Annotated in this window: 42 protein-coding genes and 1 pseudogene (1 of these 43 running past the window's edge); 17 read left to right on the forward strand and 26 right to left on the reverse strand. The window is 74.1% G+C overall.

The window, feature by feature from the left end:
- On the forward strand, positions 1-469 hold the 3' end of the coding sequence (locus tag ACGFZP_RS13920) for an enoyl-CoA hydratase/isomerase family protein (protein WP_392931902.1). The gene continues 614 nt to the left of window position 1, outside the view; only the last 469 of its 1,083 coding nucleotides appear in the window; its start codon lies beyond the left edge, outside the window; its stop codon occupies positions 467-469.
- Between the two features lie 224 nt (positions 470-693).
- On the forward strand, positions 694-1,473 hold the full coding sequence (locus tag ACGFZP_RS13925) for an enoyl-CoA hydratase (RefSeq protein WP_392931904.1): 780 nt from the start codon (positions 694-696) through the stop codon (positions 1,471-1,473).
- 104 nt (positions 1,474-1,577) lie between these two features.
- Here the strand turns inward: ACGFZP_RS13925 and ACGFZP_RS13930 are convergent, their stop codons facing one another.
- On the reverse strand, positions 1,578-3,392 hold the full coding sequence (locus ACGFZP_RS13930) for an NAD-binding protein (RefSeq protein WP_392931906.1): 1,815 nt from the start codon (positions 3,390-3,392) through the stop codon (positions 1,578-1,580).
- A gap of 188 nt (positions 3,393-3,580) precedes the next feature.
- On the opposite strand from ACGFZP_RS13930, the gene ACGFZP_RS13935 reads away from it, so the two are divergent.
- Positions 3,581-4,180: an HdeD family acid-resistance protein gene (locus tag ACGFZP_RS13935; RefSeq protein WP_392931907.1), complete on the forward strand. Its 600-nt coding sequence runs from the start codon at positions 3,581-3,583 to the stop codon at positions 4,178-4,180.
- Between the two features lie 67 nt (positions 4,181-4,247).
- Here ACGFZP_RS13935 and ACGFZP_RS13940 read toward each other — a convergent pair whose 3' ends face one another.
- The 3 genes from ACGFZP_RS13940 to ACGFZP_RS13950 form a co-directional block, all read right to left on the reverse strand.
- Positions 4,248-4,898, reverse strand: a complete 651-nt coding sequence (locus ACGFZP_RS13940) for a DUF6461 domain-containing protein (protein WP_392931909.1) — start codon at positions 4,896-4,898, stop codon at positions 4,248-4,250.
- 66 nt (positions 4,899-4,964) lie between these two features.
- Positions 4,965-6,425, reverse strand: coding sequence for a CoA transferase (locus tag ACGFZP_RS13945; protein ID WP_392931911.1), 1,461 nt, complete (start codon positions 6,423-6,425; stop codon positions 4,965-4,967).
- 21 nt (positions 6,426-6,446) lie between these two features.
- Positions 6,447-7,076, reverse strand: coding sequence for a LysE family translocator (locus ACGFZP_RS13950; protein WP_392931913.1), 630 nt, complete (start codon positions 7,074-7,076; stop codon positions 6,447-6,449).
- Positions 7,077-7,195: 119 nt separating this feature from the next.
- On the opposite strand from ACGFZP_RS13950, the gene ACGFZP_RS13955 reads away from it, so the two are divergent.
- Positions 7,196-7,654 (forward strand): Lrp/AsnC family transcriptional regulator, encoded by a 459-nt coding sequence (locus ACGFZP_RS13955; RefSeq protein ID WP_392931914.1) that lies wholly within the window; start codon positions 7,196-7,198, stop codon positions 7,652-7,654.
- 54 nt (positions 7,655-7,708) lie between these two features.
- Here the strand turns inward: ACGFZP_RS13955 and ACGFZP_RS13960 are convergent, their stop codons facing one another.
- Together ACGFZP_RS13960 and ACGFZP_RS13965 are read right to left on the reverse strand one after the other, a co-directional pair.
- The gene (locus ACGFZP_RS13960; RefSeq protein WP_392931916.1) at positions 7,709-8,980 is read right to left on the reverse strand and encodes a cytochrome P450; all 1,272 of its coding nucleotides are present in this window, start codon (positions 8,978-8,980) and stop codon (positions 7,709-7,711) included.
- A 196-nt stretch (positions 8,981-9,176) separates the two neighbouring features.
- Positions 9,177-10,499, reverse strand: coding sequence for an ATP-binding protein (locus ACGFZP_RS13965; protein ID WP_392931918.1), 1,323 nt, complete (start codon positions 10,497-10,499; stop codon positions 9,177-9,179).
- A 357-nt stretch (positions 10,500-10,856) separates the two neighbouring features.
- Between ACGFZP_RS13965 and ACGFZP_RS13970 the strand changes: the two genes are divergently transcribed.
- Positions 10,857-11,744: a hypothetical protein gene (locus ACGFZP_RS13970; RefSeq protein ID WP_392931919.1), complete on the forward strand. Its 888-nt coding sequence runs from the start codon at positions 10,857-10,859 to the stop codon at positions 11,742-11,744.
- A 249-nt stretch (positions 11,745-11,993) separates the two neighbouring features.
- Here the strand turns inward: ACGFZP_RS13970 and ACGFZP_RS13975 are convergent, their stop codons facing one another.
- Positions 11,994-12,323 carry a zf-HC2 domain-containing protein gene (locus ACGFZP_RS13975; RefSeq protein ID WP_392931921.1) on the reverse strand — a complete coding sequence of 110 codons (330 nt, stop codon included), beginning with the start codon at positions 12,321-12,323 and terminating at the stop codon, positions 11,994-11,996.
- A 55-nt stretch (positions 12,324-12,378) separates the two neighbouring features.
- On the opposite strand from ACGFZP_RS13975, the gene ACGFZP_RS13980 reads away from it, so the two are divergent.
- On the forward strand, positions 12,379-12,969 hold the full coding sequence (locus ACGFZP_RS13980; RefSeq protein ID WP_392931923.1) for a sigma-70 family RNA polymerase sigma factor: 591 nt from the start codon (positions 12,379-12,381) through the stop codon (positions 12,967-12,969).
- 148 nt (positions 12,970-13,117) lie between these two features.
- Here ACGFZP_RS13980 and ACGFZP_RS13985 read toward each other — a convergent pair whose 3' ends face one another.
- Positions 13,118-13,777 (reverse strand): NADPH-dependent F420 reductase, encoded by a 660-nt coding sequence (locus tag ACGFZP_RS13985; RefSeq protein WP_392931925.1) that lies wholly within the window; start codon positions 13,775-13,777, stop codon positions 13,118-13,120.
- Positions 13,778-14,072: 295 nt separating this feature from the next.
- Here ACGFZP_RS13985 and ACGFZP_RS13990 point away from each other — a divergent pair, with 295 nt between their 5' ends.
- The 3 genes from ACGFZP_RS13990 to ACGFZP_RS14000 all read left to right on the forward strand — a co-directional run bounded on the left by ACGFZP_RS13990 (position 14,073) and on the right by ACGFZP_RS14000 (position 18,012).
- Positions 14,073-15,497: an MFS transporter gene (locus ACGFZP_RS13990; protein ID WP_392931926.1), complete on the forward strand. Its 1,425-nt coding sequence runs from the start codon at positions 14,073-14,075 to the stop codon at positions 15,495-15,497.
- Between the two features lie 82 nt (positions 15,498-15,579).
- The gene (locus ACGFZP_RS13995; RefSeq protein WP_392931928.1) at positions 15,580-16,914 is read left to right on the forward strand and encodes a cytochrome P450; all 1,335 of its coding nucleotides are present in this window, start codon (positions 15,580-15,582) and stop codon (positions 16,912-16,914) included.
- Positions 16,915-17,019: 105 nt separating this feature from the next.
- The gene (locus ACGFZP_RS14000; protein ID WP_392931930.1) at positions 17,020-18,012 is read left to right on the forward strand and encodes an L-tyrosine/L-tryptophan isonitrile synthase family protein; all 993 of its coding nucleotides are present in this window, start codon (positions 17,020-17,022) and stop codon (positions 18,010-18,012) included.
- On the opposite strand, the gene ACGFZP_RS14005 is transcribed toward ACGFZP_RS14000, so the two are convergent.
- Genes ACGFZP_RS14005 through ACGFZP_RS14015 form a run of 3 tightly spaced genes read right to left on the reverse strand, consistent with a single transcriptional unit; the run spans position 17,997 to position 20,974 of the window.
- On the reverse strand, positions 17,997-18,806 hold the full coding sequence (locus tag ACGFZP_RS14005; protein ID WP_392931932.1) for an ABC transporter ATP-binding protein: 810 nt from the start codon (positions 18,804-18,806) through the stop codon (positions 17,997-17,999). The two genes, ACGFZP_RS14000 and ACGFZP_RS14005, sit on opposite strands and share 16 nt — an antisense overlap.
- Positions 18,803-19,885 carry a FecCD family ABC transporter permease gene (locus ACGFZP_RS14010; RefSeq protein ID WP_392931933.1) on the reverse strand — a complete coding sequence of 361 codons (1,083 nt, stop codon included), beginning with the start codon at positions 19,883-19,885 and terminating at the stop codon, positions 18,803-18,805. Before ACGFZP_RS14010 ends, ACGFZP_RS14005 begins: the two co-directional genes overlap by 4 nt.
- A 3-nt stretch (positions 19,886-19,888) precedes the next feature.
- Complete coding sequence (locus tag ACGFZP_RS14015; RefSeq protein ID WP_392931935.1) at positions 19,889-20,974, reverse strand: ABC transporter substrate-binding protein; 1,086 nt, start codon at positions 20,972-20,974, stop codon at positions 19,889-19,891.
- Positions 20,975-21,138: 164 nt separating this feature from the next.
- Here ACGFZP_RS14015 and ACGFZP_RS14020 point away from each other — a divergent pair, with 164 nt between their 5' ends.
- Positions 21,139-21,978 (forward strand): helical backbone metal receptor, encoded by an 840-nt coding sequence (locus ACGFZP_RS14020; RefSeq protein ID WP_392931937.1) that lies wholly within the window; start codon positions 21,139-21,141, stop codon positions 21,976-21,978.
- A 99-nt stretch (positions 21,979-22,077) separates the two neighbouring features.
- Positions 22,078-23,094 (forward strand): transglycosylase SLT domain-containing protein, encoded by a 1,017-nt coding sequence (locus tag ACGFZP_RS14025; protein WP_392931939.1) that lies wholly within the window; start codon positions 22,078-22,080, stop codon positions 23,092-23,094.
- Positions 23,095-23,192: 98 nt separating this feature from the next.
- Here ACGFZP_RS14025 and ACGFZP_RS14030 read toward each other — a convergent pair whose 3' ends face one another.
- The 3 genes from ACGFZP_RS14030 to ACGFZP_RS14040 form a co-directional block, all read right to left on the reverse strand.
- A complete protein-coding gene (locus tag ACGFZP_RS14030; protein ID WP_392931941.1) occupies positions 23,193-25,463 on the reverse strand; it encodes a hypothetical protein in 2,271 nt (756 codons plus the stop codon).
- Between the two features lie 204 nt (positions 25,464-25,667).
- Positions 25,668-27,185, reverse strand: coding sequence for a lipase maturation factor family protein (locus ACGFZP_RS14035; protein ID WP_392932253.1), 1,518 nt, complete (start codon positions 27,183-27,185; stop codon positions 25,668-25,670).
- A 235-nt stretch (positions 27,186-27,420) separates the two neighbouring features.
- The gene (locus ACGFZP_RS14040; RefSeq protein WP_392931942.1) at positions 27,421-28,482 is read right to left on the reverse strand and encodes a GAF domain-containing protein; all 1,062 of its coding nucleotides are present in this window, start codon (positions 28,480-28,482) and stop codon (positions 27,421-27,423) included.
- Positions 28,483-28,892: 410 nt separating this feature from the next.
- Between ACGFZP_RS14040 and ACGFZP_RS14045 the strand changes: the two genes are divergently transcribed.
- The 6 genes and pseudogenes from ACGFZP_RS14045 to ACGFZP_RS14070 all read left to right on the forward strand — a co-directional run.
- Positions 28,893-30,173: an acyl-CoA dehydrogenase family protein gene (locus tag ACGFZP_RS14045; protein ID WP_392931944.1), complete on the forward strand. Its 1,281-nt coding sequence runs from the start codon at positions 28,893-28,895 to the stop codon at positions 30,171-30,173.
- Positions 30,174-30,566: 393 nt separating this feature from the next.
- Positions 30,567-32,651 carry a sensor histidine kinase gene (locus tag ACGFZP_RS14050; RefSeq protein WP_392931946.1) on the forward strand — a complete coding sequence of 695 codons (2,085 nt, stop codon included), beginning with the start codon at positions 30,567-30,569 and terminating at the stop codon, positions 32,649-32,651.
- Positions 32,651-33,082 (forward strand): roadblock/LC7 domain-containing protein, encoded by a 432-nt coding sequence (locus tag ACGFZP_RS14055; RefSeq protein WP_392931948.1) that lies wholly within the window; start codon positions 32,651-32,653, stop codon positions 33,080-33,082. The genes ACGFZP_RS14050 and ACGFZP_RS14055 overlap by 1 nt, the downstream gene beginning before the upstream one ends.
- The gene (locus tag ACGFZP_RS14060) at positions 33,079-33,459 is read left to right on the forward strand and encodes a DUF742 domain-containing protein (protein ID WP_392931950.1); all 381 of its coding nucleotides are present in this window, start codon (positions 33,079-33,081) and stop codon (positions 33,457-33,459) included. The genes ACGFZP_RS14055 and ACGFZP_RS14060 overlap by 4 nt, the downstream gene beginning before the upstream one ends.
- A 76-nt stretch (positions 33,460-33,535) precedes the next feature.
- Entirely contained in the window at positions 33,536-34,102 is a 567-nt protein-coding gene (locus ACGFZP_RS14065; protein ID WP_392932255.1) for an ATP/GTP-binding protein, read from the forward strand.
- A 53-nt stretch (positions 34,103-34,155) separates the two neighbouring features.
- A pseudogene (locus ACGFZP_RS14070) lies at positions 34,156-35,208 on the forward strand (IS630 family transposase); the annotation flags it as partial.
- Between the two features lie 109 nt (positions 35,209-35,317).
- On the opposite strand, the gene ACGFZP_RS14075 reads toward ACGFZP_RS14070, so the two are convergent.
- The 12 genes from ACGFZP_RS14075 to ACGFZP_RS14130 all read right to left on the reverse strand — a co-directional run bounded on the left by ACGFZP_RS14075 (position 35,318) and on the right by ACGFZP_RS14130 (position 56,863).
- Positions 35,318-36,595: a hypothetical protein gene (locus ACGFZP_RS14075; protein WP_392931951.1), complete on the reverse strand. Its 1,278-nt coding sequence runs from the start codon at positions 36,593-36,595 to the stop codon at positions 35,318-35,320.
- Between the two features lie 149 nt (positions 36,596-36,744).
- On the reverse strand, positions 36,745-36,978 hold the full coding sequence (locus tag ACGFZP_RS14080; protein WP_392931953.1) for a transposase: 234 nt from the start codon (positions 36,976-36,978) through the stop codon (positions 36,745-36,747).
- Positions 36,979-37,467: 489 nt separating this feature from the next.
- The gene (locus ACGFZP_RS14085; RefSeq protein WP_392931954.1) at positions 37,468-38,127 is read right to left on the reverse strand and encodes a DUF1062 domain-containing protein; all 660 of its coding nucleotides are present in this window, start codon (positions 38,125-38,127) and stop codon (positions 37,468-37,470) included.
- Between the two features lie 513 nt (positions 38,128-38,640).
- Positions 38,641-39,138, reverse strand: a complete 498-nt coding sequence (locus ACGFZP_RS14090) for a MarR family winged helix-turn-helix transcriptional regulator (RefSeq protein ID WP_392931956.1) — start codon at positions 39,136-39,138, stop codon at positions 38,641-38,643.
- Positions 39,139-39,259: 121 nt separating this feature from the next.
- Complete coding sequence (locus ACGFZP_RS14095; RefSeq protein WP_392931958.1) at positions 39,260-41,335, reverse strand: hypothetical protein; 2,076 nt, start codon at positions 41,333-41,335, stop codon at positions 39,260-39,262.
- Complete coding sequence (locus ACGFZP_RS14100) at positions 41,332-45,066, reverse strand: DUF5682 family protein (RefSeq protein WP_392931960.1); 3,735 nt, start codon at positions 45,064-45,066, stop codon at positions 41,332-41,334. The genes ACGFZP_RS14095 and ACGFZP_RS14100 overlap by 4 nt, the downstream gene beginning before the upstream one ends.
- A 4-nt stretch (positions 45,067-45,070) precedes the next feature.
- Positions 45,071-46,276 (reverse strand): AAA family ATPase, encoded by a 1,206-nt coding sequence (locus ACGFZP_RS14105; protein WP_392931962.1) that lies wholly within the window; start codon positions 46,274-46,276, stop codon positions 45,071-45,073.
- Positions 46,273-51,348: a hypothetical protein gene (locus ACGFZP_RS14110; protein WP_392931964.1), complete on the reverse strand. Its 5,076-nt coding sequence runs from the start codon at positions 51,346-51,348 to the stop codon at positions 46,273-46,275. Before ACGFZP_RS14110 ends, ACGFZP_RS14105 begins: the two co-directional genes overlap by 4 nt.
- A complete protein-coding gene (locus ACGFZP_RS14115; RefSeq protein ID WP_392931965.1) occupies positions 51,345-52,205 on the reverse strand; it encodes a DUF4132 domain-containing protein in 861 nt (286 codons plus the stop codon). The genes ACGFZP_RS14110 and ACGFZP_RS14115 overlap by 4 nt, the downstream gene beginning before the upstream one ends.
- Before the next feature lie 199 nt (positions 52,206-52,404).
- On the reverse strand, positions 52,405-52,974 hold the full coding sequence (locus ACGFZP_RS14120) for a TetR/AcrR family transcriptional regulator (RefSeq protein ID WP_392931967.1): 570 nt from the start codon (positions 52,972-52,974) through the stop codon (positions 52,405-52,407).
- Complete coding sequence (locus ACGFZP_RS14125; protein WP_392931968.1) at positions 52,971-53,333, reverse strand: DUF1304 domain-containing protein; 363 nt, start codon at positions 53,331-53,333, stop codon at positions 52,971-52,973. Before ACGFZP_RS14125 ends, ACGFZP_RS14120 begins: the two co-directional genes overlap by 4 nt.
- Positions 53,334-53,407: 74 nt before the next feature.
- A complete protein-coding gene (locus ACGFZP_RS14130; protein WP_392931970.1) occupies positions 53,408-56,863 on the reverse strand; it encodes an NACHT domain-containing protein in 3,456 nt (1,151 codons plus the stop codon).
- Positions 56,864-56,935 lie beyond the last annotated feature (72 nt).

Here is a 56,935-nt window from a genome sequence, read left to right on the forward strand (position 1 = left end):
GGACGCGGCAGGCGCAGCAGATGTGGCAGCGGCGGTCGCCCGGGCCGTGGCCGCCCACGCCCGACCCGCACCGCCCGCGGCCCTCGCCGGGCAGCGGGACTGGATCGACGCCTGCTACTCCGCCGACACCGTGGAGGAGATCGTCGAACGGCTGCTCGCCAGCGGCGTCCAGGAGGCCAAGGAGGCGGCCGGCCAGCTCCTCGGCAACTCGCCGACCGCCGTCAAGGTGACCCTCGCCGCCCTCCGCCGCGCCCGCGACCTGACCTCCCTGGAGGCGGTCCTCGACCAGGAGTACCGCATCTCCTGCGCCGCCCTGGCCGCCCCCGACCTAGTGGAGGGCATCCGCGCCCAGGTCGTCGACAAGGACCGCAGCCCGCGCTGGTCCCCCGCCACCCTGGCCGACGTGACGGCCGAGGACGTCGCCCGATTCCTCGCGCCGCGCGAGGGCGACGAGCTCGGCCTGGCCTGACGCCGGATCGGGCCTGACCCCGGATCGGGCCTGACCCCGGGCCGACCGGACCGGCACCCGGGACCAGCAGCCGGGACCGGGTGCGACACGCGCCCGGAGCCGGGGGCCTCCCCGTGATGACCGTCTCGCATGGCAAGACTGGCGCGAGGCGGTCCGTGTCGGAGATCGTTGGGTGGTCAGGGCGCCCGGCGTGGCGCCGAGCAGCGGAATGGGAGTCAATGGCGATGACCGAGACCTACGAGACCATCCTCGTCGAGCGCAAGGGCCGGGTCGGGCTGATCACCCTGAACCGCCCGAAGGCGCTGAACGCGCTCAACACGCAGCTGATGAACGAGGTGGTCGCGGCGGCCACCGCGTTCGACCGGGATCCGGAGATCGGCTGTCTGGTGATCACGGGCTCGGAGAAGGCCTTCGCGGCCGGGGCGGACATCAAGGAGATGCAGGGGAACAACTTCCCCGCCGTCTACCTGGACGACTGGCTGGGCCCGTGGGACCGCCTCGGCGAGCTGCGCAAGCCGGTGGTCGCGGCGGTGGCCGGCTTCGCGCTCGGCGGCGGCTGCGAGCTGGCCATGCTGTGCGACATCCTGCTCGCCGCCGACACCGCGAAGTTCGGGCAGCCGGAGATCAAGCTCGGTGTCATCCCGGGCATCGGCGGCTCGCAGCGCCTGACCCGGGCGGTCGGCAAGGCCAAGGCGATGGAGCTGTGCCTGACCGGCCGGATGATGGGCGCCGAGGAGGCCGAGCGGGCCGGCCTGGTCTCCCGGATCGTCCCGGCGGACCAGCTGCTGGCCGAGGCGCTGGCCACCGCCGAGACGGTCGCGGGGATGTCCGCCCCCGCCGCCATCATGATGAAGGAGAGCGTCAACCGGGCCTTCGAGACCACGCTCGCCGAGGGTGTCCGGTTCGAACGGCGGCTGTTCCACGCCACGTTCGCCACCAGCGACCAGAAGGAGGGCATGGCGGCCTTCGCCGAGAAGCGCCCGCCGTCCTTCAACCACCGCTGATCGAAGCGCCCTTGGGCAGGCAGCCGGCGGGCACGTGACCTCGAACCGGCAGCCAGCCGAGGCCAGCCCGCCCGGACTGGCGGCCGGTTCCGGCCGGTCGGCCGTCAGTCCTCGCTGACCATCGCGGTGTTCAGCCGGGCGAGCCCGCTACGGGTGGCGGCGACCACGATCCGGTCGCCCGGTGCCAGGCCCCTGGTCCGGTCGGCGTAGTTCCACAGGTGGACGGCGGGGTTGGCGGCCAGCCGGACGGCGACCACCCGCACCCCGCCCGGGTCCTCGATGTCGTGCCGGTTCATGCCGACCAGGCCGCCGCCCTCCTCGGCCCGCAGTTCGGCGATCAGCAGGACGTGCCGGAACACCGCGAGCGTGCCCAGGACTTCACGCCCCATCAGGGCGGCGGCGAAGGCGGGCGCGGCCAGGTAGGACACCGAGCGGGACGCCGCGTTGTCCAGCGTGGCGTACAGGTGGCCGGCGAAGTTGTCGTCGAAGATCCTTACCACCACCCGCACTTCGGGCTTTCCGGCGCGGGCCTCCAGTGCGGCCTCCAGGTTGGTGGCGTCGTCGCCGCTGACCGCCACCAGGGCCCGGCTGTGCTTGAGCCGGGCCCTGCGCAGCTGGTCCTCCAGCGGGCCGTCGCCGACCACCACCGGAATGCCGAGGGCCCGCAGGGCGGCGATGCCGCGCGCCTGGGGGTCGCGTTCCAGGCCGACCACCGGTACGCCGAGGCCGTGCAGTTGGGTGGCGACCCGGGTGCCGACGTTGCCGAGGCCAACCACGATGACGTGGTCCCGGGTGCCGGCGCCGGGGTTCCGGGGCTGGCCGCGCCGGCCGGAGCCCAGCACCTCGACCATGATCGCGGTGGCGACCGGCGCGAAGGTGATCCCGCAGAAGGTGATCACCACCTGGGCGACCCGCTGCCAGGTGCCGCCCGTCCCGGTGGCGCCGGCCGCGCCGCCCGGCTGGTCGGGCTGGGCCGCGCCGGCCAGGTCCAGCAGGGAGACGTAGAGCGACCAGCCGAAGTCCCGGTTGAGGTACCAGAGCAGGCCGAAGGCGAGGAGCACGGCGGCGAGCGCGGTGATCAGCACCAGTCGCAGCCGGGCGCTGGTGAAGAAGCGCAGGGTGTCGAGCAGCCGCCAGCGCACGCGGCGCAGCCAGGCGATCCGGACGACGGGTTCGCTCGGCAGCGCCTGGAGGGCGGCCACCCCGCCGGTCTCCGCCGGGTCGGGCTCGGGCTCCGGGTCGGGCCGGGCGCCGCCGGGGCGGATCGGGCCGCCGTCGCCGAACTCCCCGGCCAGCCGGACGAAGGAGGCTGAGTCGGTCTCCTGGTCCGGGAGCAGGCGGATCCGGCTGAGGTCCTGGCGGTCGATGTGGTCGGCGACCACGCAGATCCGGCCGGAGTCGATGTCGTCGTCGAAGGCGATGTGCAGGAAGCGGTCGCCGACCTGGACGGCGTTGGGGCGGGACAGCGCGGCGGCGGCGAGGGCGGGCGCGGCGGTGGCGGAGCCGGAGAGCGCGGCACCGTTCTTCAGCAGCCCTTCGATGTTCTCGCCGAGGCGCTGGTTGAACATCCGCAGCACGATCCGGATGCCGGGGTTGTGGCCCTGGGCGCTGAGCGCGGTGTGGATGTTCTCCTGGTCGCTGCCGTCGACCAGGGCGAGGCCGCGCGCGGTCTCGACCCGGACGGCGCGCAGCGCCTCCTCGGTGACGCTGCTGTACTCGACCACGGCGGCGACGCCGGGCAGCTGCTCGATCCGCGGGGCGTGGTCGCGTGTGCGGTCCGGGACGAGCACCACCACCGGGACTTCGTAGTGCTCGACCAGTTCGACGACCAGCCGGTGGGCGAGCGCGTTGCCGCCGCACACGATGTAGTGCTGGCTGATCGGCTCGACCGGAGGGGTCCCCCACCCTTCAGAAGTCATATTGCCGGATGGTATCGACGCGAGGTGATCGGGAGGTGTCGTTCCGGTGACTGAGGGGCAATCAGTTCGGGTGCCACCAGCCCGGGGGGCGTCCCCCGAACGGCGGTATCCGGCGCGCGGGGCGGCCCGGCCGCGACGACCATGAGGAACGCCCCCTGCCCGTCACGAGTCGCCAGGAGTACGCCGCCGTGGTCTCCCCGATCATCACCCCCAACGGTTCCCCGGTCCCCGGGCCGCTCGGAATGCTCGCCAAGGCCGCCTGGCAGGTGCTGCTGGTCGCCGGGCTCGCCTCACTCGCCCTCGGGATCATCGTGTTCGTCTGGCCGAAGCAGACGCTCACGGTGGTGGGCGTGCTGTTCGGCCTCTACCTGCTGATCATCGGGATCATGCAGCTGGTCGCGGCGTTCGGCACGCACGCCAGCACCGCACTGCGGGTGCTGGCCTTCATCAGCGGCACGATCTGCGTGCTGCTCGGGCTGCTCTGCTTCCGCAGCGCCGTGCAGTCGCTGCTGCTGCTGGCGATCTGGATCGGCATCGGCTGGCTGTTCCGGGGCATCACCCAGCTCGCCGCCGCGGCCTCCGACCCGGACATGCCGGCCCGTGGCTGGCAGGCCTTCGCCGGTGTGGCCAACACGCTGGCCGGCGTGCTGCTGATGGTCTGGCCGGTCGGCTCGATCACCGCGCTGACCGTCCTGGCCGGGTGCTGGCTGCTGATCCTCGGCCTGATCGAGATCGTGACGGCCTTCCAGGTCCGCGGCCGGGCGAAGCAGATCCCGGCGGGTGTCTGACCGCGGGCCCGGGGGGCACCCCCGGCCGTGAGGTGCCTACGGGCGGGGGCTTCCTACGGCCGGACGCCTACGGCCGGGGGGCGTAACCGAGCGTGAACTCCGCCTCCCGCAGGCGCTCCGGGGTCAGCCGCAGACCGGTGAGCGCCTCGCCCAGCGCGAAGGCCGCCTCGGTGGTCAGCGCGATGTCGCGCTCGTCCTCCCCGCGGAGGTCGAACCCCGCCTGTGCCAGCAGCGCCGCCAGCTCCGGCGCCTGCGCGTCGGTGCCGTCCCGCTGCGTGGGGAAGAGCGGCTCGAAGTTCAGCCGGTTCCGCTCCCCCTCCCACCAGTGGAAGTGGTCCGCCGCGTTGACGTTGCGCTGGTGCGCGACCAGCCGGGTGCCGTCGGCGAGCCCCGGCAGCAGCTCCCAGGTGATCCCGAGGTAGCCGTTCACCTCGACCGCCACCGCCCAGCCGTCGAGTTCGGTGACGGCGACGACCATGAGGTCCTCGTCCTCGCGCCCGCGGAGCGCCTCGTCCTCGTCGAGGTCGCCGTCCTCGTACGACTCCCAGGCGCGCAGCACCTCCAGGCCGCCGGTGACCGGCCGGCCGGGGACGGCCCCGAAGCGGCGCAGCAGCTCCCCGGCCGATATCCCCTCCACCATGGTCAGGCAGTACGCCTCGATGATCGGGGCGTACTCCGTGCTGTCGATCCAGGTGTAGTCGGTCGCGTGTGCGGTCATGCCGCAGATGCTGCCACCCCGGTCTGACATCCGGTCCGGCGGTCGGCTGGTCGGCTGGTCAGCCGGTCAGCTCCAGAGCGGCCGGTCCGTACCCCAGCGACCCGGCGGGCGGGACCAGTCCGCGGGGCCGCCCCGGTAGGAGACCGGCGGGAGGGCGTAGCGCAGCCGGCCGTACGCGGAGTCGGTCTCGGCGAGCCGGAGCCCGGCGTCGTACGGCTCGTCCTTCGACGGCTCACCACCCGGCGATCCGACGAGCGATCCGGCGGGTTCGATGTCGTACATCAGCCAGGACGCCGTTCCGGCGAGCGAGAACCTCAGGTGGCGGCCGCCGGGCCGCCCGGTGCGCTGGTCCGTGAGGGCACGCAGGACCCCGGCGGCGAGCAGGTAGCCGGTGCCGTGGTCGAGGGCCTGGGCGGGCAGGACGCCGGGGCGGCCGTCGGCGTCGGCCAGGGTGGCGGCGATGCCGACACCGGCCTGGACCAGGCTGTCGAAGCCCCGGCGCGCGGCCCACGGACCGGTCCAGCCCCAGGCGCAGAGCTGGGCCACGACCAGGCCGGGGCGGCGTTCGAGCAGGGCTTCGGGGGCGAGGCCGAAGCCGTCGAGGGCGCCGGGGCGGTAGCCGGTGACGACGACGTCGGCGGTGGCCAGCAGGTCCTCGAAGGCGGCCCGGTCGGCGGGTCCGGTGAGGTCGAGGCGGGTGGAGCGCTTGCCGAAGCCGGTGTCGGCGTGGGCGTCCTCGGCCTCGGGCAGGCGGGGCGGGTCGACCCGCAGCACGTCCGCGCCGAGCAGGGCGAGGGTGCGGGTGGCGACCGGCCCGGCGATCACCCGGGTGAGGTCGAGGACCCGGACGCCGGCGGCGGGCAGGGCGGCGGCCGCGAGCGGGCGGGCCGGTGCCTCGCCGACCACCCGGGACTCCGCCAGCGGGTGCCGGACCCCGGGGGCCGGGGGTGCGACGGCGACGGCCAGCGCCCCCGCCTCGTAAGCGCGTTCCTGGATCCACTCGGCGGGTTGCTCGCGCAGCGTCCTGCCGAGCTGATCGGCCTCCGTGTCGGCGGGCAGCCCGAGGGCGGTGAGCAGCCGGACCCGGTGGTGCGGGTAGTTGGCGTGGGTGCGGACCCAGCCGTCGGCGGTCTGCCAGAAGCCGGAGAGCGGGGCGAAGCTGACCGGTGTGCGGCCGTCGATCTGCAGGTGGCGCTCGCTCACGAAGGCGGTGGCCACGGCTCCCTGGTCCACCCGGACCTCCGCCACCGCACCCGGCTCGCCGCCCGCCTGCGGGTCGGCGCCGCCACCCGCCCCGGGCCCGCCCGCCCGCAGTGCGGCCAGTTCGGCGGCGGCCAGCGAGCAGGCGGCGACCGTCGCCCGGGCGAGGCGGCGCACCGGCAGCGGGGAGGGCAGCACGGCGTCGGGGCCGTGGAAGGAGACCCGGTCCAGCAGGTCGGGCCGGCCGCCGAGGGCCGCCCAGGCCTGGGCGGTGGGCTGGTCGGCCGCGGGGGCCGGGTCGACCGAGGGCATCGAACGCTCTGTCATGTGCGCATTCTGCTCCTGATCTCAGGCGCTCGCCGTGACCCCCGCCACCAGCATCAGCAGCACCGCCGAGACGACGGTCATCCGGCGGGCCGCCTGCGGGGTGCCGCCGAACCGCCCGCCGAGCCGCCCGCTGGCGTGCGCGACCAGTCCGTAGACGACGGCGCAGGCCAGGACGTTGAGCGAGCCGAGGGCGAGCACCTGGCCACCGACCGGCAGCCGGGCCGCGGGGTCGACGAACTGCGGTACCAGGGAGAGGTAGAGCAGCAGGCCCTTGGGGTTGAGCAGGGCGGTGAGCATGCTCTGGCGCAGCACGGTGGCGGTGGGCTGCGCACGCGGCGCGGCCAGCGCGGTGGCGGCGCCGCCGCGGCGCAGCGCGAGCAGCATCGTCACGGCCAGCACCAGCAGGTACAGGGCGCCGACGATCCGCAGTGCGGGCAGGGCCGCGGGGACGGCGCGCAGCGCGGCGGCGAGGCCGGCGCTGGAGAGCAGGGTGTGCACGGCGTAGCCGGCGCAGACGCCGCCGACGGCGATGAGGGCGGAGCGCCGGCCCTGGCCGAGGCCGCGGGCGGCGATGTAGAGCCAGTCCGGACCGGGGGTGCAGACCAGCAGCAGGTCGACCCCCAGGAAGAGGAGGAGGGCGTGCGTATCCATGGGTGGTGACCTGTCGTGTTCGCGCAGAGGGTTCTGGTTACTGAAGGTAGCCGGACCGGACTGGCAGCCGATGGCCACTTCGGGCTGCCCCGCGCCCGGTTTTGGCAGAATGTTGCGCTATGGACCGCATCGACCGCAGAATCCTCCACGAGCTCCAGCAGGACGGCCGCCTGACCAACGCGGAGCTGGCCGCCAGGGTCTCCCTCACTCCCTCGCCCTGTCTGCGCCGGGTCCGGCAGCTCGAACAGGACGGGGTGATCCGCGGCTACCGGGCGCTGCTGGACGGCGCCGCGCTGGGGCGCGGCTTCCAGCCCTTCGTGACGATCACGATGCGGCACGAGGACCGGGAGACGGTGGCGGAGTTCGAGCGCCGGGTGGCCGGGCTGCCGGAGGTGGTGGAGGCGCACCGGCTGTTCGGCGAGCCGGACTACCTGCTGCGGATCGCGGTGGCCGACATCGCCGCGTACGAGCGGTTCATCACCGACGTGCTGTCGGGGCTGCCGGGGATCGCCCAGGTCAACTCGCACCTGACGATGAAGCGGGTGAAGGCCGACCACGGCATCCCGACGGGCGGCTGACGGCCCCGGCGCGGCCCGGATCCGGCCGCTCGGGCCGACGGGTGGCCGGAGGCGTCAGTAGCCGAACCGCAGCGCCCGCACCCGGTGGTCGAAGTTGGAGGGGATCAGCTCCGGCTCACCGAGCGAGTGCACCTCGGGCAGCCGGGTGAACAGCTCCCGGTAGAGCACCTTCATCTCCTGCCGGGCGAGGTGCGCGCCCAGGCAGTAGTGCGGCCCGCCGCCGCCGAAGCCGAGGTGGGGGTTGGGGCTGCGGGTGATGTCGAAGGCGTCCGGGTCGGTGAACACCGCCTCGTCCCGGTTGGCCGAGCCGAAGAACAGCACCACCTTCTCGCCCGCCCGCAGCAGCGTGCCGCCGGGGCCGCCGAGCTCGTGGTCGGTGGCCAGGGTGCGGCGGAACTGGATGATCGGGGTGGAGTGCCGGACGATCTCGTCGACCGCGCCGCCGAGGTGGCGGTCGAGGTCGCCGAGCAGCAGGGCGCGCTGCTCGGGGTGGGCGGTGAGCAGGTGCAGGCCGTGGGCGAGCGCGTTGCGGGTGGTCTCGACGCCGGCGACCAGCAGCAGGGAGAAGAAGGCGCCGAGCTCCCGCCCGGTCAGCCGGCGGCCGTCGACGTCGGCGGTGACGAGGGCGGAGACGAGGTCGTCGGTGGGCCGGCGGCGGCGTTCGCGGCCGAGCTCGGCGACCATGCCCTGCATCCGGGCCAGCGCGCGCAGCCCGCGCCCGGGGATCCGGATCCGGCTGCGCAGCGGGCGGGCGACACCGGTGTGCTCGGAGGCGTGGTTGACCTGGTCCAGGATGGCGCGGCGGGGCTCCTCGGGGATGCCCATCATGTTGCAGATGACCTGGAAGGGGAGCTCTGCGGCGACGGCGGTGACGAAGTCCGTGGGCCGCTGCTCCACCACCTGGTCGACCAGACGGCCGGCCACCCGGCGGATGTCGTCCTCGGCCCGGGCGAGCAGGCGCGGGGTGAACGCCTTGGAGACGATCCGGCGCAGCTGGGCGTGCCGGGGGTCGTCGAGGTTGACCATCGAGTCGCCGAACAGCAGCCGGACCCAGCGCGCGGGTTCGGGGGTGGTGACGCCTGGTCCGCTGAGGAAGACGGCTGGGGTCCGGCTGGCCTCGACCACGTCGGCGTGCCGGACCAGTGCGTGGAAGCCCCGGCCGGGGCCCTTGGCCGTCGGGTCGCCGAAGAAGACCGGTCCGGGCCGGCGGCGCAGTTCGGCGAAGGCGGCGGCGCGGGCGGGCGCGGGCTGCCGCCAGAACAGCGGGTCGGCCAGGTCGGCGGGGGGTCCGGGCTCGGTCACCGTGCCCGTGCCGGGTGTGCCCATACCGGGTCTCCTGTCCTGTCGGCGTTCCCGCCGGGTGTCCTGGCGTTCCCGCCGTGCGTCCTGTCCTCGGCGCCCCCGCCGTGGTCGCGCCATGCGCCCGCGTGGAGTGAGCACCTTGGATGAGCACATTTAGGGAGCACCGACAGGACCGTGTCAAACCGCAACTATCGTCATATGGGAGGACTATGGCTGGTTTTCAGACCCTGGCGTGGGAGGTGATGTCCGCGCCGAACTCCTCGATCATCGCCGGGGTGACGGTCGGCCGGGCCTGCGCGATGGCCGCCAGGTAGTCCGCGGTACCCGCGCCGTCCAGGTCGCCCGCCCGGCCCTCCCGGTCCGCCCGGTCCGCCCGGTCCTCCTGGGCCGCGCCCTCCGACACCGCCAGGTCCCGTTCGAAGGCCGCCTGGGCCGCGACCCGGGCCGCGTGCTCGATGTCCGCCGGGGTGAACAGCTCGCTCGCGCCGACCAGCACGCCGAGGTCCACGTCCGCCCGACCGGCCGCGTAGCGGGACCAGATGGCGGACCGGGCGGCCGCGTCCGGGGTGCCGATCGGGATCAGGTAGTCGAAGCGGCCCGGGCGCAGAAAGGCCGGATCCAGCGAGCGGATCGAGTTGGTCGCGCAGACCAGCAGCCGCTCCTCGCCCTCCCGGAAACCGGGGATCAGCTTCAGCAGCTCGTTGGTGACACCGTGCATGCCGCCGTGCGCGCCCTCGGTGCGGACCGGGGCGATCTCCTCCACCTCGTCGATGAAGACCAGCGCCCGCTCCAGCTGCCCGATCCGGGCGAACGCGTCACGCAGCGCCGCCGCCAGGTTTCCCTCGTCCGCCAGCCGGGACGGCAGCAGCTCCACGAACGGCCAGCCGAGCCGGGAGGCGATCGCCCGGGCGAAGGTGGTCTTGCCGGTGCCGGGCGGCCCGAACAGGGCGATCGCCCGCGGCGGGCGCACCCCGTGCCGGGCCGCCCGCTCCGGTTCGGCGAGCGGTAGCACCACCCGGCGCTCGATCAGGTTCTTCTCCGCCTCCATGCCGGCCACCTTCGCCCACAGGTCGCCGGGCAGCAGTCGCCCGCCCAGCTCCTCCAGCAGCCCGCTCGCGGCGCCCGCCTGCGGCTCGTCCTTCTCGAAGTACGCGGCCGCCGGGCGGCGGGTGTAGCCGGCGTTGTGCAGTCCCTCGCCGAGCAGTTCCTCCTCGGGCAGGACGTAGGCGATCCGGCGGACCCGGCAGGAGACCAGCCGGCGCTCCAGCTCACGCAGCAGCGAACTGGCCAGGCCGCGGCCGCGCCAGGCCGGGGCGATGGCGATCCGCATCACCCAGGCCCGCTCCCCCGCCACACAGGCCAGCGCGGCGCCGATCGGCGCGCCCTGGTGGACGGCGACCACGGCCGGCTGGCGGGAGGTCAGCGCGCTGATGCACTCGGCGAGCGAGAACACCGACTCCTGGCCGAGCTCCGCCGTGGTGTCGATCAAGTGGACCACCGCCGCGAGATCGTCCTCGCGATAGTCGTGAATCAGCCAGTTCACCACTCTGCCGCCTCTCCGTCCTCACCGGCCCATGCCGGCTCATGCCGACCCATGCCGGCACACCGGCCCGACGGCCGTCGGCCGCGCGGTGCCCGAACGCTACGGTCGGGCCCCGCCCGCGGTCGCGCGCCGGAACGGACAACGGCGCCGCCGGCAACCGTACGAACCGCCTCTACCGCGACGGCACCCGGCGGCCACCCGCCGGACGCCCGGCAGGCCCGCCCACGGCGCCCCGACCAGCCCGCGGACCGGGCCCGACCGGGCGGCCGCGCATGCTCTCACGGGAGCGGAACCGGCCAATACCCGAGGGGGAGGTACGGGGTGACACGGGCGGGTGCGACGATGAGTGTCATCGTGATGACCGACCGGATTCGCTCGCTGCGCGCCGCGGTCTTCGCCGCGCTGTGCGTGGCGCTGGCCGCCACGGCGCACGTCGCCATGGGCGGCGCCGGAGTGTCCCCCGCCGTGCTGGCGGGGGCGTTCGGTCTGATCCTCGGCTTCTCCTGGCTGCTCGCGGGCAGGCAGCGCGGCCTCGGTCTGATCAGCCTCTGGATGGTCGCGGCGCAGACCGTGCTGCACCTGGTGTTCCAACAGGCCGGCACGTCGGCCACCGGCGGCGGAGGGCTCGGCCGACTGGCCGGGACGGACTGGGCGGGCCTGCTGCTGTGCAACCCGCAGAGCCTGCCGACCGACCTCTCGCCCGCCGAGCTGGCCCGGATGGCCGGGCTCGACCCGGACACACCGCCGGTGAGCGGCATCCGCGCCATGGCGGGGATGCACCACTCGGCCTCCTCGCTGGGCACGGTGCTGCCGGGCTCGCCGGAGGCCTCCGGGATGTCGGGGATGACAGGCATGTCGGACATGCCTGGGATGCCTGGGATGAACGGGATGCCGGGGGGTTCCCCCGCGGGGTCGCCCCCGCACGGCATGTCCGCGCACGGCATGTCCGCGCACGACATGTCGGCGCACGGCATGTCGGCCGGGATGCTCGCCGCCCACGTGCTCGCCGCCCTCGCCTGCGCGCTGCTGCTCTGGCGCGGCGAGGCGGCGCTGGTCCGGCTGTTCGACCTGCTGGCCGCGCTGGCCGGCGCCCTGCTCCCGATCCTCGTCCTGGCCACGCCCCGCGGCTACCGGCCCCCGGCCGCACCCAGACCGGTCGCCCGGCGCGCCCGGCCGCCCCGGCTGGTGCTGCTCTCGCACGCCCTCGTCCGGCGCGGCCCGCCCTTCCCCGTCCCCGCCTGCTGACGCGCCCGCTCCCGGTCACCGCCCACGGTCACCGCTGTGGCGGGCAGGTCGCCCTGCGCCGCACCGGCTCGAACCGGCCGCGCCGCCAGGGCCCGGGCCCGCGTGCCCGCCGCCGTGTGCGGCGCCGGCCCGCCGCAGCCCCGTCCGATGCCGACGGTGCCGTCCGCAGACTGCACCGCGCCCAGCACTCTCCCGGGACCACTCATGCCTGACTACGACGGCGCACCGGCCTCGCCCGCCGCCACCGTCCTACCGCTCCGGACGGCCGTCACCCGGCCGATCACCGGACGCCCCGCCGGGGCCGCCCGCAGCGCCTCCCGCCGTACCGCGCGCCGCCTCGCCCTCCCGGGCGTCGTCCCCGGTGCGCCGCTCCTCCGCCAGCCGGGCGAGGAGCCCCGCCGACCAGTCCGCCGAGGGTCCGTCCGCCGGACGCAGTCCGCGCAGCCGCTCCGCCCGCTCCAGCCACTCGCGGCAGGCCGGGCACCGCTCCACGTGCCTGTCCAGCCGACGGTCCGGCAGGCCTGCCGGTTCACCGTCGAGGCGGCTGGACAGGGCGGAGCGGAATCGGGCGCATCTCATACGGCCATCGTCCCGCACCCGCAGCCGTCCCTGACCGCCCGGGTGGGAGGCCGTCATGGATGACGACCAGCTGACCGCGCTGGCCCTGGCCGCGCGCGAGGGCCGGGCGGCGGATGTCGAGGCCTTCGTCCGCGAGACCCAGCGGGACGTGTGGCGATTCGTCGCGCACCTCACCGATGTGCAGTCGGCGGACGACCTGGCCCAGGAGACCTTTCTGCGGGCCCTGCGCAGCCTGCCGGGCTTCGCGGGCCGCTCCTCCGCCCGGACGTGGCTGCTGTCCATCGCGCGCCGGACGGTGATCGACCGCTACCGCAGCGCCGCCGCCCGGCCGCGCTGTGCGGCGCTGCCGGACTGGCAGGAGGCGGCCGAGCGGCAGAGCACCCCGCCGGCCGCCGGCTTCGAGGACGGCATCGCCCTCGGCGACCTGCTCGACCGCGTCCCGGCCCAGCGCCGGGAGGCCTTCGTCCTCACCCAGGTGGTGGGGCTGAGCTACGCCGAGGCCGCCGAGGTGGCCGGCTGCCCAGTCGGCACCGTCCGCTCCCGGGTCGCCCGCGCCCGCGAGGAGCTGATAGCCCGGCTGCGTGCCGCGGAGAACGGCGAGGCGCCCGCCGCTTCGGCGTCCGCCGAGCTCGCGGCGGCCTGCTGACGGCGGGCGGCCGGCGCCGGGCTGCTGACGGCTGAACGGGTGGCGGTGCCATGGCGCCGCCACCCGTTCCACCCCGGCCGCCCGCGCCCGGCGTCAGCCGTCAGCGGTCAGCCCGGGTCCGCCGTCCGTACCCGCCGCCAGACAAGCCCTAGCCGCGGAACGCCTCGGGCCGCTCGGGGCTGGCCGAGGCCAGGGCCTTGGTCACCTCGTCCACGCCCGCGCGCAGGCCGTAGACGGGGGTGTCGGGCTGCTGGCGCCAGGACTCGTCGATGCCGCCCGCGTCCACGGTGTCGAAGCCCAGCTCGTCGATCAGGGCGCGCACGACCTGCTTGGCCGCCTCGTCGTCGCCGGCCACCGGCAGCGCGATGCGCTCCGCGTCCCCCTGGGCGCGGGGCCGGTCGAGGATGTCCTCCGCATAGGTGCCGTTGAAGGCCTTGACCACCGGGTGGCCGATCTGCCGCTCCGTCCAGCGGCTCTCGGTCAGCCCCTCCTCGATGTCCGCGATCCGGCCGTCCCGCTGCTGCGGGTAGTAGTTCCCGGTGTCGATCACGGTGACGTTCTCGGCGGCGCCGTCGAACAGCCCCGGCGGCAGGTCCGGCACGTTCTTCAGCGGTACCGTCACCACCACGAGCTGGGCGCCGCGCGCCGCCTCGGCCACGGTGACCGGGGTGGCGCCGGTCTCCTCGGCAAGCGCGGTCAGGGTGTGCGGGCCGCGCGAATTGGCCACGGACACCTCGTGCCCCAGTGCGGTGAGCCGCCGGGTCAGGTTGCCGCCGATGTTCCCCGCACCAATAATGCCGATCTTCATGATGATCCTCTCGGGCCTTCCGCAACCGTGCGTCGCGCCTGGCTGCAACCCCGGGCGGGGCGGGGCTATTTCCGACCCGGCGGGGACATTCGGGCGAGGGCCTGCCCGGCACCGCGGAATTCCGGCCCGCCCACCTTGATCGTGGGCGATCAGGACCGGCCAGGACCGACACGATCCGGCCAACCGGAAAAAATCCTTCAAGTGTTCGGAACTGGCGCCGCCGCGCCTCCGACTGCTGTACCGGACCCCGCCGCCCTGGCGGTGTCCGGCACGGCACGGGGACGGAGGAAGATCCATGGCAGCGCAACAGCCGCTGGCCACCGCTGGACTGACCGGTGATCAGGCACAGCCTGAGGACCGGTGGAGCCTGGTCGTGGCGGCGGGGCTGCTCTCGTTCGTGGCGATGCTCGACATGAACGTCGTCAACCTGGCGCTCCCCGACATCGCGGACAGCTTCCACATCTCCGCCGCCACCGCCCAGTGGGCCGTACTCGGCTACCAACTCCCCTTGGTCGCCCTGCTGCTGCCCGCCGGACGGTGGCTCGACCAGGTCGGCACCCGGTCCGCGCTGCTGCTGGCGGTGAGCTGCTTCGCGTGCTGCAGCGTGCTCGCCTCGCTCGCCCCGTGGGCGAGCTGGCTGATCGCGGCACGACTCGCCCAGGGCGCCTTCGGCGCGGTGCTGTTCGTGCTGATGCCGGTCCTGGCCGCCCGGTCCGTCCGGCCCGAACTGCGCGGACGGGCGATGAGCGTACCCGCCACCCTCGGACCGCTCGGCGCCGTCACCGGACCGGTGATCGGCGGCCTGCTGCTCGACCACACCGGCTGGCGGGCCATCTTCCTGGTCAAGCTGCCGGTCTGCCTGGCCGCCCTGCTGATCGCCCGGCGCCACGCGCCGCTCGGCGGCCGGCTTCGGCTGCCCGACCGGGACTCGCTCGTCGACGCCGGCCTGATCGGCTCGGCGGTGGCCTCCGTGATGCTCGCGCTCACCCTCGCCCCCGACGCGCCCCTCTGGCTGCTGCTCGCCCTGCCCGCCGCCCCGCTCACCGCCTTCTGGCTGCGCCGGCCCGGCGGACGACCCGTCGCGGGCGTGCTGCGCGCCTCCGGGACGGCCGGGGTGAACGCCTCGGTGCTCTGCCTCGCGGCCGGCTTCGCCGCCAACCACTACCTGCTCGCGCAGCACCTGCGCCGGGACGACGGGGACAGCGCCACCACCACCGCGCTGACCATGCTCGCCTTCCCGCTCGGCATGGTGCTCGCCGGCCGCTTCGGCGGACGGCTCGCGGACCGCTGGGGCGCCCGGCCGACCGCGCTCACCGGCGCCGCCGTCACCGCGTTCGGGATGCTGCTGCTCATCCCGCTGGACGGCGACTGGGCGCCGATCGACATCTCCTGGCGGCTCGCGCTCGCCGGGGCCGGCATGGGCCTCAACGGCGGCCCGGTGCAGGCCCTGGTGATGACGGCGTCCCCGCCGGCCCAGATGGCCACGGCCGCCTCCGCCGTCCAGCTCTCCCGCAGCCTCGGCTTCGCCCTCGGACCCGCCCTCGCCACCGCCGCCACCGTGTTCGGCGGCACCGGCGCCTCGGGCAGCCGGGCGGGGCTCGTCCTCGCCACGACCGCCGCCGCGCTGGCCGTGACCCTCCTGACCCTGCACCACCGCACCAACCGCACGACCCGCAAAACCGGCACGACCGGCACGACCGGCGCCTCCGGTTCCCGGTAACCGGGGCGCACCGCACCACCGCACATCGCACCAATGCACCACCGCACATGGCACCGAAGACCCGACCGGAGGAAACACCCGCATGACCGACACCGTCCACGAGCCGACGGCCGGCGATCCGGCCGAAGCCTCCAGCTGCCCATTCGGCTACGACCGACTCCCGGACCCGGTACCGCTGTACGGCCCGGAGTACAAGAGCGACCCCTATCCCCTCTACCAGCGGATGCGCGAGGCCGGCCCGGTCCACCGGGTCAAGTTCCCCAGCGGGATAGCCGCCTGGCTGGTGACCGGCTACAAGGCCGCCCACGAGACCCTCAACGACCCGCGCCTCGGCAAGAACCACTCACTGGGCAACGAGGGTTGGCGCAAGCTCGCCTCGATCATGCCCGAGCCGCAGCACTCCCAGCTCCAGGTCCACCTGCTGCACCAGGACCCGCCGAAGCACACCACGATGCGCAAGCTCGTCCTGGACGCCTTCGCGCCCCGCCGGGTGGAGGCCCTGCGCCCGCGGCTGCAGGAGCTCGCCGACACCCTCGTCGACGAGCTGCCGGAGAGCGGCGACACCGACCTGGTGGCCGGCTTCGCGGCCCACTACCCGTTCCGTGTGCTGGCCGAGACCATCGGCCTGCCCCAGGAGTTGGCCGTCCGCTTCGACCGCGACTGGGGCAAGGTCGTCCAGCCCGTCGGCCCGCAGGACCCGGGCCGTCCGGCCTACGAGGGCCGGCTGCGCGGGCTGCAGACCTACATCGCCGACGTGGTCTCCCACAAGCGCGCGACCTACGACCCGGCCGGGCCCGACGTGGACCTGCTCGGTCGCCTCGTCGCCGCCTGCGACGCGGGCGAGTTGAGCCCCGAGGAGCTCGACTCCATGGTGTTCCAGCTGCTCGTGGCCGGCCAGGAGCCCGTCACCAACCAGATCACCACCATGCTGATCACCCTGCTGCGCAACCCCGAGCAGCTCGCCCGGCTGCGCGACGGCCTCGCCGACGACCCGGGTCTGCTCACCCGAGCGGTGGAGGAACTGCTGCGCTACGACGCCGCGTTCGAGCTCACCACCTGGCGCTTCTTCGCCGAGGACAGCGACCTGCACGGGACGACCGTCCCGGCCGGCGACTCGGTGATCGTCTCGCTCTGCGCCGCCAACCGTGACGGGGAGCAGTTCCCGGACGCCGACGTCCTGGACTTCGACCGCTCCCCCAACGCCCACCTGGCCTTCGGCCACGGCATCCACTACTGCCCCGGCGCCGCCCTGGCCCGGGCCGAACTCCAGATCGCCATCGGCACCCTGGTCACCCGGCTGTCCGGGCTGCGCCCCGCCGACGGGAACGGCCAGGAGCTCGACGCGCTCACCTGGGTGCCCGCCGTCCTGGCCCGCGGGGTCAACCAACTGCCGGTCGCCTACGACAAGCGGGCCTGACCGGCCCCGACACTCCCCGGCACCACCCCCAGCGTCCTGGCAACCAGTGCCAGGGCGTGGCTCTGCCTGCCCTGAAGCCCGCTCACCGTTCCGTGGAGGACCGCCATGCCGCCCGCCGGCACCGTTACCACCGAATCCCAGTCCACCGGCTCCCAGACCGCTGCCGCCGCCGTCGCCCAGGACCCGCAGGCCCTGGAGCGGCTCTGCGCCGACATCCTCGACCTCCTGCTCCCGCACCGCCGGGCCTCCGACCCGGAGGTCGACGCCACACCGGCGGACTTCCCGCTCCAGCTGGAGCAGCTGGCCGACTTCATCACGGCCGGGGACCCGATCCTGTTCACCCTGCCCGGGTTCCCCTGCAAGTCGCCCAACCTCGCCAAGGTGCTCAGCCACCTGCCCGACGAGGGCGAGCGGCTCTCGCTGACCTTCCTCAACCGCCTGTGCGAGGAGATCGGCAAGCTCTACGAGCCCGGCGCGCAGATCCTCATCTGCTCCGACGGTCACATCTTCGGCGACCTCATCCACGTCCCGGACGACCACATCGACCAGTACTCGGACGAGCTCACCGCGATGATCGAGCGCGAGGGCCTCACCCACCTCTCCACCTTCGACCTGCGGGCCGTCCTCGGCGACCTGCCGTTCGACGAGAAGCGGGCCCGGGTGCACGCCCAGTACGCGCCCACCAAGGAGGAGCTGCGCGAGCAGGTCATGACCGACGAGGAGACCCTGCGGCTCTATCGCGGCATCACCCGCTTCCTCACCGAGGACACCTTCGGCTTCGAGGGCACCAAGTCCGCCCTGCAGCGCGACTGCCGCCAGCGCGCCTACGGCGTCATCCAGCGCAGCCGCGCCTGGGGCGACCTGATCGCCGAGCAGCACCCCCGGTCGTTCCGCCTCTCCATCCACCCGCAGAAGGTCGGCGTCCTCAAGTTCGGCATCCGGCTGCTGGAGGCCGCCGACGCGTGGATGACCCCCTGGCACTCCTCGGTGCTCCACCGCCCCGACGGGGAATGGGAGTTGCTGCGCAGCTCGGACGCCGCGAAGGTCGGGCGCCTGGTCGAGCGCAACGGCCGGCCCAGCCACTACGAAACCTCCTGACGCTTCAGCAGGTCTGAGGACGACGCGGGCGTGCGGTGGTCGAAGGCGATCAACGGATCACCGGTGAGCGGATGTTCGACCACCGCCGCCCGCACCCCGAACACCTCGGCGAGCAGCTCCGCCGTCAGCACGTCCCGCGGCACCCCGGACGCCACCAGGGTGCCGCGGTGCAGTACGTGCAGCCGGTCGCAGACCGAGGCCGCCGCGTTGAGGTCGTGCAGCGCGACCAGCGTGGTGCGGCGCTGCTCCCGCAACAGGGCGAGCAGTTCGACCTGGTGGCGGACGTCCAGGTGGTTGGTCGGCTCGTCCAGCACCAGGACGTCCGGCTGCTGGGCGAGCGCCCGGGCCAGCAGGACGCGCTGGCGCTCGCCGCCGGAAAGCTGGGCGAAGCGGCGGCCGGCCGCGTCCGCCATACCGACCCGCTGCAGCGCGTCCGCGACCAGCCGGTGGTCCTCGGCGTCGTCCGCGGCGAACGCCCGCTTGTACGGCGTGCGGCCCATCGCCACCACCTCGAGGACGGTCAACTCGAAGTCCCCGCCGCGCTCCTGCGGCAGGGCCGCGATGTGCCGGGCGGACTCCGCCGGGGTGAGCTCGGCGAGCTCGCGGCCGGCCAGCAGCACCCGCCCGGCGCTCGGCCTCAGGTGCCGGTAGACGGTGCGCAGCAGGCTGGACTTGCCGCTGCCGTTCGGGCCGACGAGTCCGGCGATCTCCCCCTCCTTGGCGACCAGATGGACGCCCGCCACCACCGTCCGGCCGGACAGGGTGACGCTCAGATCCTCGACCGCGATCCTCAATTCCGCTCCAGACGTCGGTCCAGCAGGTAGAGCAGGGTGGGTGCACCGAGCAGGGCGGTGACGACGCCGATCGGCAGCTCCTGGGTGTCCAGGGCGGTGCGGGCGATGGTGTCGACCACCACCAGCAGGACGGCCCCGGTGAGGGCGGACAGCGGCAGCAGCCGCCGGTGGTCGCCGCCGACGAGCAGTCGGCAGACGTGCGGCACCATCAGCCCGACGAATCCGATGGCCCCGGAGACGGCGACCAGGACGCCGGTCAGCACGCTGGTGACGACGAAGACCTCGCGGCGCAGCCTGGTGACGTCGACGCCGAGCCCGGCCGCCGTCTCGTCGCCCATCAGCACGGCGTTGAGCCCCCGGGCGCGGGCCTGGAGCAGGGCCAGTCCGAGGGCCACCGCGACTGCGGGGACGACGAGTTGGCTCCAGACGGCGCCGCCGAGGCTGCCCATCAGCCAGAACAGTACGCCCCTGGTCTGCTGTTCGTCGCTGGTCTGCAGGACCAGGTAGCTGGTGAAGCCGGTGAGGAACTGCCCGATGCCGATGCCGGCCAGTACCAGGCGCAGCGGGGAGAAGCCGCCGCCGCGCCGGGCGAGCACCCAGACCAGGGAGAACGCCCCGAGCGCGCCGAGGAAGGCGGCCAGCGAGATGGTCAGCCCGATCGCGCTGCCGAAGGTCAGCTCCAGGCCGAGCCCGGCACCGAGGACGATCATCGCGACGGCTCCGAGCGAGGCGCCGGAGGAGATGCCCAGCAGGTAGGGGTCGGCGAGCGGGTTCCGTACCAGGGCCTGCACGGCGGTGCCGACCAGGCCGAGACCGGCGCCGACTGTGGCCGCCAGCAGGGCACGGGGGAACCGCAGTTGCCAGATGATGAGGTCCCGGGTGCCGGGCGCGGGGGCCCGGCCGGTGAGCCGGCGGGCGACCACCGACCAGACCTCGCCGGGCGGGATGTCGACCGAGCCGAGGGAGACGGCGGCGGTCAGTGCGAGGAGCAGGGCGACGGCGAGCCCGGCGGCCAGCGGCCCGGCCCGCAGGGTGCGTACCCGGCGGGCCCTCTCGACGGTTGCGGTGGCCGAAGTCACCGGCTACTGCGCGTTCTTGACGAGCGTCGGGTGGATGGTGGCGGCGATCCGCCGAACGGTGTCGGCGTTGCGCACCCCCGCGATGGTGGTCACCTCGGAGCCGATCCGCAGGAAGTGCCCGTCCTGGACGGCCTTGAGCCCCTGGGTCGCGGGGAAGCCCTTCAGGAAGTTCTCGGCCTCCTCGAAGGCCTTGCGGTTCTCCTCCTCACTGCCCCGGTTGCGCACCCCGAGCTGGATCCAGTCCGGGTTCCTGGCGACCACGTCCTCCCAGGAGACCGGCTTGAAGTCGGCGTCGCAGTCGGCGAACACGTTGCGCGCACCGGCCAGGGTGATCACCGCGTTGGCGACCTGCCGGCCGCAGACGGCGATCGGCTGCTTGGTGCCGGCGTCGTAGTCGAAGAACAGGTAGCCGGGCCGCTGGTCGGCGGGGACGGCGGCGGTCGCGGTGCGCACCTCGCCGATCTGCTTCTCCATCCCGGCGACCAGCTCGTCGGCCTTCGCGGCCGTGCCGGTCACCGCGCCGAGCCTGCGGATGTCGTTCTCCACCTCGGCGAGGTCGGTGCGCGGCCCCTTGACGGCCTTCGGCGTGCCGGCGCAGGCGGTGGAGAGCAGGAACACGTGCCTGATGCCGGCCGCCGTGAACTCCTGCTCGCTCGGCGCGTCCCCCACACCGCCCATCGTCATCGCCCCGAAGGCGTCGACGTAGAGGTCGGCGCCGGAGCCGAGCAGCTTCTCCTTCGCGATGCCCATCTGGCCCAGGACCGGCACCTTGGCGCCCTGTTCGGCCACCGCCGACGGCAGCGAGCCCTTGCCCGGCGGGAACCCGGTACCGATCACGCGCTCCCCGGCGCCGAGTTGGAGCAGCATCTCCAGGCCGGCCGCGTTGCTGGTGACGATCCTGCGGGGGGCCGCGGTGATGCTGGTCTCCTTGCCCGCGCAGTCCGCCACCTTCACCGGGTACGCCCCGGCCGCGGCGGCCGGTCCGGCGTCGGCGCTCCCCCCGGCGCCGCTCCCCCCACCGTCGCTCCCGCAGGCCGTGGCGAACAGGGCGACGGCGGCCGCGATACCGTGGAACACGCGAGGGCGCATGAAAGATCTCCTGGTCAATGGTTGTGCTGGGGCCCACCACTACGGACCCGGATCAGATAGTCGGCCGTCATCACCGAAGGGTTCCCGGGAGTTTCGGCATCGGGAGCATCCGGCGATTCGCGCGCCCCCCGGGGAGGTTGCCGACACGCCGTAGGCTTGCGGGCATGGAGCTCCCTCCCGCGCGTGCCGTGCCGCCCCAGGACGACCTGGGGCGTTCCGTCCCGCTCGGCCCGGCCCCCGTCCGGCGGGTGGTCTCGCTCGTGCCGTCGCTGACCGAGGCGGTCGCCGCCACCGCGCCGGGCCTGCTGGTCGGTGCGACCGACTGGTGCAGCCACCCGGCCGACCTCGCCGTCACCCGCGTCGGCGGCACCAAGAATCCCGACGTCCCCCGGATCGCGGCCCTCGCCCCCGACCTGGTGATCGCCAACGCCGAGGAGAACCGCCTCCCCGACCTGGACGCGCTGCGCGCCGCCGGTCTCGCCGTCTGGGTCACCGACATCCGCACCCTCGGCCAGGCGTTCCACTCCCTGCACCGCCTCCTCACCGTGGCCTGCGGCCTGCCCCGCCCGGCCTGGCTCGACGCGTCCGAGGCCGCCTGGCGCGACGTCCGCCCGCTGCCCCTGCCGCTGCGCGCCGTCGTCCCGATCTGGCGCCGCCCCTGGATGGTCCTCGGCGGCGACACCTTCGCCGGCGACCTCCTCCACCGCCTGGGGGTCCCGCTCCTGCACGCCGGCCACCCGGAACGCTACCCCGCCATCGCACTCGCTGAACTGATCGCGCAGGGACCGGAATTGGTGGTCCTCCCGGACGAGCCGTACCGGTTCACGGCGGAGGACGGACCGGAGGCCTTCCCCGGGATCCCGGCCGCTCTGGTCAGCGGCCGCCATCTCACCTGGTACGGCCCCTCGCTGGCCGAGGCGCCGGAGGTACTGGCCGCGCAGCTGCGCCGGGCCACCGCGGCCCGCCCTCCGGCGGGGCCTGCCACCCGCCCACCGATGCGGTGATCGGCCCGTCGTAGGATGCCCCTTTCGCCGGGCCGTCCGGCGACGAACGGGGGTTGGACCACGATGCACGGACGTGCCTCACGACGAACAATGGTGGCGGTGACCGCGCTGGCCGTCTCGACGGCGCTGCTCACCGGGTGCGGCAGCAAGCCGGCCGACGCCACGGCGGGCGCGGGCCCGACCACACCGGCCGCCACCGGCCCGGATGCCTCGCCGTCCCCGACGCCCTCCGCGACGCCGTCCGCCTCCCCGTCGCCGACGGCGAGCGCGAGTCCGAGCGCGAGCGCATCGCCGAGTGCCACGGCCGGCAAGTCCGCGAAGCCGAGCCCCACCGCGACCCCGAGCGCTGCCAGGTCGACCGGCGCGAAGCCCGCCGAGCCGGCCCAGAAGGCGTCCTCCCCCGCGGCAGCGCCCGCCCCCGTGCCCGCGCCCGTACCCGCTGCGGCGGCGCCGCCCGCGCCGACCCAGAAGCCCGGGCCGGTCGCACCGCCGCCGCCACCCGCGCCGCCGACCCCGCACGTCCCGCCACTGCAGAGCAGCTGCAAGCCCAGCTACCCGCAGCCCAACGAGCCGAAGGAGGCCGTGGGTACCGCGCTCACGACCGCCGCCGGCCAGCCCCGCACGCTGAACCTCAGCAACGGCGGCACCGACAGGCTCCCGGCACTGCCCGTCAACCTGGTCAAGGCGATCGCCTGGCAGGAGAGCGGCTGGCAGTCCGGCATCCTCGCCTGCGACGGCGGCATCGGCACGATGCAGATCATGCCCGCGACGGTGAGCTGGATGAACGGCAAGTTCGCCACCACCTCCGACCCCAACACCCTGGCCGGCAACGTCCAGCTCGGCGCCCAGCTGCTCGACTGGCTGGTCGCCTACTACGGCGACTCCTCCTTCGGCGGGAAGTACGACCTCTCGCCCGACCCGGCCACCGGCAAGACGCCGCTGCTCGACCTGGTCATCGCCGCGTACAACGCGGGCGCGGGCAAGGTGCACTACAACACCGTCACGGACCCGGTCACCGGCGCCGTCAGCGGAAGCCCGGAGATCCCCAACCCGTCCTACGTGGCCAACGTCAAGTCGCTGATGTCGAGCGCCCCCTGGACCAAGGCCACCGGCTGACCGGTCGGCCGGACACGGCAGCGGGCCCGGCGGATGCGAGTGCATCCACCGGGCCCGCGGTGTTCCGTTCGGCCCTGCGGCCGGTCAGCTCCGGGCGGTCAGCTCCGGGCGTCGGCGACGGCCGTGCCCAGCGCCTCCTTGATGCGCGGGCCGAGGCGGGCGAAGCCCAGCTCCTTCATCGCCGCGCGCAGCAGCTCCTCCTCGCTGCGGTCGACACCGTCACCGTCCACCCAGCGGACGACGGCGAGCAGTTCCTCGGCCGAGTAGGCGGTCACCGGGCGGCCGGGCGTGAAGTCCGGCTTCTCCGGGCGCCCGGCGGCAGCGGGCTCGGGCTCGACGGCAACGGGCTCGGCGGCCTCGACCACCGGCTCGGGCTCGGCCTCCGGCTCGACGGCAGCGGCCTCGACCACCGGCTCCGGCTCGGCCACCGCCTCGGGCGCGAGCTCGGCCTCCGGCTCGGACACCTCGGCCACCGGCGCCTCGACCTCGGCGACGGGCTCGACCTCGGCAGCCTCCGCCGGGACCTCCTCGACGACCGGCTCGACCTCGACAGCCGCGACCGGAGCGTCCTCGACCTCGACAGCCTCGACGGCGGCGTCCGCGACCGTCTCCTCCGGAGCAAGCGGCTCCTCGGTCACCGGGAGCTCGGCGACGGGCTCGACCTCGGCGACCTCGGCGGCCTCGGTCTCCAGAGCCTCGACCGGAGCCTCCTCGACGACGGGCGCCTCGACCGTGGCAACGGCCTCTGCCTCGGCGACGGGCTCGACCTCGGCCACCTCGACCTCGACGACCTCGGCCGGGACCTCCTCGGCCACAGTCTCGACCGGAGCCTCTTCGACGACGGCCGGCTCGACCTCGGCGACGGGCTCGACCTCGGCCACCTCGACCTCGACCTCGGTCGCACCGGCCTCAACCTCGGCCACCTCGGCCTCGGCTGCCGGCGCCTCGGGCTCGGTCTCCTCGACCGGGGCATCCACCTCGGCGGCCGGCTCGACAGCGTCCTCGACGACCTCGACCTCAGCCTCGGCCTCAACCTCGACAGCAACCTCTTCCGGCACCGACACGGCGACGACCGCAGCGGCCACCAGGTCGTCGGCGGCCGGGGACGGAGCCGGCAGCGTGACGACGATCGGCGCCTCGGCGACGGGCTCCTCGACCACCGGCTCGTCGACCGCCACATCGACCGCCACATCGACGGCGATCTCGACCTCGGCCTCGGCCTCGACGTCGACGGCGGTGACCGCGTCAGCCTCGGCGTCGGCAGCCTCGGCGACCTCGACGGTCTCGGTGCTCTCGGTCTCGGTGGCCGCCTCCTCCGTGACGTCCGCCTCTGTGACCGCCGCCTCCGGCGCGACGGTCTCGGTGACAGCGACGGTCTCGGCGGTCGCGGTCTCGGCCCCCGCGAGCCCGTCCCGCTGCCCGCCCGCGAGCGCCTGGCGGGCGCCGTACGCGGCCTCGGCGGCGCGGCGGTCGGCGCGGGACGCCGTCAGCTCGCCGAGCAGGTCGGTCAGCCCGGCCTCCTCCAGCGAGGTGCGCAGGGTGCGGATGGTCGGCAGCCGGTAGAGGGTGCCCTCGTCCGCGGCCAGCCGCTCCACCAGATCGATCAGCTCGCCGAACGGCAGCCCGTCCAGGTCGTGCTCGGGCAGCAGCCGGGCGAGGTCCCGCAGGCCGGTGTTGATCGCCTCGAACGCGGTCGCCGTGCGCTCCACCAGGGCGCCGTCGGCGGGCGCGACGGGCAGGGTGCCCTCGGGGGCGAGGACGGCCCAGGCGCGGCGCTCGATCTCGGCGGAGGAGAGCGCCTCGTGCAGATCCTCGGGCCGGACCTTGCGGCCGCCGACCACCAGCGCGGCGGCCTGCTTGCGCAGGGCCCGCACCCGCAGGAACGACAGCTTGACGCCGCGCTCACGACGCCAGCCGCGGTCCGCCGTGGCGGCGGCGAGGGCGTCGAGGTCGGCGTCGTACGCAGCACCGATCAGCGTCGCGGAGGTCCGGTGGACCCGCTGGAGCAGCTCGACCAGCAGCGCCGCCTTGGCGACGGTGCCGGGCTCCTCCAGCTTGGCGTCCGCGGCGAGGCTGGTGACGGCCTCCCAGGTCTGCTGGAGGTCGCGGCCGCGCAGTTCGGCCAGGACGGTGGAGGCGGCGCGGGCGTCCTCCGGGGTGGCGACGGTCTCGACGGCCGCGTACCAGGCGTGGGTCTCGGCGGTGAGGGTGAAGGCGCCGAGTTCGGCGTACCGGCCGAGGTCCTCGCGGAGGTCGGGTTCGGCCGTGGCCTCCTGGCCGCGGGCCTGCTCCGGGTTCGTGGCGTCCGCGGCGTCCGTGGCAGAGGCTGCGTCGGCGGCGTCGGCGTTGCGCGAGTGAAGCACTGTCATGTGAGGTCCGGTTCTGGGCGACGGCGGCGGGGCTGGCGGCGAGGGGGACGGCGGACCGGTTGTGCGCGGACCCCGGCGGGAGGGCTGGGCGCGCGCGGTCGGCCTACCGGTTGTGGAGGCCAAGAATACGGGTGCCCGTTCGAGCCTTGCACGCACCCACCGCCTGACGGACCGGTGTGGCGTGCCATACCGCCCGCCTGGCCGCTACTCGGGAGGGCCGGGCGGGTGGCGCCGTTCACCCTTCGGACGGCTGATCGGCACCGTTCGGATCCGCCGCCCGAGTGGTGGTCGGTACCCGGATCGGGTGAGGGTGTCCAGGTTGACCGGCGCGAGGTACTCGTACAGCTCGGTCCGGTGCCACCACGCGCGGGTTTCGCGCAGTTCGCGCCAATCGGTGAACCGGTAGAGGTGGAGGGTCGCCCGGACGTGGGTCGGCGGGGAGCCGGGGAACGGGTTGTGGCGCAGCAGTCGGAGGGTGGCGGGGTCGTTGACCAGCAGGCGGGCGACGAACGGCAGGAACCAGGGCCGGGCATACGCGGGTGAGATGCCGGCGAACCACATCAGCCAGTCCAGCCGCAGGTGGTAGGGGGCGTACTGGCGCGGCAGACGGCGTACGTCGCCGGGTTTGCCCTTGAAGCCGTACTCCTTCCAGGCCGTGTGCGGGGTGAGGACCGCCTCCTCGGTGCCCTCGACCACGACCTCCTGGCGGATCCGGTTGACGCTGCCGAAGGCTCCGTAGGTGTTGACCAGGTGCAGGCGGTTGAAGGAGCGGTTCATGACCTGCCCGCGGGAGACCATGTTGCGCACCGGCCAGTAGCTGAGGACGGCGACGGCGGCGGTGAGGGCGATGACGACGACCAGGTACCAGACCGGGGTACCCGGGTAGGCGGGCGGCGCCGGGGCGCCCAGCCGCGCGGTGTCGACGGCGGAGATGGCGAGGGTGATGGTCAGCCAGTTGAGCCAGGCGAAGTTGCCGGAGGCGACCAGCCACAGCTGGGTGGCGATGACGATCCAGGCCGCGTAGCCGGCGACGGGTTGCGGAAGGAGGAGGCCGGCCGGGACGACGAGCTGGGTGAAGTGGTTGGCGGCGGCCTCCACCCGGTGCAGCGGGGCGGGCAGGTGGTGGAAGAACCAGCTCAGCGGGCCGGGCATCGGCTGGGTCTCGTGATGAAAGCGCAGGCAGGTCAGGTCGCGCCAGCAGCTGTCGCCGCGCAGTTTGATCAGGCCGGCTCCGAACTCGACGCGGAAGACCAGCCAGCGCAGCAGCCAGAGCACCAGGACGGGCGGGGCGGTGTCCTCGTTGCCCAGGAAGACGGCCAGGAAGCCCGCTTCCAGCAGCAGCGACTCCCATCCGAAGGAGTACCAGGTCTGGCCGACGTTGACGATCGACAGGTAGAGCACCCAGAGCACGGCCCAGAGCGGCATCGCCGCCCAGAGCGGGACGACGTCCCCCACGCCGCCCACCAGCGCGGCCGACAGCGCGGCGCCGGTCCAGCAGACGGCGGCGAAGAAGCGGTCGGAGTAGTGGAGGTGGAACAGGCCGGGTGCGTGGCGCCACTGGACCCTGGCGGTGAAGCGGGGTACCGGCAGCATGCCCTGGGCGCCGATCAGGGCCCGGAACTGGGCGGCGGCGGCGAGGAACCCGATCAGGTAGAGGGCGGCGAGCAGCCGTTGGACGAGCAGCCTGCTCAGCCAGTACTCGGGCGCCGCGAACCACTCCATGCGGCCCATGCCTACCACCGTGTGCGCCGCCCGGCGGCCCGGTCCGGCGGGCACCCGGGGCGGTTCACCCGTCCGGCACCCCTCGGGCACCGGTCTGTTGACGGTTCCCTCCGGTGCCGGTCCTGCCCGCTGCGGACAGCCGCGGCACCCCGCCCCCTGCGGACAGCACAGTGGCGGGGATCCTCTCCTCGGGGGTGAGAGGCTCCCCGCCACGGCGGAGGGTGCGGGCCGGGGCTCAACCCGGCAGGACGGGGCTGGTCTCGCCGGCGCCGAGGCGCTGGCGGCCGGGGGCGGCGCCGTTCTGCTGGAGGCGGTCGACCAGCAGCGCGGCGAGGGTGCCCAGCTCCTCCTCGGTGCGGGACTGGGCGGTGACGTCCATGCCGACGGTGACGACGCCGCTGACCTGGCCGGTGCGGGGAGCCCGCATCGGGCTGCAGGTGAAGCTGAAGACCTGCCGGCTCCGCTGGGCGTCGGGCCGGACGGACTGGATGCGCACCTCGTTGAGGACGGTGGTCCGCCCGGTGTGGAAGGCCTCGGCGACGGCCTGCTGGAGGCCGGCCGCCGCGAGCTGCGGGTAGGCCTGGCCGACCGAGCCGTACGCCGCCGGGACTCCGAAGACGTCCGCGTGCTGGGCGTTGGCGTAGCGGATCTCCTGGCCGGGGCCGTCGGTGAGGATGATCGGGAACGGCGAGCCGTCGAAGGCCGCGAACATCTCCTGCTGCTGCGCGAGCAGGTTGTCGCGCAGCCGGATCTCGGAGAGCAGGGCCTCGGCGAGGTGCTGGATGTCGCGCAGCCGCTCGCGGCCCCACTGCCGGGGTTCGCGGTCGAGGACGCAGACGGTGCCGATGACGGTGCTGGTGTCGTCGACCAGCGGGGCCCCGAGGTAGGAGCGCACGCCCAGTTCGTCGACGACCGGGTTCCCGGCGAACCGCGGGTAGGCGAGGATGTCGTCGAGGGCGAGCGGGGAGCGCTGGGCGACGACGTGCGGGCAGAAGCCGTGGCTCAGCGGCATTTCCCGGGTCGGGAGATCGAAGGCGATGCCGCGGTCGGCCCAGGAGGAACTACCGTCGGCCGCGGAATCGGACGAGGTTGGCGGAATGTAGAGCCCCCGGAACATCTGGCGCTCGTCGTTGATGAAGTTGACCATCGCGATGGGGGCGCGGGTGATGCTGGCGGCGAGGTGAGCGAAGCGGTCGAAGGCCTCGTCCGCGGTCGGTTCGTTGAGACCCAGGCTGCGCAACCTGCGGGTCCGCTCGGACTCACCGGCGGCACCCGGGAACTGGCCTTGAGTGCTCATCACATCAGTCATGGCGCACATGTAATCAGACATCCGAGGCGGTTGGCGCTTCCGACCATGCTGAGATCTCTTGCTGATGAACAGCCAAAGTCGCACGTGAACGACCACCCGAACGGCCGGTGAAGCAAGGGAAGATCGTTTCCCATCGGCCGGGGGTTTCAATCCTCCCCCGTTCCGGATCGGCCTGTTCGCGCCATTCCAAGATCCACTCTGGAGGGATACAAGCCCTCATACGACAATGAGCCCTGCCGAACTGACGGGTGGTTACCGGGGAAAACCGCCTGCCCTGCCACAGGTGAAGCCTGCCGCCGGGCAACTGACCGCTAATCAGGCCCCACCCTCTCGGGCGGTCGGCTCGGGATCGGCTGCACGGACGGAGGCACGACCACACCCACCGAGAGGATCCAGGCATGGCGATGGACTACTTCACCGACGAGCGACACGAAAGCCTTCGCGCGGAGGTCCGTGAGTTCGCGGAGAAGGAGGTGCGTCCGCACGTGGCCAGAATGGAGACCGACCGTCAGGTCGAGTTCGAACTCTCCCGGGCGATCGCCCGCCGCGGCTGGATCGGCGTCACCATTCCACGGGAGTACGGCGGGCTGGGCCTCGGCCACCTCGCCAAAACCGTCATCGTCGAGGAACTGTCCCGGGTCAGTGGCGCGATGGGCGCGGTGGCGCAGGCCTCGCAGCTCGGCGTCGCCAAGGTCCTCCACTTCGGCTCGGCCGCCCAGCGCCACAAGTGGCTCCCCCGGTTCGCCTCCGGCGAGTCGCTGCCGACCATCGCCGTCACCGAGCCCGAGTCCGGCGGCCATGTGCTCGGCATGGCCGGCACCGCACGGCGGGAGGGCGACGAGTACGTGCTCGACGGCCGCAAGTGGTTCGTCGGCAACTCCCACATCGGCGACGTGCACGGGGTGGTGTTCCGCACCGGCCCCGGCAGCAGGGGCCTCTCGGCGTTCCTGGTGGAGAGCGACCGCCCGGGTTTCCGCACCGGCACCCTCGGCTCGCAGAGCGGCCTGCACGGATTCAGCTTCGGTGAGATCGTCTTCGAGAACTGCCGGATCCCCGCCGCCAACCGGCTGGGCCGGGAGAGCCAGGGCCTGGACGTCGCCTACTCCTCCTCCACCCTGTACGGACGGCTGAACCTGGCCGCGGTCGCCCTCGGCATCCACGTCGCGATCGTCGAGGACACCGTGCGCTTCGCCGAGTCCCGCATGCTCTACGGGAAGCCGCTGTCCCACCTGTCCAACATCGCGCTGAAGCTCGGCGAGATGCAGTCCCGGCTGATGACCGCGAAGCTCGCCGCGTACCACGCCTCGCACCTGCTGGACCACGGCAAGGCCTGCGACGCCGAGTTGATGAACGCCAAGCTGATCAACACCGAGTACACCCTGGACTCCGCCCGCAACGCGATGGAGATCCATGCCGCCCGGGGCCTGCAGGCCGAGTTCCACATCGAGCGCTACCTGCGCGATGCCACCCACCTCTACCCGCCGGCCGGCACCTCGGACGTCCAGCGGCTGCGACTGGGCCAGGTGGCGGCGGGCACCTACGGCAAGCAGTGGTCGGTGGAGCTGTCCGGCCTGGCCGGGTGGGCCTGGTCCGAACTGGCCCAGCGCGAGGCCCAGGCGGAGGCCGACGCCGAGCGCTCGATGCGGGCGACGCTGCTGAGCATCCCCCTGGCGGGCTGAACACCCGTCGACCAGCAGCTCGGCGACCGACCCCTTCAGCGCACGGATCTTGACCTGTCCCTGACGGCTTTCCGGAGACCGGCCGGCGCCCCCGGAAAGCCGTCAGCGCCCCCCGGAAGGCCGCGCCGACCTGGGACGATCCCGCAGACGGGGGTGCGCCACGGGGGCGATCTCCGAGTCACCAACCGCTTACTTATCGTCAGTTGATGTTGCGATAGGGCCACCTTGGGCTGGTAGCGTGCACGCAGTCGGCGGCCGCGCTGCACCCCCGCGCGGGCACTGACACCGCGTCAACTCGCCGGGCATCCCCGGCACCACCGGCCGTGGCGGCCCTGAGCCTCGGCCGGACGCGCACGGGCGACCCCGCCGTTCGGCTCTGCAACAAGGAATCAGATGCCAGGCATATCGGCCCCCCGCACGGGCCACCGCGCCGGCCGGTCCGGCTCCCTCCGCAGCTCGCTCCTCGCCCTCGTGCTGGCTCCCTGCCTGGGCCTGGCCGCCGCCTGGGGCTACGCCGCCTACCTGCTGCGCGGCTCCGGACACCGCGACACCGTGCTGGCCGTCAGCGCCGCCGTCGCGGTGGTGCTGCTCTGGAGCCTGGCAAGCGGAGTGCGGACCGCCCGGACGCTGCCGGCCCGACTGGCCGCCCTGCGCTCCGACACCCTCGCGCTCGCCCGGCACGAGATCCCCGAGGTGGTCGGCCGGCTGCGGTCCGGCGAGACCCTCGCCGCGCCGCCCGCGTGGGCTCCCGCGCGGCGGGCCGGCGACGAGCTGCAGCAGACCGCCGACGGGCTGGCCGCCGTCCGCCAGGCCGCCGTCGCCGCCATCGTGCACCAGGCGCAGGGACGCGAGGGAACGAAGAAGGTCTTCCTCAACATCGCCCGCCGCACCCAGATCCTGATCCACCGTCAGATCAGCATGCTGGACGCCCTGGAGCGCGAACACGAGGACCCCGAGCTGCTGCGCGAGCTGTTCGCCGTCGACCACCTGGCCACCCGGATGCGGCGCAACGCCGAGAACCTGGTCATCCTCGGCGGCGCGCTGCCCGCCCGGCGCTGGCGCAACGCCGTGCCCGTGGTCAACGTGCTGCGCAGCGCCGTGTCCGAGACCGAGAACTACTCCCGGGTGGTCGTCCAGGGCGTGCCGCGCGTCTCGCTCAGCGGGCAGGCCGTCGCCGACGTGATCCACCTGGTCGCCGAGCTGATCGAGAACGGCACCACCTTCTCCCCGCCCTACACCCAGGTGCAGGTCTCCGCGCAGGAGGTCCCCAAGGGCCTGGCCGTCGAGGTGGAGGACCGCGGCCTCGGCATGACCGAGGAGGAGTACGAGCGCCTCAACGACTACCTGGCCAACCCGCCGGAGCTGGACGTCTCCGTGCTCGGCGACGACCTGCGGCTCGGCCTGTTCGTGGTGGCGCGGCTCGCCGCCCGGCACGCCATCCAGGTCTCCCTGCGGCCCTCCCCGTACGGCGGCGCCCGGGCCGTGGTGCTCGTGCCGGCCGTGCTGCTGGAGCAGGCGGAGCAGGCCTCCTCGGTGCACGGGCTGCCGTCCGGCGCCCGGGTCACCCGCACACCGGTGCCGCAGCCGGAGCCGGTCGTGGACGGCGGGAACGGCGGGAACGGCGGGAACAGTGGGGCTGGCGGGTTCGGCGAGCTCGGCGGGCTCGGCGGGGTTTACGGGATCGGCGAGACCGGCAGGATCGGCGAGGAGCTGTCGGGCGCCCTGGCCGGGATGCTCGGCGGGCCGATCGACGGCGGTCCGGCGGGCGGCGGTCCGATCGACAGCCGTTCGGCGGGCGGCGGGGCGCCGGGGGCGGACGGCGGCGGTGCGCTCATCGGTGAGCTGCTCGCCACCCGCCCGCCCGGCGCGGCACCCGCCCACGACGGTTTGCCCGTGGGTTCACCGATCCCCGGGATTCCCGGCGCCGTGGTCGTCCCCAGGCCCGCACCACGCCTGCCGTACGACACCCCGAACGGGGGAGCGCACACCCCGGGCGGCCTGAGCCCCGGTCTGAACCCCGGTCCGAACTCCGGTCTGTACGACGGCTCGGGTGGCAACCCCGGGGCCGGTCCGGCGGCGCAGCGAACGGCCGATCCCGGGGCGCCCACGCACGAACGCGCCCAGGGGGACCAGGCGGAGCACGGCCCGGACGGCGAGCTGCGCACCCCGCGCGTCCTGCCCCGGCGGGTCCGCAACGCCAGCCTCGCCGAGCAGCTGCGGGAGGCCGCACCCGGCTCCGCGCCGCCTCCCCCGGCCGCCTTCGCCCCGGCGCCGGCGCCGGCTCCGACCCCGGCTTCCACGGGCGGCCCGGCGAGTGGCCGGCCCACCGAGGAGGACCCCTCACCACAGCGCTCCCGCGCCACCATGGCCGCCATCCAGCACGGCACCCGAACCGCCCGCGCGGCGTACCAGGACTCGGACGCACCGGTCTACTCCCCTGTCCCGGCCGCACCTTCCGCAGCTAAGGAACAGCAGTGATGACGCAGCACACCGACACCCGGCGCGACCTCAACTGGCTGCTGGACCAGCTGGTGGCGCGAGTCCCGGAGACCCGCCACGCCGTCGTCCTCTCCGAGGACGGCCTGCTGGTCGGCCTCTCCCAGGGCCTGGACCGCGCCGACGCCGAACACCTCTCGGCCGTCGCCTCCGGACTGCAGAGCCTCGCCCGCGGCGCCGGCCACCGCTTCGACGGTGGTCGGGTCCGGCAGACGGTGATCGAGATGGACCGGCTGTTCCTGTTCGTCACCACCGCCGGACAGGGCGCCCGGCTCGCCGTGCTGACCAGCGAGCTGGTCGACGCCGGGCTGATGGCCTACGAGATCAACATGCTGGTCAAGCAGGTCGGCCAGTACCTCACCGCGGCGCCGCGCAGCGATGCCGACCAGGCCGGCGCGGGTGGCGGTGCGTGACCACCGACCTCGAGGAGGCCTGGTTCTTCGACAAGGAGGCGGGCCATCTGGTCCGCCCCTACACCATCACCAACGGGCGCACCGGCCCGGTCCGTGACGGCTTCGCGCTGATCACCCTGGTGGCCACCGCCGACCCGTGCACGGACACCACCCGGCTGCCCCCCGAGCCGGCCGCGATCCTCCACCTGTGCCGCGAACACCCGCTGGCCGTGGCCGAGATCGCGGCGATCCTCGACCTGCCGGTGAGCGTGGTCAAGGTGCTGCTGGACGACCTGGCGCAGGCGCGGCTGATCCTCACCCGGGCGCCCGTCCAGCTCACCGAGGCACCCGACATCTCGCTGATCCAGGCCGTGATCGAGGGCGTCCGCCGGCTGTGACCGGCCCCGCGCCCGGACCTCCACCCCGCCCTCGCGACAACTCTTCCAGTTCCCCTCCAGGAGACCCGAATTGACGATGCAGAGCCTGGTGCCGGGCGCGGTCAAGATTCTCGTGGCCGGCGGCTTCGGCGTCGGCAAGACCACCATGGTCGGCTCGGTCAGCGAGATCGAACCGCTGCAGACCGAGGAGCGGATGACCCGCGCCAGCATCGGGGTCGACAGCCTCGACGGCGTCCAGGGGAAGGACACCACCACGGTCGCGATGGACTTCGGTCGGATCACCATCCGTGAGGACCTGGTGCTCTACCTGTTCGGCACCCCGGGCCAGTTCCGCTTCTGGTTCATGTGGGACGACCTCGCGCTCGGCGCACTCGGCGCGATCGTGCTGGCCGACACCCGGCGGCTGGAGTCCAGCTTCGCCGCCGTGGACTTCTTCGAACAGCGCGGCATCCCGTTCGCGATCGGGGTCAACTGCTTCCACGGCCGCCGCGAGTCCACCCCCGAGGACGTCCGACGCGCCCTCGACCTCGACGCCGCAGTGCCGGTGCTGCTCTGCGACGTCCGGGAGCGCGGCTCCAGCAAGGAGCTACTGCTCGCCCTACTCCACCGCGTCCACTCGAACGCCCTCGCCGCACGCCGCTAGTGTCCTGAGCCTGAAGTTCGATGCATATATGTAGTCTTGCTGGCGTGGCGCGTATGGGGCGGCCGATGGCCAAGCTGACGTTGACCGACGACGAGCGCGAGACGCTGGTGCGCTGGTCTCGACGGGCGACGTCCGCGCAGGCGCTGTCCCAGCGGTGCAGGATCGTGCTGGGCTGTGCGGAGGGGAAGTCGAATCAGCAGGTGGCTACCGAACTCGGCATCTGGCCACAGACGGTGGGCAAGTGGCGTCGGCGCTTCCTGGAGTCCCGCCTGGGCGGCCTGTCCGACGAGCCACGCCCGGGAGCCCCTCGGAAGATCTCCGACGAGCAGGTCGAAGCGATCGTCGTCGCCACCCTGGAGCGCACCCCGAAGGACGCCACACACTGGTCGCGGGCATCCATGGCGGCCGAAAGCGGGCTGAGCAGGTCTACTGTGGGACGGGTCTGGCGAACGTTCGGCCTCAAGCCGCACCAAGTGGACACCTTCAAGCTGTCCAACGACCCCCAGTTCATCGACAAGGTCCGCGACATCGTGGGCCTCTACCTCGACCCGCCGGAGAAGGCGTTGGTTCTCTGCGTGGACGAGAAATCCCATATTCAAGCGCTGGACCGGTCGGCGCCGGTGCTGCCGATGATGCCGGGCATGCCCGAGCGCCGCACCCACGACTAGGTCCGCCACGGCATCACCACCCTGTTCGCCGCTCTCGATGCGGCCACCGGCGAGGTGATCAGCTCCATCCACCGCCGCCACCGGGCCGCGGAGTTCAAGAAGTTCCTCGCCAAGCTGGACAAAGAGGTCCCCGCCCAGCTCGATGTTCACCTGATCTGCGACAACTACGGAACCCACAAGGCGCCGGCGGTCCGCAAGTGGCTGGAGGCCCACCCCCGCTTCCACATGCACTTCACCCCGACGTACTCGTCCTGGCTCAACCAGGTCGAGCGATGGTTCGGGCTGCTGACAGACAAGCGGATACGGCGAGGAGTCCACAAGAACCTCCAGGCCCTGGAGCGGGACATCCGAGCTTGGATCGCGCAGTGGAATGAGGACCCGAAGCCCTTCGTCTGGACGAAGGACGCGGACGAGATCCTGCAGCGACTCGCTTCATATCTTGATCGAATTCCCGGCGCAGAGCAACTAGGGATTCACGACGTCAGGTCTCGTTGCCCAAAAAATCGCCCGGACAAGCCCCGACCGGGACTACTGCCGCGTGCGAAGTTCAGGTTGCCCCCCGTCCCGTCTCCCATACCGTTCTGAGCTGCGGCACCAACTGCGCTCCCAGGTCATGCTCCGCTATCGCCGACCGGGCCAGCAACTTGCGCGCGCTGCGATACGGCAACTGGTCGATGACCCACCCCCACAGCCGGCCGTTCACCCCCTTGAGCACCTCCTTACCAACGAGCCCAACAAGCCCGCCAGCAACGGCGCCCAGTGCACCCGAAGTAAGGCCTCCCACCACCGCTCCGCCCACGGCCTGCGGCAACACCTCGACCGCAATTTGCCGCAGGAGATGCATCTCCTCACGAGTCGAGTCCAACGACTTCGCCACTGCGTCCGCCGCGGCGCTCAGCTCCTTGCGTGCCTCGGCAGAATTCTCCGCCTCCTCGGAAGCCGCCGCCTCCTCCCGGAGGAGGCGGTAGTTCTGGATCGCCTTCTTGTCTCGCAGTTCCTTGGCGCGATCAAGCAGGACGTCCGGGCCTTCGTTAAACCGCCTCATATCCTTCAGCAGGAAGGGCAGGAACGACGGAGTCCAGGGCAACTCCCTGTCGCGCCACCCTTCCCCTGCTTCGCGGAATCGCCGGCTCAACTCGTTATAGATAGCAGCCTCCGCGGATGGCCTCGCATCCTCGACTCCGAGACCGACGGCGGTCAGCATCCTGCTGCGTTTCGGGGCGAGGACCTGAGGTGCCCCGGTCAGCTGAGCGTAGCCTGCGAAGACCAGCTGACCGAGCAGGAACCGCGCGATCTTGGCCTGGTCGGCGTTGTAGGCGAGCTGCGGTTGCAGCTCTTCCAGCCCCTCCAGGCTGGGCTCCCACTGGTAGTGGACCGCCGCAAGCGTGGAGAGGATCTCTTGGCCGACCGACTCGTGCACCAGGGGCCCCGTAGCGAGCCGGCTGCTGAGCTGATGGATGGCAGCTTTCTTCACCTCCCGGTACATGCCGAACTCGACATCCACATGTATCAGGGTCTTGTCGCCATGCGTGTTGAGGAGGTCCCCCAGGGAGTCGCGGTGGTCGTGCCATGCGTCGAACGTTGAATAGTAGTTGAAGGCTGGCACTTGTTTGTGCATCACGACCAGGTCGAAGAAACTCACCAGAGCGCCGACGTCGGTCTCAATCGCCCCCCAGCGCTCAGCCGCCTCGGAGTCGTCATTCGGTTTGCCTGCGAGGAAGAACTGTCCGAGACGGAAGACGAGCGGATCAATCACGATCCCCAGATCTTGCCGCACGAGCTCGTCCCACGTATCGATCCCCGAGATCTGCATGTCATAGGCCATGCCGCTCGCCTCGTTAACACGCTGCGGATCAAAAAACACGGCTGTAGCAGTCAGTCTGTCGGCAATCCTTTCTGCCGCTCACCCAACCAGTCTAGGAACTGCCGATCCCGTGCGCGATTCCTTCGGACAGCGCAGCGTACCCTCACCGTTCACACATCCGGCTCGGACAGGCCGTCCGGGCGGGACTCCAGGAAGGGCCGACGCCACTTGCCCACCGTCTGTGGCCAGATGCCGAGTTCGGTAGCCACCTGCTGATTCGACTTCCCCTCCGCACAGCCCAGCACGATCCTGCACCGCTGGGACAGCGCCTGCGCGGACGTCGCCCGTCGAGACCAGCGCACCAGCGTCTCGCGCTCGTCGTCGGTCAACGTCAGCTCGGCCATCGGCCGCCCCATACGCGCCACGCCAGCAAGACTACATATATGCATCGAACTTCAGGCTCAGGACACTAGATGATCGATTCCAGGAGGTTCAGCGGTCACAGGCGGTCGGCCCGGATACTGCGCGGCAATGCGGTGGAGCGATGCCTTGGGTTACTGGAACCACCACCTCCAACACCACCTGCTCGTACTCGACGCCATGCCGGACGGTTGCCGTACCTGCCGATGCGGCGAGGGACCGCTGGTGCGCAGGCCGGCCCAACAAGCCCGGTTGGTGACCGGTGTGAACAGCTGCGGCGTGATGATCCGTCTGGCTCGTGGACGTGGACGCAGTGCAAGCTCGTGGACGCAGTGCAGGTCTGAGCAGGGTGAATTCGCCGAGACCACCGCCGACGCGCCTGAGCCACCGGTATCCGGGTGCGTCCGAGCCCTTCCGGACGCACCCGGATCCACAAGGCGCAGTCGGCTGATCGCAGCTGCGATCAGCCGCGATCAGCGCTCGGCCGCCAGCGCCAGCATGTCCTGGCGTACCTGCTGGGCGACCGGGCGCGGGGCTTCCACCAGGCGGCCGAGGCCGGCCGGAGCAGCCCCGGCAACGGTGAACTCGAAGTCCTGGTGCACCTTGCCGTCCACGGGCACCGGCAGCTGCACGCGTCCGGCCGCGACCAGGCGGCGTATCCCGGGGCGGCTGAGCCCGAGGCCGAGCATCAGCAGCCGCTCCAGCCGGACCAGTGCGGGCAGTTCGAAGGCCACCCGGACCGTGAGCGGGCCCGGCCCGTCGAGCGCCGGGTTGGGCGTGTCGGTCTCCAGCGCCCAGGTACCGGCCCAGTCCAGGCGGTAGCCGTTCTTGGTGGCGAGCGACGCGCTCATCGCCAACTCACAGACCATCGCCGGCGAGTTGGCCTCATACGCCTCCCGCCGGGCGGGCTTGAGCGCCGAGACGTGCACGCGCTCGTGGACCGGCGCCTTCGAGGTCCGGGCACAGCCGTCGCAGCTCAGCAGCAGCCAGACGTCGAGCAGCTTGCCGTTCGCGTTGACCCGGATCTTGCCGGAGGGGTGGTGCCGCGTGCTGGAGCAGTCAGGGCAGCGGCGGACGATGGTGGGCAGGCCGGACTGGCGCACGACCCACTGGGCCTTGCGGTCAATATGCATGATGATGGGTTGCTTTCATGGCTGAGCGGGAGCTCTCGCAGCCCAGGGCTACGGCTCCCAGCATCTGGAAAATGCACACGCGGGCGCGATCGACCGCTACGGCAGCCGGGTACTCAGGCTCCGAGGTCGTGCGCGCGACAGGTTCAGTTGTCAGTACGTGGCATCTCACAGGTCCATGCGGGCAATAGTGATCCAGCCCGCTGCCTGCGGCAACCTGTTTTCCTACCGGGCTAGACGATCCGGTGATTGTTCGGCTTGGCCGGAAACCTGACCAGGACTTCGAGCGCGACCCGGAGCCCGTCCGCAGCCGCCCTGGAATGCCGGAGTCGTCTCCAGGCCCAGGATCGGAGAGGTTCGCGTACCCGTCACGGCACTTGGCCCCCTCGTTGTCCCCGGCTCGGCCGGGCCGACCGGCGCAGCGCGACCGTAACACCATCAGAAGGTCGCTTCACGACTCGGCTAGGCAAGTCCGGATGAACCGGGGAAGCCGTGGTCTCTGACCTCTGGGACCCGTCAGGCGGTGGTCGTTGTGGTCACCGTTGCGGGCTCGGTAGTTGCGGGGGTGGTGGTCGGCTTGAGCTCGTCGAGGGCCCGGACCAGTGGTGCCAGCTCCGGGAGCTCGGTGGCCTTCGCGAGGGTGGCCTCCAGGGTGGCGTCGTGCACCGGGCGGGCGGCCGTGAGCAGCTCGCGTCCCTGTGGGGTCAGCTCGGTGTAGATGCCGCGCCGGTCGTCCGCGCACAGGTAGCGGCTGAGCAGCCCCCGGTCCTCCAGCCTGGTCACCAGGCGGGTGGTGGCACTGCTGCTCAGCGCGGCCGCGCGGGCGAGCTGCTGCATCCGCATGTGCCAGCCGTCCTGCCGGGACAGCGCGTCCAGCACGGTGTACTCGACCACCGAGAGCCGGAGCTCGGCCTGGAGCGCCTTCTCCAGCGCGGCGTCGATGAGGCCGTGCAGGGCGGCGAGCGTGCGCCATCCGCAGGCGCGGACCTCGGCGGCCTCGTCGTGGATGCCCATGGCCGGCCCCTCCGTTCCCGTGTTCCCCGTTGTTGCCTGCTGTTCCCCGGGGCTTTCGACTTCCCCGTTCACTCAAGTATGCCAGTCGGCGCGGATTAGCTGCCTGTGCAAATAGTTCTCCTTATAGTTCGGCCTCCTGCGGTTCGGGCTCGCCCCAGCCTCCCGCGCAGAGTGCCGAGGCCAGCTCCTCCCCGTAGCAGGCTGCGGCCAGCCAGGCCGCCGTGAAGGCGCCGTGGTCCTCGGCCACCACCCGGCCGAACACATCCCGCGGCTGGTCCGCCGCGGCCGCGCGCAGACCGTCCAGCAGTGCCGCCCCCGTGGCCAGGCCCGCCGACCGCAGCTGCGCCGCATCGGCCACGGTCGTCCCCGCCCCGAGTGCCAGGGCCCGCCGGCCGCTGGTGACCGCCTGTTCCACCCGGCGGGTCAGCAGGTGCACCGGGGCCTCGGGACCGCTCCCCACCGACGGCGGGGCCGACTGCTCGCCCCCAGGGCCCGGGGTCAGGTCGGCGGTCTGCATCCGCTCCAGACCGAGGTTGACCCGGCCCGCCCGGTCGGCCGGCAGCGCCAGGGCCGGGGCGGTCGGCGCCGCCTCGGGTATCCCTGGCACCTCGGACGGCTGGAACGGCTCGGACGGCTGGGACGGCTCGCGCAGCTCGGGCGGCTCGCCGATCGCGAGCAGCCGCAGCTCGGGGCGGGCCGCGCGCTCCAGCCGCCCGATCACCCGCAGCCGCAGTCCCGGCCCGGTCGCCAGCAGCGCCAGGTTTCCGCGGAAGGCCAGCCCGGGGTGCTCGTGCCCCGCGAGCAGGGCGACCACGCGTCCGCCACAGGCGGCGAGCAGCCGCTGACCGCCACCGGGCCCGGACGGGGCCGCCCCGAGCAGCGTGACGTCCAGGAACAGCAGGTCGCTCCCGGCCGGGCGGCTCTCGTACGGCAGGGCCGCCGCCGCCAGGGCCCGGTCGACCTGCGCGGCCACCGGTTCGGCCCACAGCGCGGCGAGGGGCTCCGCCGTCCAACCGGCCCCCGCCGCGCGTACCGCCCGGACCGAGGCGCCCGCGCCCAGCCGCCCGTTGGCGGACCTGGTCGCCCCCTGGACGGCCAGCCCGGCGCGGCTGAACTCGCGGTGACCGAGCGAGGCGTCGCCCAGCCGGACCGCCCGGTTGCCCGCCCCGACGGCCTGCGGCGCCGCCGCTGTCGCGTCCCCGTGCGGCATGACCTCCGCGACGGTGCTCAGTCGCCCGGTGGAGTCCACCGCCCAGCTGAGCACGCCCGCGTGTGTGGCCGTCAGCACCGGCTCCGCGAACAGCCCGTACAGCCGCAGGCCGCCCGCCTCCTGGTACGCCTGGCGGGCGACGCCGCGCAGTCCGGCGAGGTCGGGACGGTCGGCGTGCCCCGCCGGGGCGGTGGCAGTGGTCGGGGCCGGGGCGGTGGCAGGGGCCGGGGTCGGCAACGAGGTCAGGGTCGACGTGAGGTCGAGCAGCTCGCGCAGTCCGGCGGCCAGGTCCGCGAGCCGGTGGTCCGGCTCCCCGGAACGGGCCGCGCGCACTCTGGTCACCACCGCCACGGCCGCGGCGGCCGGGCGGTGGAGCCCGGCGAGCCGGGCGCGGTGGGCGGCCCGCAGCAGCTCCGCCTGGAGAACGGCACCAGCTCCGCTGACCCCTGCGGCCAGCACGGCGGCCGCAGCCCGGTGCAGGTGGTGGGCGGACTCCCGCTCTGCGGGGGCGAGTTCGGCGCTCGGAGCCGTCGGCTCGGCCCCGGCCCCCGCCGTGACCCCGGCACCTGCCCCGGCCGGTGGCGCGGCTGCTGCCTCAGCTGCGGCGGAGGGTGCCCCCGCCGGCGCGGCCCCCTCCGCGCTCTCCTCGGCGCCCTCCCCCGGCTCGGCCAGCCGGCAGACCGTCACCGCCGCCGCCCGGTGCACACAGGCGGGCGCGAGCAGGCAGCCGCAGCGGACGTCCTGCGCCGCCGCGACCACGCCGCCCGGCGCGTGCAGGACGAGCGCCGTCTCCTCGTCCACCTCGATCCGCCACTCGTCACCGGAGCGGCTCACCGGCCGGACGGCCAGCTTGGCGGCCGCGCCGTCCAGCCGCTTCTGCAGCCGGGCCGACAGCCCGGCCACCACCTCGGCGACCACCTCCGGCCGCACGGCGGGCCAGTCGCCACCGGGCCGGTCCGTCCTCTGCTCCACCGTCGCCGCCGTCATCGGACCTTCTCCCCCACCCATCGGGCCAGTTCCAGCGGACTGAGCGCCGCCACGGGCATCCCCGCCGCGACCAGGCTGCTCGCGACCGCCGTCGAATACCGTGCCACCCCGGTGTCGTCCAAGGCGGCGCAGCCGATCAGATGGCAGCCCGAGTCGACCAGCGCCCGGGTCTGCGTGAGCAGCCCGCCGATCGGACCGCCTTCCTCGAAGTCGCTGATCACCGCGACCAGCGTGCGGGACGGCACCGTCACCAGCTCCCGGGCGTACTTCAGCCCGGCCGCGATGTGCGTGCCGCCGCCGATCCTGACCTCCAGCAGCAGGCCGAGCGGGTCCTCCACCCGCTCGGTCAGGTCGACGATCTCGGTGGAGAAGGCGACGAAGTGGGTGCTCAGCGAGGGCACCCCGGCCAGGATCGAGGCCGTCAGCGCCGCCCAGACCGTGGACGACTCCATCGACCCGGAGACGTCGACCACCAGGATCAGCCGCCAGTCGGAGGCCTTGCGGGCCCTCGTCCGGAACACCGGCCGCTCGGGGACGATCAGTGTGCCCGCCTCCGGCTCGCCCGGCCGGGCGGGGCGGGCGGTGGCGAGGTTGGCCCGGATCGTCCGGTGCAGGTCCAGGCCGCCGCCCGGGCGGCGGCTCGGACGCGGCACGCTGATCCCGGTCAGGGCCGGGCGCAGCCTCGTCGCCAGCTCCCTGGTCAGCTCGTCCACCAGGCGGCGGACCAGCGGGCGCAGCCCGGCGATGCGGGCCTCGGGCAGGCCGCCCGCGTGCTCCAGGACGGTCCGCAGCAGGTCGACGGACGGGCGGACCGCGCTCGGGTCGATCGCGTCCAGCGCGTCCGTCCGGCCCTGTGCGACGGCGGCGGCCAGCACCTCCTCGCGGATGCCCGGCCCGAACAGCACGGCCAGCTCCTCCGCCCACTCCCGCACACCCGGGTAGGGGGCCTCGCGGCCGCCCCGGTTGCCGCCGGGGCCGCCGCGGCCGTCCAGGCCGGGGCCGGAGCCCTCGCCGCGGCCGGTGCCGTAGAGCTCGTCCAGTGCGATGGCGAGCCGGGAGGACCGGCCACCGGTGCCGGCACCCGGTCGGCCGAGCAGCAGCCGCCACCGCTCGGCGGGGGCGAGGACGCGGTCGGACGCCTCCCCGGGGGCGGCGGCCTGCGCGGGGACGGCGGCCTGCGCCGGCCGATGGTCCTGCGCCAGGCCGGGGGTGCCGACGGGGGTGCCGGCGGTAGCGGCGGGGCCGGGCGTCGCCGGCAGCAGCCCGCGTCGGCCGAGCGCGGCACGGGCGGCGAGGTCCGCGCGGGCCCAGCCGGTGAGCAGGGCGGGGTCGACCGTGTCCGGCAGGGCGCCCAGCCGGGTGCCGAGGCGCTCCTCGACCAGGGTCAGCAGGCGCTCCCGGGCGGCCGGGCTCAGGGTGTCGAAGCCGCCGCGCAGGGCGGGCAGCCGGTCGAGGAACGCCTCGTCGGACAGCGTGGTGACCCGCTCCAGTACCGGTTCGAGCACCTCGGGCGCGGTGGCGAACAGCCCCTCCGCCGCCGTGAGCAGACCGACCAGCGAGCGCCCGAGCGCCTGCCGCGTCTGCGGGCCGGTGGCGCCGTCGACCCAGGAGGCCGCCCGCTCCCCGAACACCGTCGGCGGCTGGTGCCCGAGCAGTACCCGCACCGCCCCCGCCGCTCCGCGGACCAGCGGGCTTCCGCCGTCGGCGAGTTCGGCCAGGGTGTGGCCGAGCCGCAGCCCTCCGGACTCGTCCGCACGCCGGGCCAGATCGACCAGCGCCCGGGCGTCCTGCGGATCGTCGGAGCCGCCCAGGCCCTCCAACTGCCGTACGGCCGCCACCGTCAGCAGCTCGCCGGCGGCCGCCAGCGCCGCGGCCCGCGGGCCAGCGCCGGCCTCGTCGGTCCCGTCGGCTCCGCCGGCCCCGTCGGCCTCGGTACCTGCCCGCTCCGGGGCGAGGCCCGGCACGTGGCCGGCCACCAGCCGGTCCAACAGGGCGAGTCCGTCGAGGAGTTCGGGCAGCGTTCCGCTCTCGGGAAGGGTGGCGGCGAGCTGGTCCAGCCGGGTGTCGGCGAGGGCGGGGAGGCCGCAGGCGGCGGCGTCGGCGAGGCCCTGGAGGACCTGGCGGGCCGTCGGGCCGTCCGCCTGCTGTTCGCGGCGCAGCTGCTCGCGCAGGGCGCCCTCGGCGGCCTGGGCCGGGGTGACACCACGGGTGCCGGCCACCGTCAGCATCGCGGCGACGGCCGGGGTCCACTCCGCGCGCCAGCGGGTGCCGAGCGTCTCGGTGCCGCCCGCTCCGGTACCGCTGATCGACTCCGCGTAGGGGACGCCGCAGACGGCGAGCCGGTGCAGGAGCAGATCGCGGCGGCGGTCGAGGCGGGAGCGCAGCGGGTCGAGGCGCAGCTCGCGTGTCGCCGGGTCCCCCGGGTCGGGCAGGCCCAGCTCGGCGAGCAGGGCCTCGGTGGCCGGGGCGAGGCCGCTGCGCGGCGCCGCCGGGGTGGGCCGGCCGGTGCGGGTGCCGACCAGGACGCGTTCCAGCGCGCGGGCCACCGCCCGGCCCCGGCCGAGTGGTTCGCCCTGGGCCAACACGGTCTGGACCGCCTCGATCAGCTCGCCCCGGCCCGGGGCGGCGAGTCCGCGCAGTCGGGCGAGGTCTCCGGCGAGCCGGACGATCTCGCGGGCGTCGGCCGGTCCGGCGGGGTGGTCCTGGGTGCGCAGGGCCTCGCAGATCCGGACGGCGGTGAGTGCCAGCGCCTCGGAGAGCCGCTCCGGGTCGCCGGCCGCGTCGAGCACGGTGTGCTGCCACTCGGGGTCGCGGATACCGGCCGGGTAGCCGGAGCGGGCGTCCAGCAGCGGGTAGGTGTAGGGGATCAGCGAGACGACGTGGCCGCCGCCGGCCGACAGGGCTTCCGCCTGATCCGACCGGTCCGGCTGGTCCGGCTCGGTGAGGGCGTCGAGCAGCGCCGGTGCGTGGAACGCCCCGATCACGGCGGCGACCCGGCGACCGCCCACCGCCGCGGCCCGGATCCGGGTGCGCATCCAGGCCTCCCGCCGCAGGTCGTACGGGTCGACCCCGGCGCCCTGCGCCGCGTCGCGCCGCATCGCCCAGCCGACCAGCAGGGCGGCCCGCCGGACGGCCTCCGGCGGGGAGCCGGGGGCGGCGGTCTCGACCAACCGGTCCCACAGGTCGTCGTCGTCCGCGCGCCCGGTGAGCCGGTGGCGCAGCGCGTCGGCCACGCCCGGCTGCTCGTCCTGTGCCGGTGCGGGCCCTCCGGGCGTGCGGCGGGCCCGTGCCCGGTGGGCGAGCGGCAGGTCGCAGGCGATGGCCTCGACGCCGTTTCGGCGGGCCCACCGCAGCGCGGCGAGCTCGGGCGAGAAGTCGGCGAACGGGTAGAAGGCGAGCCCGGCGGCGCCCTCGCCCACCGCGTCCGGCGACGGGCCGTCCTGCGACGGACCGTCCGCACCGGGTGCGGCGGCGAGGGCGACGGGCGCCCTGGTGTCCTCGGCCGCCAGCAGTTCCAGCCAGGGCTGGAACTCGGCGGGCAGCTCGACCAGCAGGACCTCGGGCCGGGCCGCGTCGAGCAGCGCGGGCACCACGGCGCTGAGCGACGGCGCGTGGTGCCGTACCCCGATCAGGTAGGGCCCGGGACGCGCCAGCCCGGTGGCGGCCAGTTCGGCCGCCTGCGCCTCGACCGCCTCCCGGGAGGAGCCGTCGGTGATCACCGCGCTGCTCATCGCCTCACGCCTCCAGAGCCGAGCGCTGGTCCCACAGGGTGCGCCAGGTGGCGGCGCCCTGCTCGGCGCGACGGCGCACCGGGCCGTCCCAGTAGCCGAGCAGGCGGGCGGCGTCGGCCGGGTCGTCCTTGCGGACGACGCCGATCAGCTGGCCGGGCAGCCGCCCGAGGAGGTCGCCGCCGTCGGACAGGTAGGCGGCGCCGACCCCGAGGGCGGTGGCCACCGAGACGGCCTCGGCGGTGCTCATCACGGTGGACGGGCGCTCGACGTCCCAGCCCTCGGTGGAGCGGCCGGTGCGCAAGTCCCGGAAGGCGGTGACCAGGGCCTCCAGTACCGCGTCGTCCACGGCGTACGGGGCGCCGGCCCGGGCGACGGCGGCGGTGGACTGGCGGCGGACCAGCTCGACCTCGGCCGCCAGGCTGCCGATCGGCCCGACCGTCTCGAAGTTGAACCGCCGCTTGAGGGCCGCGGACATCTCGCTGACGCCCTTGTCCCGCAGGTTGGCGGTGGCGATCAGGGTGAACCCGGCCGCCGCGTGCAGCTGGGCGTCCGGGGTGCCGGCCAGCTCGGGTACCGCGATGCGGCGCTCGGAGAGCAGCGAGACGAGGGCGTCCTGCACCTCCGGCAGGCAGCGGGTCACCTCCTCGACCCGGGCGACGGCGCCGGTGGTCATCGCGGTGAGCACCGGCGAGGGCACCAGGGCGTCCCGGCTGGGGCCCTTGGCCAGCAGCAGGGCGTAGTTCCAGCCGTACTTGAGCTGGTCCTCGGTCGTCCCCGCGGTGCCCTGGACGGTGAGCGCGCTGCTGCCGCAGACGGCGGCGGCGAGCAGTTCGGAGAGCATCGACTTGGCCGTGCCGGGCTCGCCGACCAGCAGCAGGCCGCGCTCCCCGGCGAGGGTGACGACGCAGCGCTCGACCAGCGCCCGCTCGCCGACGAACTTCTGCTCGACGGCCAGGCTCTTCCGCCCGGCCTTGAGCTTCTCTCCGTCGCTGCCCATCACGAAGGTGACGACGGCGCGCGGGGTGAGCCGCCAGCCGGGCGGGCGGGGGCCGGAGTCGTGGGCGGCCAGGAACTCCAGTTCGGCGGCGTACCTCTCCTCCGGCGGGACGGACTGCCGGGCGGCGGTGCCGGTGGTGGTGCCAGTGCTGGTGGTGCCGGTGCTGGTGGTGCCAGTGCCAGTGCCGGTGCTGGTGGTCTCGGCGGTGCTCATCGGCGGGCCTTCCTGCGCTTGCTGGTCTGGAGCTCTTCGTAGCCGGGGGTGTCACCCTCGCCGATCCGCTGCCAGGCCCGGGCGAACAGCTCCGGGACGGGCAGGTGCGGCAGGACGGCCTGGTGGGTCGCCAGCTGGTACAGGCCGGCCTTCCAGGTCTCGGTGGGCAGGCCGGGGGCCTTGGCCTCCTGCCAGCCGCCAGGCAGGAAGAGGCTGCGGCCGGCCCGGGCCCGCTTGGCCTCCAGCACCAGGTCGGTGGCGGCGAGTTCGGCGCGGGCCCGCTTCAGGCGGGCGGGCTTCCAGCCCGTCCAGCGGGCGGTGTTGCGGTCGGTCGGGTCCGGCAGGGCGAGCAGTTGGAGGTAGAGCGCGGCGGCGTCCTCGCCGAGGCCGTGCGTCTTGGCCACCTCGGCGACCAGGTCGGGCACGCTGAGCTGCGGGTTGTGCGCCCAGCCGGTCTCGGTACCGGGCTCGGGTGCGGCCACCAGGCGGGCCAGGTCGCCGCCGAGGATGGCCTCGATACCGCGCCGCTGGCTGCCGAACCAGTAGCCGGCGGAGAGGCCTTCGAGCAGTTCGAGCAGCGGGTCGTCGGCTCCGGTGAGCCCGGCGGGCCGCAGCCAGGCCGTCTCGACGCCGTCGTGCCAGGGCACGAGGACCAGCGCCTCCCCGCAGTGGACCAGCCCCCCGGCATCGGCGCCGCCCTCGGCGGGCAGGCCGAAGCGGGTGCGCAGCACCGGGCCGAGCGGTCGGCCCTTGATGTCGTGGTGGAGGTCGTAGTCCAGCAGCAGGCCCGGGTCGGCGAGGCGCCGGCGCAGCGCGGCGGCGGCCTGCGGCAGCAGCGGGCGCAGCGGGCTCTCGTTCGGCAGGTGGTAGGCGAGCCAGCGCAGGGCGTCGACCACGCCGCCCAGGACGCCGTTGGCGGGCACGGCGTCGGGGTCGTCGGGCAGCAGCCGTTCGGTGCCGCGGTCCTCGTCGGTGCGCATCCGGTACCCGGTGGTGCGGCTGAGCCAGGCGGTGCGGCCGGGGTTGAGCACCGTCTCGATGTGGCGGATGTCGGCGCCGCTGACGGTGGCCTGCTCCTCCGCGGGCAGGGTGACGAGCTGTCCGATCCGCTCCGTCCAGGCCTGGACGCCGGCCGCGAGGTCGGGGCCCGCGGTCCGGATCTGCGCGGGGTCGGCGGGCACCAGAGCGGCCCAGACGGCGGCGAGGTCCGCCCGGTTGCGTTCGCGCAGCCAGTCGCGGGCGGCCTTGGCCTCGGTGGACTTGAGGCCGTACTCCTTGAGCCGGTCGGCGGGCAGGACGGCGCCGTACCACTGGAACAGGGTGTTGGTGGGGCTGAGCAGCAGGGTGGCGCGGGTGCGGCCGATGCCGGTCTGCTCGCCGAAGGCGGCGGCGTGGGCGGCGTCCCAGGCGAAGCCGCCGGGCAGGCGCACGGCCTCGGCGAGCCGGGCGGCCCGTTCGGCGGTGAAGGGCTCGGCGGCGATCCGCTCCTCGGCGGTGGCGAAGTGGGCGACCGGGCCGAAGGCGCCGCTCGGGTCGTGGTCGACGGCGAGCCAGTGCACCCGGTCGTCCTGGTGGTGGCGGCAGCCGAGGATGACCACGGTGCGGTTGCCCAGCCGCAGGACCTGTCCGTCGCGCTCCTGGTGCTTGTGCTCGTGGCCGGCGGCGTTGAGCGGCTCGGTGAGGGTGATCTCGCGGAGGGTGCCGTACGGGTCGGCGAGCGGGGCGCGGGCCAGTTCGGTGAGCAGCAGGGCGAGCGAGGCCCGCTGCTCGGGCCGGGTGAGCGGGGCGGTGGCGGCGTAGGCGAGGGTGCCGAGCCGGCCGAGCAGGTGCAGCCAGCCGTGGTGGCCGTCGTCCCCCTGGAGGTCGAGGGTGAGCGGGGTGGACCAGCCCTCGGTGCCCTCGGCGACGGCGGGCGGGCTGGCGAGGACGGCGGTGACGGTACGCAGGTTGTTGACCACCCGCCAGGTGTCGCCGTGCTCCCAGGAGCGGCCGAAGCCGCCGAGGTCGGGCAGCAGCACGCCGACGGCGGCGCGCAGTTCGTGGTCGCGGCCGTGCTCGGGCCGGTGGGCGGCGCCCTGCCGGGCGGCGCCGGCCTTGGGGCGGGCCTCGGCCTCGGGCTGGGGGACGAACCGGGCGGCGTCGTCGAGCAGGTCGGCGGCGGCCCGGGCGAGCCCGGCGACCCCGGCGAGCAGCAGCGGGTGGCCGAGGCCGTCGAGGGCGGCGCCGACCGCCTGGACCTGCACCCCGTACTTGGCCTCCTTGGTGTGCGGGATCGGGCGGCGGACGCCCTGGACGGTGAGCCAGCGCTGCTCGTCCGCGGGGACCGGTTCGGCGTCCACCGGCCAGGCGGCGTCGATGAGCCGGGCGGCCTGCTCGTCGGTGACGGAGCGCAGGATCCGCGAGCCCTCCTCGTCCCGCGGGCGCAGCGCGTGCCACTGGTCCAGCGGGGGGACGAGCGCGGTGCCGGCGGCGTGCAGGCCGCCCGGGCGGCAGGGGCGGATCCGGCAGGTGCGGTCGCTGCCGCCGTCGCCCCCGGCTTCGGGCAGGACGAGGGACAGGCCGTTGCCGCGCTCCTCGGCGACCATCGGGTGGGCGTCGGCGGGCAGGCCGGGCAGGCCGAGCCGGCCGACCGGGTAGCGCCGGGCGTGCTCGCCGGTGCCGGTCAGGGTGAGGGTGCGGCCGTCGGCGGTGCCGGTGGTGACGCGGGCTCCGTCGACGCGGACCCAGCTGCCGAGCGCGGCGCCGTCGGTGCCGAGCGGGGTGCCCTCCAGGCCGGGCTGGAGCGGCAGCAGCCGGGTGCGGTGGAGGTCGAGCCGGCCGGCGCCGGCGGTGGCGGCGATCCGGGGCGGCTCGGCCGCGCGGCCGAGGGCGCCGGTGGCGGGGTCGAGTTCGACGAGGACGCCGCCCCGGTCGTGGCGCTGCGCCCAGAAGCCGGTGCCGTCGCCGAGCACCCGGTGTTCGCCGGGCAGCCGGGTGTCGCCGGCGTGCAGCGGGCGCTCTCCGGTGGTGCGGCCGCCGCCGGGCAGCGGGACGGACGGGTCGTCGGGCTCGTCGCGGCCGCCGTAGTAGTGGGCGACGGACTCGCCGCCGAGTTCGAAGGTCTCGGCGGGCCGGCTGGACCAGTAGGCGTGCTGCTTGCCGTCCTGGTACCAGACGACCAGGAGTTCACCGTCGGTGTAGCGCAGTCGGGGGCGCTGCCACTCCTCCAGCCTGGGGTGGCGCAGGGTGTGCTCCAGCAGGATCCCCTCCGGGCCCACCACGAGGACCTCGCCCTGGCGGGCCAGGATGAGGTGGGGCCAGGCGTCCTCGATCAGCAGGCCCTCGGGGAGGTTCTGGGCGGGCGGGTTGCCGGGCGTCCGGTCGGTCGTGGCGCCGAGTCGTCCGAGCGCCTCCTCCAGGGCGGGCCAGCCGAGTTCGTCGAGGATGCCGGTGCGCAGGGCGCGGGCGAGCAGGCCGGCGACGTCGAGGCCGGCGATCCGCTCGGCGGCGGCCGGGTTCTCGGCGCCGATGGCGCTGCGGTGGGAGCGCAGCTCCTGCAGCAGGTCGGCGGCGCCGGACAGGCCGCGGGCGGCGAGGAGTTCGTCGGTGCGCTGGTCGGCCCATTCGACGAAGAGCTCGCGCAGCACCGGGAGGGCGGGCAGGGTCTTGGCGGCGGCGGCGCTCTTCCAGGCGGGCGGCACGGCGGCGCGCAGGGTGGGCCGCAGGCGCGGGTCGGCGGCGATGGCGGCCAGCGTCGGGCTGTCGGGGCGGCCCTCCTTGACCCAGTCGGTGAGGTCGAAGGAGTGGGTGCCGGCCGGGTCGGCGACCGGGACGCCCTCCGCGAGCAGCAGGTCGAGCACCTCCAGCTGGGTCTTGCCGCGCCGGCGGCCGCCGAAGAGGTCGACCGGGACGTCGTCGGCCCGCAGCCGCTCGGTCATCCGCCCGGCGAGGGCGTAGGTGGCGGCGCAGGCGTGGCGGGAGCGCCAGCCGCGGCCGACGTGGGCGCACCAGCGCTGCAGCCAGGTGGCGGCGGGCTCGGCGCCCTCGGGGCGGGGGCCGGTGAGCAGCAGCTCGGCGCCGCTCTCGGCGAGGACGGCGAGCCAGCCGGCGTCCTGGGCCTCGTCGTCCGAGGTGCCGGCCGGGTCGGGGAAGATCTCCAGGAGGCGGGCGCGGACGGCCTCGTCGCGCTTGGCGAGCTCGATGACGGCGCCGTGCCAGGTCTTCCAGAAGGCGCCGGGCGCCCGGTCGACGGCGGGTGAGGCGAGCAGTTCGGCGAGCAGGGACTGCTCGTGTTCGGCGCGGTCGAGACCGGCGGCCCTGATCAGCGCGCGGGCGTCCTCGGCGACCCCGGCGTAGGGGGCCATGCCGGCCGCGGAGCGCTCGGTGCACAGCTGGCGGAAGCGCTGCCAGGCGGTGAGCGGGTCGAGCCGGGTGCTGAGCTCCTTGACGTACTGGCGCAGCGCCTTGACGGTGAGCGCGCCGGCCAGGGCGAACTCCAGGAAGACGGCGCGCAGCCGCTCCTCGTCCACCGCGAGGCTGTAGGTGCGCTCGGCCTCGCGGGCGCGGCCGAAGAAGGTGCCGGCGTAGGTCTGGTTGCCGTGCTCGATGAAGATCCGGCCGACCTGCTCGCAGTAGGTGGGCAGGAAGTGCGGCACGGCGCGCCCGAGGCGCACGGCGAGCTCCTCGAAGCCGTCCTTGGCGTTGCCGGGCTTGGACTTGGCCTGCCGGGCGAGCCGTTCCATCTCCTTGACCAGGGCGAGGGCGTGGTGCCCGTTGGCCGGGTCGTTGACGAGCGCCCAGGCGGGGAAGCCGAGCGCCTCCTGGCGGACCTGGCCGACCTCGGCGGGCTCGCCCGCGGGGACCAGTCCGAGGAAGTCGACCGCGAGGTCCTCGGCGGGGCCGAGCGCACCGGGGACCAGGCGGACGACGCGGCGCCCGTCGAGCGCCGGGTGGGTGTAGCCGCGCGCGGTGAGCACGTCCGCCGCGCTGTCGGGCCGCCCGACGTCGGGCAGGGTGCCGGCGGGCAGCACCGCGCCGGCGTCCAGCAGCCTCTCGTGCGCTGCGGCGGTGCCCGTACGGTCGGTGGTGCTCATGCGGCTTCCTCCCCTTCGATCGTGCGGCCGGCGTGCAGCGCCGCGGCCATGCGCATCCCCTCGGACCAGGCAACCGGCCCGACCTCGGCGAGCCGCAGCACCGTGCCGTCCGGGCCCGTCCAGCTGAGCGCGCCCGTCTCGCACTCGTCGTACTCGTAGTAGTCGCCGACCCAGACCCGGGCCTCCAGGGCGACCCCGCCCTCGACGACGGGCAGGACGGCGTGGCCGCCGCGCACGCGGTAGCCGAGCCGGGTGCAGCGGCCGAGCAGTTCGCGCAGCTCCTTGTAGCGGCCGCCGGCGTAGGCGGTGACCTGCGCGGCCTGTCCGTCGGTGTCGGCCGGGCGGTGCCAGACCTCCCGGTAGAGCTGCTGGACCCGCTGGGAGACGCCGAGTTCGACGGCGAACTCGCGCAGCTCCTCCAGGTCCTCCAGGAGGACGGGGTGCGGTATCCGGATCTCGCCGTCGGTGAGCCGGACGGTGTCGCCGTCCAGGTCGACCAGGCCGAGGCCGCGCTCGGCGTCGGCGCCGCGCAGGAACCCGGCGACGGCGCCGTCCTGACCGGTCACCACGAGGTCCCGCAGGACCAGCTGCCAGGCCTCGTCCGCCCAGACGGCGGTGATCACGGCGGCGGGGACGGGCAGCGAGCGGACCATCCACCGCTCGACGTCCTCCAGGCAGCCGCGCTCGTGCGCGGCGAGCCACTCGGTGAGCTGCTTGAGCCCGGTGACCACCGGGTCGTCTCCCAGCTTCGACGGCACGGACTTCAACTGGCGGCCGGCCGCGTTGCGGCAGACCACCCTTCCCTCCGCGTCGAGTGCGACTTGGTAGCCGCCCGATCCCGCTTCCACCCATGCCACGGCCGCTCTCCTCCCAGCTGCTGGTCAGTGATGGGAGGAACGTAACGGGACACACTGACAACGCTGTGGCCAGGGGGCCTCACCCGGCTCGGCCACCCCCCCAAACCCATCGAACGAGTGAACGATCAGCCGGGTGGAGGCCTTCCGGCGCGGCCGCGGGGGCGCAACACCCCGGTTCGCACGGCGGGTTGGGCGGGGGTCAGTCCAGCGCGGTCCGGTGCAGGGCGATCAGCAGCCGCCACACCCGGCGGGCCAGCTCGGGTGCGGTCGCCTCGACGAGGCCGTGCAGCCAGTCCGCGAGCACCCCGGCGAAGGTCGCGGCCACGGCCGAGGCGACCAGATCGGGCTCCGGTGCGCCGACCAGCGCGCGTTCGGCGCGGCTGCGGGCGCGCAGGTCCCGGTGCAGGACGAGCCCGAGCGGGCCGCCGCCACCCGGGCTCAGCAGCTCCCGGTAGAGCCCGGCGTGCGGGGCGAGGTCGGTGAAGAAGGCCACCAGGGCCGGCGGCGGGACGGCCGGATCGGGCGCGCCGCGCCAGGCGTGCAGCGCGTCCACCGCCTCCCGGACCACGTCGGCGCAGGCGTCGACGGCCAGCGCCTCCAGATCGGCGTAGTGCAGGTAGAACGTGGCACGGCCCACCTCGGCCCGGCGCACCAGCGCCGCGACGCTGACCTCCGCCAACGGGCGCAGGGCGCACTCCTCCAGCAGCGCCCCGCGCAGCCTGGCCCTGGTCCGGGCCGCCCGGGGGTCGCCCTCCCGCCCGTCCGTCATCGGGCCAGCAGGACGGCGGCCAGGGCCAGCGCACCCGGCAGCGCCTGGGCGAGGAGGATGCGCCGGTTGGCGGTGATCCCGCCGTACACGCCGGCGACCAGCACGCAGGCGAGGAAGAACACCTGGGCCCGGAACCCGGTCGGGTCGGCGGCGATCAGGCCCCAGACCAGCCCGGCGGACAGGAAGCCGTTGTAGAGGCCCTGGTTCGCGGCCAGCGGGGCGGTGGCCCGGGCCATCTCCGCGTCGAAGCCGGAGAGTTCACGGCCCGGCCGCTTCTCCCACAGGAACATCTCCAGGACGAGGATGTACGCGTGCAGGGCGGCCACCAGGCCGACCAGGACATTCGCCGTCGTCTCCACGGTGACCCACTTCCCTCGAGCTTCCTGGACAGGTGTCCATCATACATGGACACCTGTCCAGGAAACCCGAGGCCCTACGCCTCGGCCGCGACCTGCAGCCAGGCCCGCATCTGCCGCAGGCGCAGCCGCTTGGCGGGGGCGGTGGACCCGGCCTCGACGAGCTCGGTCATCCGCGCGACGGCATCGGGGATCGCGTCGGCGTTCTGGATGTCCTGGAGGAGGCGCCACTCGTAGGAGTTGGGTGGCATGGCGTGCTCCAGGACGTTCCACCAGATCCGCCGGGCGGCCGCGCGCTCGCCGATGGAGGCCAGCCCCCGGGCGAGGTCGAGCATGGAGCCGACCCCCACCTTCGGATGGCTCACGACCGTCTCCACGGCCTGCTCGACCCGGCTGCGGCCGTCGACCGCGATCAGGGCGGTGACCGCGTCGAGCACCTGCTTGCCCTCCGCCTCCGGCGAATCCCGCTGCCGGAGCGCCAGCTCCCTGGCGAGGTCGTGGTGCAGATCGCCCTCCTGGGCCGCGAGCCCCTCCAGGACCCCGGCGATCCAGGTCGGGTGGTGGGCCCGCGCACTCGTCGACTCCCCTTCCAGGAACGCCAGGGCATCGGCGGCGGAGACCTTCAGCAACACGGTGACGGCATCCTCGTAGAAGCCCGCACTCCCGTTGGGCGTACGCAGGGCGCGTTCCGCGAAGACCCGGGCGGCCTGCGGGGAACCGCCCTGCAGCAGCTCCTGCGCACAGGTGGCGCGATCGAAGGGACCGACCCGCTCGCCCTGGTCGAACATCGCCAGGACCTCCGTGGAGGCACCCGGCCCCTCGGCGGCGAGCAACAGCGCGATGACCCTCGACGCGGCCACCGGCTGCATCCGGTCGGCGGCCGCGTGGGCTCGCGCCCACTCGGCAACCATGCGGTTCTCACCGAGCTCCGCCGCCGCCTTCAGGAGGGCCGTGGTGTACCAGGAGGTGAATCCGTCGGCCGAGGCGACACGGTCGACGGCTCGGACGAGCGGGGCCGCACCGTCAGGGCCCGGCGCCTTCGCCCACAACTCCGCCACCTGCCAGAGGTGATAGCCGTCGAGGGCGGCGGAGTCGAGCAGCCCCCCGGTCACCCGGGCTGCGGCGGCGGCCTCGCCGAGCCTCTCCAGCACCGCGGCCGTCTTGATCGCGGCAGCGCCGTACCGGCCGGGCATACCGAGGGCGAGCAGGGCGATCTCTCCAGGCGCGTCGGACGGTTCGGCACGCAGCCAGGCCTCCACCGCGGTCTCCCGGATGTCCGGCAAGGCCAGCGGATCGGCGAGCACCCCGCGGCACAGCTCGGCGACCGAGGCGGTCTCGCCGAGGATCTCCAGCGTCTGCGCGGTGAAGGCCTGCACCCAGGCCGCACTCCACGACCTGTCGATCCGGTCGGCATGCTGCCGTACGGCCCGCCGCGCAGCCGAGCTGATGGTCCGGGAGATCCGGGCCGCCCGGGGAAGCAGGCCCTTGACGTCCGGCAGCAGGGAGCGAAGGAGTTCCTCGGCCTCCGCCGCCGGAAGGCAGCGGGCCAGCGCGGCCACGGCCTCCAACCGCAGACCGATCGGGAGCCCCACCGAGCCGGCCAGCTGACGCAGCCGCTCGACCGCGGCGGGATCACCGCTCACATCGGCCAGCGCCCTGATGGCCTCTTCGACGTCGTCCGGATCGCAGCGGCCGCACTCCACCAGCCGTTCCACCAGCCGGGCCCGGCGATCCGGGCCGACCACGACCCCCTCCGCCACCAGCAGAGCGGCCAGGACGTACTGGTCCGTCCGCACACCGTCCAGCAGGTGGTCGATGATCAGATCACCCTCGCACCCCTCCCGCTCCGCCCACAGCCGGAAGGTGAACAGCGCGAGCGTCTGCTCGGCCTCGCTCGTCGCCCGCCGCACCCACTCCGCGAGGTTCGGGAAGTCCGCCGGGACCTGCGCCGCGTACGACCGCGCCGCCAGGAACTCCGCGAACGACTGGTGCAGGAACCGGAAGTCGTCGGCCTGGGCGACCAACAGGCCCGACCCCAGCAGGAGATCGCGCAGCTCCCGGTCGGAGAGGACGGCCCGCCCCTTCAGCCAGTCCCGCGCCGCCGCGCCCAACGACCCGTCCTGCTCGATCCGGTAGCGCCCCAGCGCCTCCAGCAGCTCCTCGTGCCACTCGGCCGCGCCATCGCCGCGGCGCAGCAGGTACTCGAAGAAGCGCCGGTACAGGCTCAGCCGGTTGCTGGGCAGCGCCCTGGTCGGCTCGAGGGTCGCGCCGATCGCCGCGATGGTCGCGAGCAGCGGGTTGCGGACCAGTTCGCGCAGCCGGCCGTCCGCCGCCTCCTCGACGAAGCGGGCGACGGCCGCGGCGGCGTCCTCCTCGTCCTCGACCTGGGCGCGGAACCACTGGGTCGCGAAGTCCCGCAGCTCCGCCTCGTCGAAGGGCTCCATCCGGTAGCCCGCGAAGCCGGCGCCGCGCAGCGGTGCGAGTTCGGCCTCCGGGAGCGGGCGGGTGGTGACCAGGAAGCGGTAGGCGCTGTCGGCGCGGGCGTGCTGCGCGACGGTGCGGATGATCCCGGCCCGCTCCTGCCGGTCCGTCACCTCGTCCAGGCCGTCCACCAGGACCAGCCAACGGGCGCCCTGGACCCGTCCGGTGAACAGGCCGGGCTCCGGATCGGCGACCAGGCTGTGGCCCAGACTGCGGCGGGCCGCCCCGCACAGGGCCGCGCTCCACGAACCGCCCTCGCCGACCAGGGTGCGGGCGGCGATCCGCAGCGGGACGAGGGGCTCGGCGGTGGGGGCGGCGGCGGTGCTCTCCTCGCGCAGCCAGATCCGGGCGAGCAGCCAGGTGAGGTGGTTGGCCAGGGTGGACTTGCCGGCGCCCGGCTCCCCGGTCACCAGCAGGTGCACATGGCGGTCCAGCACCTCGGAGGCCGGCAGAACCGCGTCCCAGTCGGGGGACTTGGCGCCGCCGGCCCCGCCCTCCTGCGCGGCGGTGCCGAGCCCCCCGGCCGAACCCCCCGCCGAACCGCCGCGCGCCTCCTTGTCGCCCTCGCCCGGCTCGCGCACCGACTGGGCCCGGACCTGCTGGCGCACGTAGATCGCGGAGAGCGGCGGCTCGGCCACGTCGAGGATGTCGTAGGGCAGCCGGTCCACCACGGCCGCCTGGGCCTCCAGCAGGTTGCCCAGCACCGGGCCCGGTTGCGGTAGCCGGTCCCAGGACTCCAACCTCGGGCTTCCGGCCGCGCGTTGAGCGGCGGCCGCCAGTTCCAGGGCCTGCTTGGCGCGCCGCCAGACCGGCTCGACCTCGGCCGGGTCGCGGTCCAGGGCGAGGGCGAGGGCTCGCATCGCGGCCAGCGGGAACAGTCGGGCGGCGTTGTGCACGCCGTAGACCAGGCCCTTGTCGAACAGTCCTGCCTGCACGAACGCGTTCGGCGACCGGTACCCCGTGCCGAGGAGCGCCTGCTGGAACCAGGCCGCCAGCGCCTCCAGTTCCTCGTACCGCTCCTGCCCGCCCTTCGGCGGACGCCCCCCAGGCATCGCATCCCGCCCAACTACTCGCGCTCCCGGGGAGTTTCCCGGAGTTTTCCGAGCCTAGTGGGAAACTCCAAC

Source organism: Kitasatospora sp. NPDC048239 (genome assembly GCF_043202015.1).
GTDB lineage: Bacteria > Actinomycetota > Actinomycetes > Streptomycetales > Streptomycetaceae > Kitasatospora.

Excerpts from the sequence above, each read along its gene's own strand:
- ACGFZP_RS13925 (WP_392931904.1), top strand. The coding sequence starts at position 694 with ATGACCGAGACCTACGAGACCATCCTCGTCGAGCGCAAGGGCCGGGTC.
- ACGFZP_RS14040 (WP_392931942.1), bottom strand. The coding sequence starts at position 28,482 with ATGAGCACTCAAGGCCAGTTCCCGGGTGCCGCCGGTGAGTCCGAGCGG.
- ACGFZP_RS14050 (WP_392931946.1), top strand. The coding sequence starts at position 30,567 with ATGCCAGGCATATCGGCCCCCCGCACGGGCCACCGCGCCGGCCGGTCC.
- ACGFZP_RS14090 (WP_392931956.1), bottom strand. The coding sequence starts at position 39,138 with ATGGGCATCCACGACGAGGCCGCCGAGGTCCGCGCCTGCGGATGGCGC.
- ACGFZP_RS13995 (WP_392931928.1), top strand. The coding sequence starts at position 15,580 with ATGACCGACACCGTCCACGAGCCGACGGCCGGCGATCCGGCCGAAGCC.
- ACGFZP_RS14065 (WP_392932255.1), top strand. The coding sequence starts at position 33,536 with ATGCAGAGCCTGGTGCCGGGCGCGGTCAAGATTCTCGTGGCCGGCGGC.
- ACGFZP_RS14030 (WP_392931941.1), bottom strand. The coding sequence starts at position 25,463 with ATGACAGTGCTTCACTCGCGCAACGCCGACGCCGCCGACGCAGCCTCT.
- ACGFZP_RS14085 (WP_392931954.1), bottom strand. The coding sequence starts at position 38,127 with ATGCATATTGACCGCAAGGCCCAGTGGGTCGTGCGCCAGTCCGGCCTG.
- ACGFZP_RS13960 (WP_392931916.1), bottom strand. The coding sequence starts at position 8,980 with ATGGGCACACCCGGCACGGGCACGGTGACCGAGCCCGGACCCCCCGCC.
- ACGFZP_RS13975 (WP_392931921.1), bottom strand. The coding sequence starts at position 12,323 with ATGAGATGCGCCCGATTCCGCTCCGCCCTGTCCAGCCGCCTCGACGGT.
- ACGFZP_RS14000 (WP_392931930.1), top strand. The coding sequence starts at position 17,020 with ATGCCGCCCGCCGGCACCGTTACCACCGAATCCCAGTCCACCGGCTCC.
- ACGFZP_RS13955 (WP_392931914.1), top strand. The coding sequence starts at position 7,196 with ATGGACCGCATCGACCGCAGAATCCTCCACGAGCTCCAGCAGGACGGC.
- ACGFZP_RS14045 (WP_392931944.1), top strand. The coding sequence starts at position 28,893 with ATGGCGATGGACTACTTCACCGACGAGCGACACGAAAGCCTTCGCGCG.
- ACGFZP_RS13950 (WP_392931913.1), bottom strand. The coding sequence starts at position 7,076 with ATGGATACGCACGCCCTCCTCCTCTTCCTGGGGGTCGACCTGCTGCTG.
- ACGFZP_RS14095 (WP_392931958.1), bottom strand. The coding sequence starts at position 41,335 with ATGACGGCGGCGACGGTGGAGCAGAGGACGGACCGGCCCGGTGGCGAC.
- ACGFZP_RS13945 (WP_392931911.1), bottom strand. The coding sequence starts at position 6,425 with ATGACAGAGCGTTCGATGCCCTCGGTCGACCCGGCCCCCGCGGCCGAC.
- ACGFZP_RS14075 (WP_392931951.1), bottom strand. The coding sequence starts at position 36,595 with ATGGCCTATGACATGCAGATCTCGGGGATCGATACGTGGGACGAGCTC.
- ACGFZP_RS14015 (WP_392931935.1), bottom strand. The coding sequence starts at position 20,974 with ATGCGCCCTCGCGTGTTCCACGGTATCGCGGCCGCCGTCGCCCTGTTC.
- ACGFZP_RS14035 (WP_392932253.1), bottom strand. The coding sequence starts at position 27,185 with ATGGAGTGGTTCGCGGCGCCCGAGTACTGGCTGAGCAGGCTGCTCGTC.
- ACGFZP_RS13940 (WP_392931909.1), bottom strand. The coding sequence starts at position 4,898 with ATGACCGCACACGCGACCGACTACACCTGGATCGACAGCACGGAGTAC.
- ACGFZP_RS14120 (WP_392931967.1), bottom strand. The coding sequence starts at position 52,974 with ATGACGGACGGGCGGGAGGGCGACCCCCGGGCGGCCCGGACCAGGGCC.
- ACGFZP_RS13980 (WP_392931923.1), top strand. The coding sequence starts at position 12,379 with ATGGATGACGACCAGCTGACCGCGCTGGCCCTGGCCGCGCGCGAGGGC.
- ACGFZP_RS14130 (WP_392931970.1), bottom strand. The coding sequence starts at position 56,863 with ATGCCTGGGGGGCGTCCGCCGAAGGGCGGGCAGGAGCGGTACGAGGAA.
- ACGFZP_RS14110 (WP_392931964.1), bottom strand. The coding sequence starts at position 51,348 with ATGAGCACCACCGACCGTACGGGCACCGCCGCAGCGCACGAGAGGCTG.
- ACGFZP_RS13970 (WP_392931919.1), top strand. The coding sequence starts at position 10,857 with ATGACCGACCGGATTCGCTCGCTGCGCGCCGCGGTCTTCGCCGCGCTG.
- ACGFZP_RS14080 (WP_392931953.1), bottom strand. The coding sequence starts at position 36,978 with ATGGCCGAGCTGACGTTGACCGACGACGAGCGCGAGACGCTGGTGCGC.
- ACGFZP_RS14055 (WP_392931948.1), top strand. The coding sequence starts at position 32,651 with ATGACGCAGCACACCGACACCCGGCGCGACCTCAACTGGCTGCTGGAC.
- ACGFZP_RS13990 (WP_392931926.1), top strand. The coding sequence starts at position 14,073 with ATGGCAGCGCAACAGCCGCTGGCCACCGCTGGACTGACCGGTGATCAG.
- ACGFZP_RS14020 (WP_392931937.1), top strand. The coding sequence starts at position 21,139 with ATGGAGCTCCCTCCCGCGCGTGCCGTGCCGCCCCAGGACGACCTGGGG.
- ACGFZP_RS14105 (WP_392931962.1), bottom strand. The coding sequence starts at position 46,276 with ATGAGCACCGCCGAGACCACCAGCACCGGCACTGGCACTGGCACCACC.
- ACGFZP_RS13930 (WP_392931906.1), bottom strand. The coding sequence starts at position 3,392 with ATGACTTCTGAAGGGTGGGGGACCCCTCCGGTCGAGCCGATCAGCCAG.
- ACGFZP_RS14100 (WP_392931960.1), bottom strand. The coding sequence starts at position 45,066 with ATGAGCAGCGCGGTGATCACCGACGGCTCCTCCCGGGAGGCGGTCGAG.
- ACGFZP_RS13985 (WP_392931925.1), bottom strand. The coding sequence starts at position 13,777 with ATGAAGATCGGCATTATTGGTGCGGGGAACATCGGCGGCAACCTGACC.